The organism is Streptomyces sp. NEAU-174 (genome assembly GCF_052665095.1).
The window spans coordinates 242,599-300,269 of the sequence record NZ_JBQTCE010000009.1 but is presented as its reverse complement, the minus strand read 5'-3'; the positions used below and the strand labels follow the sequence as shown (position 1 = coordinate 300,269).

Here is a 57,671-nt window from a genome sequence, read left to right as displayed (position 1 = left end):
GGCCTCGGAGTAGTCGTCCTCGGAGTCGCGGAGCCGGTCGAAGACCGAGTAGCCCAGCGCCTCGTCGGCCTCGGCGAGCCGCTTCCGGGCGAACGGGTCGAGCGTGAGGAACCTGCCCACCTCGGAGAAGCCGGAGGGTCCCATGCCCGGGAAAACGATGGCTGTCTTCGTCTGCTCGGATGCCGTCATGGTGTGGTGCCTTACTCTCCAGTCCTGCCGTGGCTCAGTCCTGCGCCCGGCGGTTGAAGCCCCGGATACCGATGGTCCCGAAGACCAGGATGGCCGCCCCGATGGCCGAGAAGCAGATCCACAGCGGGATCGACTCCGGCGTCTTGGGCCCGGGGGCCAGCAGCAGTCCGCGCATCGCCTCGGTGACGTAGGTCAGCGGGTTGAAGGTGCACAGCACCTGGAACCAGCGGACGGTCTCCAGGCTCCGCCACGGGAACTGCGTGGCCCCGGTGAACATGATCGGGGTCAGCGTCATGGCGAAGACGATGGAGATGTGACGCGCGGGCGCCAGGGTGCCGAGGGTGAGGCCGACGCAGCCGCCGACGAGTCCGCCGAGGCTGAGGATGCCCAGCGTCACCGGCATCTTGTCCAGCGGCCAGGAGACGTCGTCCAGCAGCGCCAGACCGATCGGGATCATGACCAGGGAGCCGATCAGACCGCGCATCGCGCCGAAGACCGCCTTCTCCACCGCCACGAGGGAGACCGGGATGGGCGCGAGCAATCGGTCCTCGATCTCCTTGGTCCAGGAGAAGTCGATGGCCAGTGGCAGCGCGGTGTTCTGGAGGGCGACCAGGAAGCTGTTGAGCGCCACCACACCGGGCAGCAGCACCTGCTGGAAGCCCGGCTGGGTGAAGCCGATCTCGCCGAGCACCTTGCCGAACACGAACAGCATGAAGAACGGTTCCACGATGACCTGGCCCAGGAAGGGGCCCATCTCGCGGCCGGTGACGAAGATGTCGCGCCACAGGATGAAGAAGAACGTCCGCCACCGGTTGGCGCGCCGCCGGTGACGCCCGCCGCGGCGCTTGGAGTCGGGCAGCTCGAGCTCGAGTTCGGGCTCCGGCTCGGGCTCCACGAGCCCCGAACGGGCGTCCGCCGCCGCGATGATGGCGTTCAGCGCGGCCTTGGCGTCCTGTGCGGCCTGGGTCGCCGACGGGGCCGGTATCGGCTTGATGACCAGCGTCAGGGTGTCGCCGATGTCCCCGCCACCGCCCCCGCCGCCGTGCGGGGCGCCCATGCCCCTGGGCTCGTGGTGCCGGTGTTCCTGCGGCCGGCTCTCGTGGTGCCGGGGGTCGTGCGGCCGGTTCTCGTGCTTGACCGGCGCGTTCGGGGCGGCCCTCTGGACCTCGGCGCCCGGACGCGGGGCGTGGGCCTCGGCGCCCGGACGCGGGGCCTGGGCCCCGGGACCGGGACGCGGGGTCTGCGCCCCGGGACCGGGAGGCGGGGTCTGGGCCCCGGGACCGGGGCGCGGGGCGGACGGCTTGGACCGTACGAGCACGGTCCTGGTGTCCTCGAAGCCGTCGTCCTCGGAGGACGTGGCGTCGGCGTTCCGCGGATCGGCGGGCCCTGACCCGTCCGGCCTGACGCCGGGGGTCCTGGGGTCGGCGGGCCTGCGGTCGGCGGCGGAGCGCTCACCGCCCCGGCCGGCGGAACCCTGGCCGCCGCCCTGGTGCGGGGGCGTGCCGGTGGCGGGCTTCTCCTCGGCGGCCTTGCCGCCGGGGGTCCCGTCCGTCGATGACGTGGGTCGTGAGGAGCTCATCGCATCTCCTTCCCCGTCAGGTCGACAAAGACGTCTTCCAGGCTCGCCTTGCTCACATTCAGGTCCTTGATTTCGCACTCGGTGTCGGTCAGGGCCTTGATGACCGTGGGCAGCAGCACGGAGGACGGCGCGTTGCTGTAGACCTTCATCCGGAACGTGCCGTCGTTGAAGGCCGCGGCCCCGCCCTGCATGGCGGCGGCCATGTCGTCCTCGGCCTGGAGCACCTCGACCCGCTCGGCGACCCCGAGGCCCTGCACCATGTGGACCACGCCGTTCATCCCGCTGTGCGGCGGGCGCACCGTGACGGTCAGCGCGGTGTTGCTCATCCGGCTGGTCAGCGCCTCGGGGGTGTCCAGAGCCAGCAGCTTGCCGTGGTCGACGATGCCGATCCGGTCACAGAGCTTGGACGCTTCCTCCATGTCGTGGGTGGTGATCACCACCGTGACGCCACGGGTCTTGAGTTCGGCGACCCGGTCGCGGACGAAGATCTGGGACTGCGGGTCGAGGCCGGTGGCCGGCTCGTCCAGGAACAGCACTCGGGGGCGGTGCATCAGCGCCCGCGCGATCATCACGCGCTGTGCCTGACCGCCGGAGACCTGGTCCGCCCGGGCCTTGGCGTGGTCGCCGAGGCCGACCCACTCCAGGCTCTCGTCCGCGAGGCGGTTGCGCTCCGAGCGCGCGAGACCGTGGTAGCCGGCGTGGAAGGTCAGATTCTGACGGATCGTCAGTGACCGGTCCAGGTTGTTGCGCTGCGGCACGATGGCGAAGGACTGCCGGGCCACCGCCGGCCTGCGCACCACGTCGACGCCCTGGACGAAGGCACGTCCACCGCTGGGGGCGACACGGGTGGTCAGGATGCCGATGGTGGTGGTCTTACCCGCTCCGTTGGGCCCGAGGAAGCCGAAGACCTCACCGTGCCTGACGGTGAAGCTGAGATTGTCGACAGCCGGAACGGGCCGGCCGGGGTACTTCTTGACCAAGCCGTCGACAACGACGGCGAAATCAATAGGACGTGTTGTGTTCATCGCTGTCGTCGCACCGATTTAATTGGCTTGAGGAGACCATTACTTTGCACATGTTTAACACGACAGCTTGACTCCTGGCCCCTAACTGCCCCCAGATTAGGGGGTAGTGGCACCGGTGAGGGGGCCTTAGGGGGCGCCCACGTGTGTCCCGTACCACGTCGGGACGGGCGCGGTACCCGCATATAGCGCGTACCTCGAATAGCGGTTACTAGGGGTTGTGGCCCAGGAGAAGGGCTCATAGCCTCACGGAGTCAGCATCTCGGACGAGCGTGGTCGACGCGCCCCACCGTGCACTCGTGCCCGGCCCCTCAGTGCAATCGCGGGGATGTACTCCTTGAGCCAGATCAAGCCCGATGATGTGGGCCTTATTCGGATATTGCAAACGGAAACTCCGAGCAGTTTCCGGCTGATCTGTTTCCCGGAATCCGCCCACTCCACCGCGTACTACCTCTCCCTGTCCGAGCTTCTGCTGCCCACGGTGGAGGTGCTGGCGATCCAGTACCCCCTCTATGCCGGGCTCGAGGACGATGACCGGCTGACCGACTCCGCCGACCTCGCGGACCGGATTTTCGGTGCGCTGGGGGAGTGGATGGACCGCCCGCTGGCCTTCTTCGGCCACCGGGCCGGCGCCGACCTCGCCTACCGCGTCGCCGAGCGCCTGGAACGGGAGACCGGGACGCCGCTGCTGACCCTGTTCGTCTCCGGCCGGACCGCGCACTGGGGCATGACCCTGGGGCCCCCGGCGCTCGGCTGCCGGATCGTCGCCCTCGCCGGTGAGGGCGACCCCAGGACCCCGCTGCGCGGCGTACGGGCCTGGCGGCGGCGGACGAGCGGACGATTCGACCTCGAGGTGTTTCCCGGTTCCCGCTACTACCTCGATTCGAGCCGGAGAGAGGTCGTCAACCTGGTGCACGACCAGCTGCTCTCCCAAGTCCCCGTCGACGCCGAGTGGGAAGCCGGCGCCGAAGACCAGGGCGCCTAGGGGGGACCCGCCCAGGGCTGCCCGTACTCCTGAGCGAAAAGGAAAAGAGTACGTTCGATGACCGCGAAGATCTACGCGCTCGACTCGGTGCAGACCCTGGCCGACTTCGAGCTGGACGCGCTGCGCGTCGCCGATGTGATCCGCGAGCACGGGGTGACCCACGGCGACCGCGTCATCTTCAAGGCGGGCAACTCCGCCGCCTACGTGAGCGTGCTGTTCGCGCTCATGCACGTGGGAGCCTCCATCGTCCTGATCGACCAGCAGGAGCACCCGGACGAGACCCGGCGGATAGCGGGGCGCACCGGCGCCGCGATCGCCTTCGTGGACGACGACGCCCCGATCCACGACGACATCCGTACGGTGAACCTCTACGAGCTGATCGCCCCGGCCGCCGGGCGCCCGCTGACCACCCGGGAGCTGGACTTCGACGCCTGGGCCGACCGGCGCGACGGCCTGATCATGTGGACCTCCGGCTCCACCGGCGAGCCCAAGGGCGCCGTCAAGTCCGGCCGTAAGTTCCTCACCAACCTGGAGCGCAACGCCGCCCAGGTCGGGCACCGGCCGGACGATGTGCTGCTGCCGCTGCTGCCCTTCGCCCACCAGTACGGGCTGTCCATGGTGCTCATCGCCTGGCTCACCCGCTGCTCGCTGGTGATCGCCCCGTACAAGCGCCTGGACCGGGCCGTCCAGATGGCCGGACGGACCGGCGCCACGGTGATTGACGCCACTCCGTCCAGCTACCGCACCATGCTCAACCTGGTCGGCCGTAAGCCGTCGCTGCGGGCCCAGTTGACGGGTGTCCGGATGTTCTGCTCGGGCGCCGCGCCGCTGGACGGGGCGCTCTCCGAGCGCTATGTGGCCGAATTCGGGCTGCCGCTGCTGGACAGCTACGGCAGCACCGAGCTGGGCAACATCGCCTTCGCCACCCTGGAGAACCCGGTCTCCTGCGGCCGGGCCATGGACGGCATCAAGCTGCGGGTCATCGACGAGGACGGCCACCCGGCCGCCCCCGGCGAGGCCGGCGAGATCGAGGTCGACACCCCGGACGCGCTCGAAGGCCACCTCGCCGCGGACGGCACCATCGAGGCCGTGCCCACCGGCTGGCAGTCCACCGGCGACCTCGGCTACCTCGACGGGGACGACAACCTCTTCGTCCTGGGGCGGAAGTTCGCGGTGCACCGCTCCGGCTACACGCTCTACCCCGAGCTGATCGAGCGGAAGGCGGCCCTCGCCGAGATCTCCACCCGGATCGTGCCGCTCCCCGACGAGCGCCGCGCCGGTGACGAGCAGCTGGTCTTCTTCGTGGAGGACGAGGAGCTGCGGGACGCCAAGCACTGGCGGGAGCGGCTGTGCCAGGTGCTCCCGGTCTACGAACAGCCCAACCGGGTCGAGGTGCTGGAGAACTTCCCGCTCAACCGGAACGGCAAGCCGGACAAGCGCCGCCTCGAGCAGCTCGCCCGGGGCTGAGACATGCTGGCCCGGGATCGAGACATGCTCGCCCGGGATTGAGACATGACAGGGGGAGCCGCCGGCGCGCGACGGCTCCCCCTGTGCGTGACGCCGCGGCCGTCAGTCGTACGGAAGCTCCAGCGGCGCGAAGGTGTCGAAGAGATCACCGGGGCCGGGGTTGTCCGGATGGGTGGTGCCGCCGAGGTGGCGGAGCACGCCCCACACCGCGTTCAGCGCCGTGGTCACCGCGCCCTCGGCGAAACCGGCCGTCCAGGAGACATCGTCCCCGCACAGGAAGAAGCCCTGCTGCGCCGGATCCGCCCCGTCCTGCATGAACTGGGTGAACAGCCGCCGCTGATAGCGGTAGTGGCCGGGCAGATTGTTCTTGAAGGCCCCCATGAAGCGGGGCTCGGTCTCCCAGGTGACGGTCAGCGGCCCCGCGATGATGTGCGACCGGATATCCACATCCGGATAGATCGCGGCCAGCTTGGTCAGCAGCGTCTCCAGCCGCTCCTCGGCCGAGAGCGTGGCGACCTTCAGCGAGTCGTCGTTCCAGGTGTACGACAGGCACATCACCCCGGGCCGGTCGGGCCCGTCGTCGAACAGATAGACACCGCGCGGCATCCGGTCGGTGAGCGTCATGCTCATCGCGTCCTGGCCGGTCGCCGGGTCGGTGTCCCGCCAGAACGGCCGGTCGACCAGGACGAACAGCTTGGACGCGCCCATGTAGTGGGTGCGCTCCACCGCCGTCCACTGCGGAGTGGACAGCAGCGCCGGATCGCAGTCGACCCGGTTCAGCAGCGTCCACACATGCGGGCTGAAGACCACCGCGGGGAACTCGCGCTCCTCGCCGCTCTCGTCCGTCACCCGGATGCCGTCGGCGGTCCGCCGCAGCCGGGTCACCGCGGGCCGGGGCCGGCCGCCGTGCAGCGAGGCCAGCGAGGTGCCCCGCGGCCAGTGCGCCAGCGTCTCGGGCCGGTGCTCCCACAGCCCGTTCGGCACCTGGGAGGAGCCGCCGACTATGCCCACCTGGTTGTCGTCGGCCTCGGTGACCACGACACGCAGGATCTCCAGCACCGAGTTGGGGAAGTCGGTGTCCCAGCCGCCGGTGCCGAAGCCCACCTGGCCGAAGATCTCCCGGTGGCGGAACGACTGGAAGGTGGAGGAGGTCGCGAGGAAGCCGTAGAAGGACTGGTCGTCGAACTCCTTGACCAGCGAGTTCCATACGGTCTTCAGCGTGGAGACGTCGCGCCGCTGGATGGCGTCCCGCAGCGTGGCCAGGTCGGCCCGCTCCTGGAGCGCCTTGTCCCAGGCGTCGGCGACCTCCTGGTAGACCTCCGGGAGCTCACCGGCGGTGCGCGCCCTGTCCTGACCGCCGTTCAGGTCGATCAGCGTGCTCGCGGTGGCCGGCGCCAAAGGATTAGGGAAAGGACGAGTGGACAGGCCCAGCAGATCGATGTAATGGAACAGCGATCGGGCGGCGACGGGAAAGCGCATGGCGCCCATCTCCGCCTTGTATTCCGGATTACCGGGGAAGGGCGTGGAACGCATCCGGCCGCCCAGTTGCTCGGCTTCATAAAGAACTGGGGAAAGCCCTAGTCGTAGAAGCTCATAGGCCGCGGTCAGTCCGGACATCCCGCCGCCGATGACGGCGACTTCGGTTCCGTGCATCGCAGCAGGCAGGGCGCCCAGACCTGCTGGATGGGACAGCCATCTGTCGTAGGAAAACGGGAAATCCGGCACGAGCATCGTCGTGGCGGACGCGGTGGCGCACGTCATTGGATCAACCTCGTTGGGGCCGAGTGGCTTCGCGGGGAGATTCAGGCGGTGTAAGCGACATCGAAATCCAGGCTCGCGGGCAGTTCTCGGCGCTGGCTGATGTTGATCTTCCGGTAGACACGGGTCAGGTGTTGTTCCACCGTGGAGATCGTGATGAAAAGCTTAGCGGCGATCTCGCGGTTGGTGTAGCCGGAAGCTGCTAGTGCTGCCACTCGACTTTCTGCATCGGAGAGTTCGGAAAAGGCGGCAGTATCCTCTCCGGTACGGGCCGCCTCCGACAGGGCCGAACGGGCCGGAGTGCGCTGCAAAGAGCGGGACAGCTCGTCGGCGCCGCAGCTATCGGCGAGCCGCAGGGCCCGACGGGTCATCAGCCGGCTGGTGTCCAGATCGCCGAGCTGCTTGTGTGCCTCCGCCAGGTCCGCCAGCGCCCGCGCCATCTCGTACCAGCCGCCGCTCGCCTGGAGCACCCCCACCGCCTGCTGGAGCAGCGCGATGCGCTCCTGCCGCGGCCGGGTGGCGGCCAGGATCCGCAGCGCGGCGCCCCGGGTGCGCGAGGAGGACTCCCCGGCCAGCTCCAGCTGCTCCTCCGCCAGCCGCGCCGCCCGCTCCTGGCCGCCCAGCGTCAGCCAGGTCTCGGCGGCGCCGAGCCGCCAGGTCAGGGTGGCGGGGGAGTCAAGGCCCCACTCGGCCATCTTCTCGCCGCAGGCGCGGAAGTCGGTGAGGGCCGCGTGCTGGCGGCCGGTGGCCAGCTGGTGCCGGGCCCGTGCGTAGAGGTAGTGCAGCCCGAAGCGGTTGCGGTACATCTCGTCCGGCACCGGGCGGGCGAGCAGTTCGGCCGCCGCGTCATGGTTGCCCATCGCGGTGTGGGCGTTGATCAGCATCCCCAGCGGCATGCCGACGGTGACGCCCCAGCCGCGCGCCGGAAGCTCCTCCAGCGCCCGCTCCGCGTACCGGACCGTGTCCCGCAGCCGTCCCACGCGCAGCGCGATCTGGGCCCGCAGCACGCAGAAGTAGGCCAGCAGTGCCTTGGCGCCGCGCTCGGAGGTCTCCTCGATCAGCCGGTCGCACCAGGTGGTGGCGGTGGCGTGGCGGTCGGCGTACACCAGCGTCTGGAGCGCGGCGTGCACCGTCAGCATCGTCCGGTCCGAGAGCCGCACGGTCTCCAGCACCCGCTCCGCGGCCCGTACGGCGCGCTCGTCCACCCCGCGGCTCAGTACCGTCAGCAGCGCGCGGAACGCGGTCAGATGGGGCGGCTCGGGGGTCTGGTCCGGCGACAGCGGGACGTCCCACGGGCCGTCGTCCTCCTCCTGGTCCAGGAAGGGCCGCAGTTCGGGGTGGTCGGGGTAGGTGGAGGACAGCGCGAGCCGGATGGCGCGAAGACCGGTGTCGAGCTCGGTGCCCGGGTGCTCGGCGGCGGCCCGGCTGACCTGCTCCAGCGCCGCGGCCGCCTCGTCCATCCGGCCAAGGCCCAGCAGCCCGATGACGACCGGGATGGTCTCCGGCGCGGGCAGCAGCCCGCTGCCCGCCGGACCGGCCAGCGACTGGAGGCGCCGCATCTGGGACAGCGGGTTGAACGGCCACATGGCCTGCACCATCGTGGCCTGGAGCTGAAGCGCCTCGCGCTCGTCGGTGGTGTAACGGTCGGCCATCTGGAGGCAGTTCATCGCCAGTTCCCTGCGGTCCGCGGCGATGGCGTGCACGGCCGCGTCGCACAGCGCCTGCGTGATCCACTCCTCGACCGGCTCGGGCGCCTCGTGGCTGAGCAGATGGCGGGCCACGTCGATGGGGTCGGCGCCCTCCTCGTACAGCAGCCGGGCGGCCCGGTGGTGCAGCGGGCCGAGCTCGTGCAGCTCCAGGTCGTCCAGGAGCACGGTGCGCACCGCGTCGCTGCGGAACCGTCCGCCGTGCAGGATCCCGACCTCGGTGAGCAGCGCGACGGACTGCCGTACCAGCCGCTCCTCGACCTCGATCAGCCTGCTCAGCAGGGGAACGGACGCGGCGTCACCCAGCAGCGCGACCCCGTGGGCCACCCGGCGGTGGGCCGGGCCGCCGCGGTAGACGCAGGACAGCGCCGCCTGCCGGAACAGCTCCCCGGCCACCGGGGCGTCCGTGCCGGGCGCGGGGTCGAGGGGGCCGCGGGTGAGGCGGGAGAACCGGTCGTCCAGCAGACCGCGCAGCAGCAGCAGATTGCCGCCGGTCATCTCGTGGTACGCGGCGGCGTGCCGCCCGGCCTCCTCGGTGCCCAACTCCTGGGTCAGCAGCGTGGAGACGCCCGCGACGGTGAGCGGGGCCAGCCGGACGTGGCACACCTTCGGCTCGTGCAGCAGCTCGTCCAGGGCGGTGGCGGCGGGGCCGGTCAGCGACCCGCGGCTCACCACGACGGACAGCGCCTCCGAGCGGCAGCGGCGGATGCCGTACGCCAGGCAGCGCAGCGACGGCAGATCGGCGAACTGGACATCGTCGATGGCGATCAACAGGGGGGCGTCGCCGGTCAGTTCGTCGAGGGTGCGGTGGAAGTTCTGGAGCAGCGAGAGCTCGGCCTGGTCCGGGCCGTTCGGGTCGCGGAGCGCGTCGAGGCCGGGGCGCGGCCGGGAGCGCTGCAAATGGGTCGGCATGCCCTGGTAGAGCTGCTCGAGCACGGCGTAGGGAAACCTCTGCTCCGAGGCGGAGGCGACCGCGGGCAGCACCCGGACGCCGCGTCCGCCCGCCGCATCCGTCATGGTGTGCAGAAGTGCGGTCTTTCCCGATGTCACGGCGCCGCTGATAACGGCGAGCCGGCTTCCCTCGCGGGCGCCCTCGAAGAGGAGCCGATTGAGCCGGGCTATCTCCTGATCGCGCTCCACCAACACGTACGAAACACCTTCCCCGATTTTCCGTGTGCGCAGGGGTTTTGAAAGCGAATCACCGTGCATGGCGCACCTGGTAATGCATCGTCCCCCGAGTTGAAATGACCGTGCCGCTGTTCGGGTCCCCTGTCCCTTCCGTTACTGCACCCTGTGCGGCGGCATCGCTGCTCTGCGTTATGTCGCGTGGTCCCCGCCCCACCCGGTCCGGTTGGGCATGTCAGCCCGGGATACGGGTATGGGGTGGATGCGCACTCTAGCAGTGCCGTTGGTACGAAAAGATGACCGTCTCGTCACGGGAGAAACTGTTCGATTACGGTTTCGTCCCCAGGGTCGAGTTGTGAAATCTGGAGCCGACTCTCAGATCGTGCTTCGTGGCTGGTAGTTGGGGGTTTCCGAAGGTAACACCCCTGTCGGATGTGAAAGTTGCGCAAAAGTGCAGGAAGCTACTGAACCTCAAGTTCGCCCTCTCGCATCCCGTTGTGTGTGTTTCCCCTGTTCGATGGTCGGAGTCATCGTCGCCCCAGGCATCCATTAGCATCGCGGCGGCCACCGAATCGACCGCGGTGTGTCATGGGCCACTATGGGAACGGCACTAGGGAAACAACTAGTTGTCCGAGCGAGAAACGGGAGGAAGTGCGCGTGGTCAACCAGAAGTTGACATTTGTCGTCGGCACCGGTCGGTGCGGTTCGACGGCTCTGTCGCAGATCATCAATATTCATCCGGATGTTCTCAGCATCAATGAATTGTTCGCCAGTATTCCGGACACGGAGGTGCTGGACGAGGCTCCGCTGAGCGGTTCGGATTTCTGGGGATTTCTGTCCCGGCCCAATGTGGTCACCAATAGCATGATCAAAAATGGTGCCATCCCGCCCGAGTTCCTCTACCACCGGATGCCCAAGCGGCGGTTCGACGCGGAGACCACCGGTATCCCGGCCATCCTCGTCATGGTGCTGCCCCATCTGACCGACGACCCCGACGCGCTCTTCGACGAGTTGGCGGCCGAGGTCACCACCTGGCCCACCCGCCGTCCGGCGGACCACTGGAGGGCCCTCTTCGCCACCCTCGGCGCACGGTTCGGCAACCCCGGAGCCGTCGTCGAGCGCACCGGCCTGTCCATCGGCCGCGTACCCGAGATGCACCGCGCCTTCCCCGAGGCCCGCTTTGTGCACCTCTACCGCCAGGGCCCCGACTGCGCCGTCTCGATGAGCCGCCACTTCAGCTTCCGGATGATCCCGATGCTGTGGGAGATGGCCACCCACTGCGGTCTCGAGACCCCGATGCAGCTGACGCCGCAGCACGCGGCCCAGCTCCCGCCCGACCTGGCCCCGCTGCTGAGCGACCGCTATGACCCGGCGCTGGTGTGGGACCGTCCCATCCCGATCGACGCGTTCGGCACCCTGTGGTCCGAGACGATCGTCGACGGTCTGAAGAAGCTGGACGAGGTCCCGGCGGAGCAGCGCACCGCGCTGTCGTACGAGACCCTGCTGGAGGAGCCGGAGAAGGAGCTGATCCGGCTCGCCGAGTTCATCGGGGTGGAACCGCACCGCGACTGGCTGGACGCGTCCATCGCCCACCTCGACGGTGGCCGGCCGGGCGCGGCGAGCAAGCTGGATGAGGAGGAGCTCACCTCGCTGCTGGAGTCCTGTAGCCCGGGGACGCGGGCGCTGGCCGCCCATCAGTAGGGCGCAGGTCGTCACCCGGCGGCGGCCGCCCTCCTGGAGGCCGGTCGCCGGGTGGCGCCCTGCTTCCCCAGAGCCGTTCTGAGTTCCCCACCTCGGGGGAGCTTCCCCGAGGGGGCCATACGTCCTGGGCACGCTGTGGCGGGACGGCCATAGCCGGTGCCTATCATCGTTGGTGTGCAGTTGCATCAGCTGCGATATTTCGCCACCGTCGCGGAGACCCGGCACTTCACCCGCGCCGCGGAGCTCCTGCATGTCGCCCAGCCCTCGCTGTCCCAGCAGATCCGCGCCCTCGAACGGGAGCTGGGAGCCGATCTCTTCCACCGGGCGCGCGGCAATATCGCCCTCACCGACGCGGGAGAGGCCCTGCTGCCACTGGCCCGCCAGATCCTCGCCGACACCGAGACCGCGCACCGCGAGGTCCAGGAGGTCGCCCAGCTGCGGCGCGGCCGGGTGCGGCTGGGGGCCACGCCGAGCCTGTGCGCCAGCTTCGTCCCCGATGTGCTGCGCCGCTTCCACGACGAGTTCCCGGGCATCGAGCTGATCGTGGACGAGGGCGGTTCCCAGGACCTGGTCCGCACGCTCTCCGCGGGCGAGCTGGACCTCGCGCTGATCATCACCCCGGTGCTCGGGCAGGCCCCCGCCCTCGCCGCCACCGAGCTGCTGCGGGAGGAGCTGGTGGTGGCCTCCTCACCCGCGTCCGCACCGCCCACCCGGCGCCGGCGGATCCAGGTCGAGGATCTCCGGGACCGCCCGATGGTGATGTTCCGGCGCGGCTACGACCTGCGGGAATTCACCACGGCGGCCTGCCGGGCGGCCGGTTTCGAGCCGTCCTTCACGGTCGAGGGCGGTGAGATGGACGCGGTGCTTGGCTTCGTACGGGCCGGGCTCGGCATCGCCGTACTGCCGGGGATGGTGGCGGCCAGGTCCGGGCTGCGGATCACGCCGTTCGCGGGCCACGACATGCAGCGCACCATCGCCGTCGCCCACCGTAAGGACGTCGCGCCGCCCAGGGCCGCGCGGGAGCTGCGCCGGGTGATGCTGGAGCATCTGCGGACGGCGGCCGCGGGGGAGTTCGGCCTGCCGCCGACCACGACGCGGCTGCTGCCCTGAGCAGGTCGGAGGAAGTCCGCTACGGTTCGGGCAGCGCCCCGAAGGGCGCGGGGCCGTGTCGATGTGCGGCTCCGCCGCGCGGGCGCGACCGCACCAGGGGCTTCGCCCCTGGACCCCGGGGTCTGGGGCGGAGCCCCACCACGCGGCGGAGCCGCATATCGACGCCGTGGGAAGGGGCGGGGAGGGGGAACAGCCCGCCGCAGGCGTCACGATCCGCCGGACACCCCCTGGCGGGGCGGCGGCGCGCCGTAAGGCCGCCGGGGGGTTGGTGATCAGCCCCAGATCGCGTGGGCCAGCCCCACACCCGCGAAGGCGGCGCCCACCCCGACCACCAGGCTCAGCACCACATTCGCCACGGCGAAGAGCCGGGCGCCCTCCTCGGCCAGCCGCAGGGTCTCGAACGAGAACGTCGAATACGTCGTCAGCGCCCCGCACAGCCCCGTGCCCAGCAGCAGTTGCAGCCGCTGGGACGCCGCGCCCTCCGCCGCCGCGCCGGTCAGCAGACCCAGCACCAGACAGCCCACCACATTGACCAGGAACGTGCCCCACGGGAACACCGAGTCGTGCCGTGTCTGCACCGCCCGGTCGGTCAGATAGCGCAGCGGGGCGCCGACCATCCCGCCCGCGATCACCAGCAGCCAGTTCACCGGTCCTGCCTCCGCGGGTGCACGATCTCGACCGGGTCGACCACCACGAGGCCGTCACCCACGATCTCCTCCAGCTCGGGCAGGAAGGACCGCACTCGCTCCTCCGTATCGATGATCACGACGGCCATGGGCAGATCCTCGCCGAGCGACAGCAGCCGCGAGGTGTGGATCAGGGACGAGGAGCCGTACCCCTCGACACCGCGGAACACGCTCGCCCCCGCGAGCCCCGCGCGATGGGCGCGGTGGACGATCTCGGCGGACAGCGGTTTGCGGTGCCAGGTGTCGTTCTCGCCGATGAAGACGGTCAGCCGCAGCGCGGGCTCGCCGGTCACCGGGCCGCCCTCCGGCCGGTGCCGCCGCCGTGCCCGCTGCTGCCGCCGTAGCCGCCGGTGTCGTCGCCGTGCCCGCCGGTGCTGCCGCCGTAGCCGCCGTACCCGCCGCTGCCGCCGTACCCGCCGAGGACGCGCCGGGTCGCCACCACGGCCGCCCATACGGCCGCCATCGCCATCACGAGCGTGCCCAGCAGATAGCCGAAGGCGATCGCGATACGGCCGTCCTGGATCAGCCGGGTGAAGTCCACGGCGTACGTCGAGAAGGTGGTGAAGCCGCCGAGCACACCGGTGCCGAAGAAGGGCCGCACCAGCCGGTGGGCCGTCCACATCTCGGTGATCAGCACCAGGAACACGCCGATGACCGCGCAGCCGACGACGTTGACCAGCAGGATCGTCCAGGGGAAGGCGCTGGACGGCGTCGGCCACAGCAGCGACGCGCCGTAGCGGGCCGTCGCCCCGAGCGCGCCGCCCACCGCCACCACACCCACCACGGGGCCCTGTCCTCGCCACGGGCCGTGCCGGGCGGGCGGGGCCGGGCCGGTATCGGGGTCGATGGGCTCGTCCACCACATCCGACCGTGAGCTGCCCATAGGGCTCAGATTACGTCGTGACGCGGACACCGGCCGACCGGGGCAGACGAGGGAAGCGGGTCGGGGAGGCCGGTGGGGACGCATGGGCGCCTTACGAAACGAATATATGGGCGCCTTACAGATGTATGGGCGCCTTACGGAGGACGTCCGTCAGTGATCCCGGCGCGCCACGAAGTCGCACAGCGCGTGCAGCACCCGGGTCGCCGGGCCGTCCGGCAGCCCGTTCGCCGCGGTCCTGGCGCGCAGCAGCCGGGCGTGCATCACCGTGCGCGCCTCCGCCAGCGCACCGCAGCGGTGCAGCAGCGCGACGGCCCTCGGCAGCCCGGCGCCCTCCGGGCCCGCGGTGGCGGCGGTCAGCAGGGTGCGCAACTCACCCGCCTCCGGCCGCTCGTCGGCCAGCGCCAGCAGCACCGGGAGGCTGGCCACCCCGATCGCGAGGTCCTTGCCCTGCTCCTTGCCGGAGACCTCGGAGGTGGAGGTGATGTCGAGGATGTCGTCGGAGATCTGGAACGCGATGCCCAGATGTTCTCCGTATTCGGCGAGCGTCTGGACGACATGCTCCGGGGCGCCCGTCCGTACCGCCCCCAGCTGGAGCGCCATGGAGATGAGGGCGGCCGACTTCCCGGCCACCACGGTGAAGTAGTGGGAGAGCGGATCGTCCTCGTCCGAGGGGCCGACGAGTTCCCGTATCTGGCCCATGATCAGCCGATTGGTGACCTTGGACTGCAACCGTATGGTCTCCGGGCCGAGTTCCGCGGCGAGCTGGGCCGCCTTCGACAGCAGCCAATTGCCCGCGAGGACGGCGGTGGTGTTGCCCCAGCGGGCGTTGACGCTGGGGACTCCGCGCCGGGTGTGGGCCTGGTCCATGACGTCGTCGTGGTAGAGCGAGGCGACATGCACCAGCTCGGCCAGGGCGGCGGCTTCGACGGCGCGGGACGGGTCGGTGGCGTACGGATCGGTGCTGGACGGGGCGCGGTCGCCGAACTCCGCGCCCACCAGCGCCAGGAGCGGGCGCAGCCGTTTGCCACCGGGGCCGAAGAGATGTCCGGCGACCTCGGCGACACGAGGGTCCTGGGCCCCGGCGGCGAGAGCGCGCAGCCACTCCTCCGAGGCGTCCATTCCGCGTTCCAGCCGGGCCGTGAGCGCGGGGTCGCCGAAGGTGAGCTCCATGGCCATGGAGCCCCTGGGCTCGGTTCTGGCGGACGCGACCATGTCGCGGACCGTAGGCGAGGGCCACCCCGGAACCCAGAATTCCGTCAGGAAGGTGCCATTTTCCGTATCCCAGGCTTTCCCCAGGCCTTTCCCCAAGCCCCCAGGGAACCCCTCGGCGGGTGCCCGCCCCCTGCCGGTACCGTCAAGCGCGTCGACGCCGACCGTGAGCGAGGAGACCAGCGATGAGCAACCCCTTCGAGAACCCCGACGGCCGCTATCTCGTGCTCGTCAACGAGGAGGGGCAGCACTCGCTGTGGCCCGCCTTCGCCGAGGTCCCGGAGGGCTGGACGGTCGCCCACGGCGAGGACGACCGCCAGGCGTGCCTGGACTACGTCAACGAGCACTGGACCGATATGCGTCCCACGAGCCTGATCAACGCGATGGACGGCACCTCGGCCTGATGAACGCCATGGACCGCACCTCGGCCTGATCGCGTCCGCACGCGGTTGGCAGTTTCCGGTCATATCTCTTCCCTTTCTGGCGCCGCATGACCGTAACGCGCGCCTTACGGTCGCCACGGTGCTCACGGCGTTACGTTGGCGAGGTGACGACGGACGCGAACGTCGACCTTCCGGCGAACATGCGGGCATGGGTGGTCCCCGCCCCGGGCCGGATCGAGCAGGTGGAACTGCCGGTTCCGCGCCCGGCGGAGGACGAGCTGCTGATCCGGGTCCGGGCCTGCGGGGTCTGCCGCACCGATCTGCATGTCCGCGACGGCGATCTGCCCCCGCACCGCAGCCCCGTCGTCCCCGGTCACGAGGCGGTCGGCGAGGTCGTCGCGGCGGGCTCGCGGGCGCACGGCCCCGGCCCCGGAATCCGGATCGGCGTCCCCTGGCTGCGACGCACCTGCGGTCGCTGCCGCTACTGCCTCCGGGGCCAGGAGAACCTGTGCCCGTCCTCCGAGTACACCGGCTGGGACGCGGACGGCGGCTACGCCGAGTACGTCACCGTACCGGCGGCCTACGCCTATGAGCTGCCCTCCGGATACCGCGACGAGGAGCTCGCCCCGCTGCTGTGCGCCGGGATCATCGGCTACCGCGCGCTGAGCCGGGCCGACCTCCCGCCGGGCGGCCGGCTCGGCATCTACGGCTTCGGCGGCTCGGCACACCTCACCGCCCAGGTGGCCATCGCGCAGGGCGCCGCCGTCCATGTCCTGACCCGCTCACCCGCCGCCCGCGCGCTCGCCCTGGACCTCGGCGCCGCCTCCGCGAACGACGCCTACGACCGTCCGCCCGAGCCGCTCGACGCCGCCATCCTCTTCGCCCCGGTGGGCGAACTGGTTCCGGTCGCCCTGGAGTCCCTGGACGCGGGCGGCACGCTGAGCATCGCCGGGATCTACCTCACCGACATCCCGTCACTCGACTACGAGCGGCACCTCTTCCGGGAACGCACGGTCCGCAGCGTCACCGCCAACACCCGCGAGGACGGCCGCGAATTCCTCGCCGCGGCCGCCGAACACCGCATCAGCGCCACGGTCACGCCGTACCCCTTCGACCACGCGGCCGCCGCCCTGGACGACCTCGCCGCCGACCGCGTCAACGGCGTGGCGGTCCTGACGATGCCCTAGGGGATGCCCGACGGACCGCGCCGCCTGCGGCGAGCCACTCCCCTCCCCGCCCCTTCCCGAAACTGGAGCTCCGCCCCAGCCCCCGGACCCGGGGCTCTGCCCCAGACCCCGGACCGGGGCTTCGCCCTAAGCAGGTCGGAGGAAGTCCGCTACGGTTCGGGCAGCGCCCCGAAGGGGCGCGGGGCCGTGTCGATGTGCGGCTCCGCCGCGCGGGCGCGACCAGCCACGACGGCGCCGCGGTCGGCCGACGACGTATCGCGACACTTCCAGCGGAGCGCTTAGACCCTGGCCCCGGGGCTTCGCTCCAGATCCCGAAACCGGGGCCTCGCCCCTTCCCGCGGCATTGCTCCGCGGCTCCGCCGCGTGGCGCGGGGCTCCGCCCTCGGCCCAGCCGCGCCGCAGGTGGCGCGGTCGGCGCACCGGCCGGTGGGCCGACCGCGGCGACGGTTGGCCCACCGGCCCCGGGGTCCAGGGGCGGAGCCCCTGGTATCGGGAAGGGGCGGGGAGGGGAAAGCCTCGATACGCAGCCCCGCCGAGCGGTCCGCCGGACACCCCGCAGCGCGATGCCCCTGGGCCATGGGCCCCGGGCCCCGGGCCTCACCCTGGGAACCCCGGCGCCTCAGGAATTCGACCAGCCGCGGCGGCACAGCACCAGGCGGTAGCCATCCGGATCCTCGACGGTGACACCCCATTCGTTCCAGTACGGATTGGGCGAGGCGACGCGAGTGCCACCGTGCTGCGTGAGGCGGTCCACCAACTCCTCGGGAACCGGCTCGTCCATGTAGATCACCAGCAGGTCCTCCTCGCTAGGCCGAGGCTCGACGGGGCGGGCCGCCTCGTAGACGAGCTCCAGATGCCAGGAGGCGTCCGGCCAACCCACCATCAGCAGATCGTGCTCCCCGGCCCGGTCACCACCCTCGACCCGGTACACCACGCTCAACCCCAGCCCCGCACACCAGAAGCGCTCCGCCGCCGCCAGGTCACGCGAGGGGCGGGCGATGCGGATGTGGCTCTGACCGTCGGCGGGCATGGGCGCCTCCTTCGTCGTAGGGGAACGCATCGACGGCCCCGTGATCGCCGGGCCGCACCCCGAGCCTAGGGACGGGCCCGCCCCCGGGGCATCGGCCGCCCGCCGGGCCTTCCCCCCGGCCATGCGACCTACGACCGCGAACCGATCACCTCACTCCGGCGCCCCCGGACGCCGGCCAAGCGGGCTGACACGGCGGTATCCCGCCCGTGCGTTGACGATGCGGGCGAGCGCCGTACCCGCCACGGCCGCTGCCAGGAGACAGGCGAGCCAGCGGGCGTCGCGACCGCCCGCCCAGGAGAGCTGCCCCGCGGGCGGAATGGCGAAGCCGTTGAGGAACAGCCAGCACAGCCCCGCCGTCCCGGGCGCCGCGACAAAGCGCGCGCACAGCCCCAGCAGAGCGGCCAGCAGCGAGAGCGCGACCAGGGCGAACATCGGGCGGCCATGGCCGCCGAGGACGTTCAGGGTCGCCACCAGCACCAGCGCGCCCAGGGAGGCCCCGCCCCAGATGACGGGAGTGGCGACAGGATCGGGAACTGGCCTGATCCCGGTGTTGAGCCGCCTCCACTCGATCATGGGTACCACCCCTCCCTATGGGTGCCATCCTCATGCGTAGCTCGATGGCCACCCCTCCCATACGCGGTCGGCATCGTCCCATCGCACCCTTGTACACCTGCCGTCATTACCAATTCTTTGCCATTCGTTAGGGTGGCACAGGAATCGAGCGACGAGAGGGATGACTGTGGGCGCTCCGCGCATGAGCAGTACGCCATTGCCCGGGATCGGGGTTCGCTACGACCTGACGACACGAGAGAGCAGGCGGCTTTCGGTCATCGCACATCGCGACGGCGGACGGACGCTGAGCGCGTACCGGAAGGAGGATCCCGATGAGTGTGCCCTGTCCACCAGGCTGACCCCAGCGGAAGCGGAGGCGCTCATCGGGGTGCTGATGCCAAGTCATCACAGCCCGAATCTGCTGTCCACCACCGAGCTGGGGCTGGTGGCCGAGCGGATCGAGCTGTCGTCCACGTCGCACTGGAACGGGAGGGTGCTGGGCGAGACGCGGATGCGGACGGAGACCGGCGCCTCGATCGTGGCCGTGCTGCGCAGGGCGGAGGCGATCCCCTCCCCGACCCCCGACTTCCGGCTGGCCGGTGGGGACGAGCTGATCGTGATCGGCACCCGCGAGGGTGTGGAGACGGCCGCGGCGATACTCGGGCGGGAGTGAGCCCATGCATTCGTCCGCTGTCTTTCTGATCGAGTTCGGCGCGGTCATCCTGGTCCTCGGGCTGCTGGGGCGGCTCGCCGGGCGGCTCCAGTTCTCCCCGATCCCGCTGTATCTGCTGGCCGGACTGGCCTTCGGCGAGGGTGGGCTGCTGCCGCTGGGAGCGAGCGAGGAATTCGTCGCGACCGGCGCCGAGATCGGCGTCATCCTGCTGCTGCTGATGCTCGGGCTGGAGTACACCGCCAGTGACCTGGTCAGCAATCTCAAGACCCAGTACCCGGCCGGTCTGGTCGACGCGGTGCTCAACGCCCTCCCCGGCGCCGTCATGGCCCTGCTGCTGGGGTGGGGGCCGGTGGCCGCCGTGGTGCTCGCCGGGGTGACCTGGATCTCCTCCTCCGGCGTCATCGCCAAGGTGCTCGGCGATCTGGGCCGGCTCGGCAACCGCGAGACCCCGGTGATCCTCAGCATCCTCGTCCTGGAGGACCTGGCGATGGCCGTCTATCTGCCGATCGTCACGGCCCTGCTGGCCGGTGCGGGCCTGGCGGCGGGCAGTGTCACCCTGGCCATCGCCCTCGGCGTGGCCGGTCTGGTGCTGTTCCTGGCCGTCCGCTACGGACGGCACATCTCCCGCTTCGTCTCCAGCGACGACCCCGAGAAGCTGCTGCTGGTGGTGCTCGGGTTGACGCTGCTGGTGGCGGGGATCGCGCAGCAGCTCCAGGTGTCGGCGGCCGTCGGCGCGTTCCTGGTGGGCATCGCCCTGTCCGGGGAGGTCGCCGAGGGTACCCACCATCTGCTCAGCCCGCTGCGGGATCTGTTCGCCGCCGTGTTCTTCGTCTTCTTCGGGCTGCATACGGATCCGGCCAGCATTCCCCCGGTGCTGCTGCCCGCCATGACGCTGGCCCTCCTCACCGCCGGTACGAAGATCGCCACCGGTTACTGGGCGGCGCGGCGGGCCGGGATCTCGGCGCGGGGCCGCTGGCGGGCGGGCGGCACGCTGGTGGCCCGGGGCGAGTTCTCGATCGTCATCGCGGGGCTCGCCGTCACGGCGGGTATCGAACCGTCGCTCGGCCCGCTGGCCACGGCGTACGTCCTGATCCTGGTCGTCCTCGGGCCGCTCACCGCCCGCTGGACCGAGCCCGTCGCCCGGCGGATCACGGCCCGGCTCGCGGCGCGCCGCGAGCCCGCTGCCGCCGTGGCGGTCGGGAGCGGGGGCGATGGTGTGACGGAGGAGCCGCGAGAGGTGGTGGACGACCCGGACGCCGTGGGACGTCGCTCATAGCCGTGCGTCGGTGCGTACGACTCGATGCGCGGGTCGGTACGTACGGGTCGGTACGTTCGGGTCGATGCGTACGGGGAGGGCCGCGGGACGCTCCGCGGCCCTCCGCGTCGCTCCACGGCTCAGCCCCGGTCCTCCTCCTCAAGCCCCGAGCCCCCTAAGTCGCCTAAGCCCGCTAAGTTCCCTAACGCGTCACCGAGCCCGGTCGCGACCATGCCGCCGCCCACGGCCCCACCCACCGCCGTACCGGCCGTGACGCCCGTACCGCCTGTACCGGCCATGACGCCCGCACCGCCTGTACCGGCCGTGACGCCCGTACCGCTCGTACCGCTCGTACCGCTCGTGACGCCCGCGATGGCCCCACCCGCACCAGTGCGGCCATCGCGGGCGCTATGCCTCGCGCGGGATTCGATGAGCGCCCGGATCCAGGAGTCGACCTCACCGGGCCAGTCGCGCCGCTCGAGGTCCTCATGGCGCACGGTGTGGCGGCCCAGGGTGCCGGCGCCTCTGCCGCGCTTGTCGGCCTCCAGGACGACCTCCATCCCGTCGGCGCCGGTGAGAAGGGTCAGTGCGATCTCGTTCACGGCGTGGAGGTACTGAGGGGCGGGGGTGAGCTCGATCTCCTGGTGGAAGGGCAGCCGCTGCCCGGTGCCCGCGATATGGGCGAGCCGCAGATCGGCGGCGACGAGGCCGAAGCCGAGCCGCCCCAGGGCTCCCAGCACGGCCTCCTGGATCGGCAGCGGGCGCACGATCAGCGGCTCCGGATCGCCGTGGTCCTTCGCACCTGCCGCCGCGAGCTCGACCCGGACGCCCAGGACGACACCCAGCGGCTGCCCGGACACCTCGGTGAGCGGTGTCTCCCACGGTATGTGAATGGTGAACGGAATCTCTCTGTGCTCTCTCGCGTCGAGCCGGAACCCGCCGCCGAGCCGGAGACGGTCGAAGACCACACCGCCCTCGTGCCCCTCGCCGCCGTACCCGGCCTCGACCCCGGCGATCAGCTCCAGCGCGAGGTGGTCGAGGTCGCAGGCGCCGCCTCCGCCCCGGAGCCGCACACGCCCCCGCACCACCCCACCGGGGCGCACCGGCTCCCGGTCCAGGACCGTGTCCACGACGGGCCCACCGACCCCGAGCGAGCCGAGCACTCGTTTGAACACCATCGCGGCGTTCACTCCTTCACTGTCCCTGTGATCGTTCTCTGTTCCGTGGGGGGCGTTTGTTCCTGAGTTCCGTGGGGGGCATGCGTGGAACGAACGAGAAGGTAAAGGGATTCCCATGTACGTGTCCTGGTGCGGCAAAACCGGCCAGGGGCGGTGCGGTCCCGTCCGGCGACGTGCCCGACGGTCCGGCTCGGTGTTCATCCGCTCACGGAGAGCTATCCTGAATGGGCCCTCCGGCCATGGGTAACTCGGGTCGGGCCGCGGAACCCGGTGTGGAATCCGGTCCGGAATCCGGTGCGGCTCATCCCAGAGGACGGGAGAAACCGATGTCACGTGTGCGGCGGATGAGATCGGCGCTGCTGAGCGCCGTGGCAATCGTCGTGAGCGCGGGAATCCGGCGATGGCGGCGCAGACCGGCCCGCGAGCCGCGCCCAGGAAGCCGGTGAATGACCCGGCCTCCACGGCGAGTCGGGTCCGAATCGCCATTCCGCTTCGGGTAATGGTGGGCGAATCGATACAACGAATTCGTCGGCCGGTGCCGCCGGCCGCCCACCCATGCAGACGGCCGAGGAGCGGACACGGACATGGCGACGACAACCAAGCCCGAATATGAAGCTCCCGCCGAACCCACTAAACTCGGCACCATCGTGGTCGACTGGCTCACCACCACGGACCACAAGAAAATCGGACACCTGTACTTGGTGACCGCGTTCGGATTCTTTCTGATCGGCGGCCTTCTGGCCATGGTCATGCGGGCCGAACTCGCCCGGCCCGGACTGCAATTGATCAGCCCGGAGCAGTACAACCAGGCTTTCACCCTGCACGGCACGCTGATGCTGCTGTTCTTCGCCACACCGGTCTTCGCCGGATTCGCCAACGAGATCATGCCGCTCCAGATCGGCGCCCCGGATGTCGCCTTCCCCCGGCTGAACATGTTCTCGTACTGGCTCTTCCTCTTCGGCGGGCTGATCGTGATCGGCAGTCTGCTCACCCCCGGCGGCGCGGCGGACTTCGGCTGGACGGCCTATACGCCGCTCAGCAGCAAGGCGCGGACACCGGGCGTGGGCGGCGACATGTGGGCGATGGGCCTCGCCCTCTCCGGCTTCGGGACGATCCTGGGCGCCGTCAACTTCATCACGACCGTCGTGTGCATGCGCGCCCCGGGAATGACGATGTTCCGGATGCCCATCTTCACCTGGAACATCCTCTTCACCTCGATCCTGGTGCTGCTCGCCTTTCCCGTCCTGGCCGCGGCCCTGCTGGTGCTGGAGGCGGACCGTAAATTCGGCGCGGTCGTCTTCGAGGGGGCCAACGGCGGGCCGGTGCTGTGGCAGCACCTCTTCTGGTTCTTCGGCCACCCCGAGGTCTACATCATCGCCCTGCCGTTCTTCGGCATCATCACCGAAATCATTCCGGTGTTCTCCCGCAAGGTGGTCTTCGGCTATATGGGTCTGGTGGGCGCCACCATCGGCATCACCGGCCTCTCCGCGACGGTGTGGGCCCACCACATGTTCGCCACCGGAGCCGTACTCCTGCCGTTCTTCTCCTTTATGACGTTCCTCATCGCGGTGCCGACCGGGGTGAAGTTCTTCAACTGGATCGGAACCATGTGGCGTGGCTCCCTCTCCTTCGAGACGCCGATGCTGTGGGCCATCGGCTTCCTGGTCACCTTCCTCTTCGGCGGGCTGACCGGGGTGATCCTGGCCTCGCCCCCGCTGGATTTCGAGGTCCACGACAGCTATTTCGTCGTCGCCCACTTCCACTACGTGGTCTTCGGCACGGTGGTCTACGCGATGTTCGCCGGATTCTATTTCTGGTGGCCCAAGTTCACCGGCAGGATGCTCGACGAACGCCTCGGCAAGATCCACTTCTGGACCCTGTTCATCGGCTTCCACGCCACCTTCCTGGTCCACCACTGGCTCGGCGTCATCGGCATGCCGCGTCGCTATGTCGACTATCTGGCCGCCGACGGCTTCACCACGCTGAACACGGTCTCCACCATCGGCTCCTTCCTCCTGGGCCTGTCCACGCTGCCGTTCATCTACAACGTGTGGAAAACCGGGAAGTACGGGAAGCCGGTCGCGCTCGACGACCCCTGGGGATGGGGCCGTTCCCTGGAATGGGCTACCTCCTGCCCCCCGCCCCGGCACAACTTCCTCACCCTGCCGAAGATCCGCTCCGAATCCCCCGCCTTCGACCTCCACCACCCCGAGGCCGTCCCCCACGAGGTCCCCACCACCAACCGACTGCCCCTCTCCAAGGCCATGGGCGCCCCGACCGACCTCGGCACCGAGGCCGACCGCACCGGCGGCGGTCCGCGCCCCGAAACGGGCGACGACACCGAGGGCCGCGAGGGTTGACCCTCGCCCGTCTCTGCTTCAGGACCCGCGGAAGCCCGGCGACAGTCGGAGCAGCGAGAAGACCCCCTCCGCTACGTGCGTAGAGGAGAGGGTCCAGTGCGCCCCCGGCAGGACTCGAACCTGCGGCCAAGCGCTTAGAAGGCGCCTGCTCTATCCACTGAGCTACGGGGGCCGGTGGTGGTCATGGAGCGGGTGAGCCCCCGGTGCCTGCGGGGCCGACGGGGCGGCCGTGGTGCGGGTGGCCGGGCTCGACGGACCGTGACCTTGCCGGGACAAGGATAGGGCTCCTTGCACCTCGCCCCGGTTGCTTCACCTCCGTGGCACGTTGTGGAGGTTCGGTGAAGCGGTCTGATAATCGCAGGCAGGTCCGAAACTCGCATCGTTTTTCACGCCTCAGGGAACGGGTGTTGTGCACTCGTTATGCCCGCGCCCCTGCCGTCACGTCTGCCTCGTGCTCCTTTTGGGGTGATCCGGGTGGGTCTCTTTGACGCGCACGAGTGAGCATACGCTTCAAAAAGACACCAAAAGCGGGCATTCTTCACCACGTGGCGATCTTGGACGTACGGCCCCGGCTGCTCGACGCGCTGACCTCACTGCGTGACCGTGTCGACGCCGCTCGGTTTCCGCTCCCCCTTCCCGGCGCCGACCGCGCTCGCCGTAGCCGTGCCGAGCTGCTCGCTCAACTGGACGACTACCTCGTGCCCCGGTTGCGCGCCCCCGAAGCGCCCCTGCTGGCGGTAATCGGGGGATCGACGGGAGCGGGCAAGTCCACCCTGGTCAATTCGCTGGTCGGCCGACGCGTCACCGAGGCCGGTGTGTTGCGGCCCACAACGCGTACGCCGGTGCTGGTGTGCCACCCCGATGACCACCCCTGGTTCGCCGGGCAGCGGGTGCTGCCGCGGCTCACCCGGGTGTGGGTGCCGGCGCAGGGGGAGCGGGCGGAGAGCGCGTACGACGAGGAGGGGCGGGCGCAGGAGGGGCCGGCGGCGCTGCGGGTGGAGACCGACCCGGGGCTGGCGCGGGGGCTCGCGCTGCTCGACGCGCCCGACATCGACTCGCTGGTCGCGCGGAACCGCGATCTGGCCGCGGAACTGATCTGCGCCGCCGACATCTGGGTGCTCGTCACCACCGCCACCCGCTACGGCGACGCCGTCCCGTGGCATCTGCTGCGGACCGCCAAGGAGTACGACGTCACCCTCGTCACCGTCCTCGACCGGGTGCCGCACCAGCTGGCCGCCGAGGTCTCCCGGCAGTACGCCGGGCTCCTTACGGCGGCCGGGCTCGGCGATGTCCCACGCTTCACCATCCCCGAGCTCCCGGAATCCGCGGGCGGCGGCAGCGGGCTGCTCCCGGCCACCGCCGTCGCCGCCCTGCGGACCTGGCTCACCCAGCACGCCCAGGATCCGTACGCCCGTACGGTCGCCGCCGCCCGTACGGCCGCCGGGACCCTCGCCTCACTCCGCGCCCGGATGCCCGCGCTGGCCGGGGCCGCGGCGGCGCAGCACGCGGCCGCGGTGCGGCTGATCCAGCGGGTCGAGGGCGCGTACGGGGAGGCCGGGGAGCGGGTACGGCGCGAGATCGCGCAGGGTGCGGCGCTCGCGGGCGGTGCGCTCACCCACTGGTACGGCCTGCCGCACGCCAGCGCCCCCGATGAGCTCCTTACGGCTCTCACCGACTCCCTGGCCACCCTGTTGCGCGGCGCGGCCGCCACGGCCGACGAACGGGTCGCGGAGGCCGGGAGGCAGGATCCGGCGGCGCGGGCCGGGCTCGCCCCGAGCGACGCGCGGGGCGCCGCCGAGCGGATCGGCGTGGCCGTACGGCACTGGCGGCGCTGCGCCGAGGAGCTGGCCGAGGAGGAGGCCCGGGCCCGGATCGCCGAATGCGGGGGCAGCTGCGTGCCCGAGGAGATCGCCGCCCTGCTCGCCGCATCCCTCCTGGGCGGACGCCGCGCCCGTAAGGCGGGCGAGAAGCTCGCCGAGACCCTGGGCGCGCATGCGGCACTGCGCCTGGGCGACCGTGGCGGACGGCTGCTCGACGGCTGTGTCACCCGGGTCATGCGGGCGGAGCGCGACCGCAGGCTCGCCCCTCTGGACGCCCTGGACATGTCCCCGGAACACCAGGTCGAGCTGATCGCCGCGCTGTCCGTGCTTCAGAAGGAGAGGTGACCGCAGGTGACGGCCATGGCGGGCAACGGCGGCAATGGCGGCAATGGGGGCAATGGGGGCGGCGGGAGCGGCGGGGGAGACCGGGCGGCGGGGGACCGCCACACCTGGGACGACGGCCTGATCGCCCGGCGCGCGCACCGACGGGCCGCCGGACGTGCCGCGGGCCGCCCGGCCCGTGCGAGGGACCAGGAGGCGGCGGAGGAGGCCGTACCGGACATCCCCGGCGCCGTGGCGGACTACTTCCCGGGGGAGGAGACCGGTCGGCGGTCCTTCGGCGGCCCCCCGTACGCCGTCTACCAGGCCGGCGTCCGCAGCTTCGCCACGGGCACCCTGCGGCCCCGTCTGGAGGCCCTGCGCCAGCTCGTCGGGCTGTCCCGGTCCCGGCTCGAGGGGCGTGCGCTCGCCGGGGCCGCGCGGGTGCTCGACGAGGCGGACGCGCGGGGACGGCATCCTTACGGGCACACCGTGGTCGCCGTCGCCGGGGCCACCGGAAGCGGTAAGTCGACACTGTTCAACGCCCTTGCCGGAGCCCCCCTCTCCGAGACCGGCGTCCGCCGTCCGACCACCGCCACGCCCCTCGCCTGCGCGTGGACCGACCACGCCGACGGCCTGCTGGACCGCCTCGGCATCCCGGCGGTGGACCGGCGCAACCCGGGCTATCCGTACGACCCCGCGCTGCGCGGCCTGGTCCTCCTCGACCTGCCCGACCACGACTCGGCCGCCCCGGGCCACCGCGAGCGGGTGGACCGGCTGCTGGGTCTCGTGGACGCGGTGGTGTGGGTGGTGGACCCCGAGAAGTACGCGGACGCCGTCCTCCATGAGCGCTATCTGCGGCCACTCGCCGGATACGCCGAGGTGACGTTCGTCGTGCTCAACCAGGTGGACCGGCTCCCGGGCGAGGCCGCGGACCAGGTGCTGGACGATCTGCGGCGGCTGCTGGACGAGGACGGGCTCGCCCTCGGGGAGCACGGGGAGCCGGGGGCCGCCGTGCTCGGGTTGTCCGCGCTGACCGGCGAGGGCGTCGGGGAGCTTCGGGAGATGCTCGCGCGGCTCACGGCCGAGTGCGGGGCGGCCGAGCGTCGGCTGTCGGCGGACGTGGCCGGCACGATGACGCGGCTGCGGCCGCACTATGTGGCGGACAGCGGGCCGGTCGGGCTCACCGAGCGGGCGCGGGCGGAGTTCGAGGACCGGCTGGCCGAGGCGGCGGGCGCGGGCGCGGCCGGGAAGGCGGCCGAACGCGCCTGGCTGAGGGACGCGGAGTGGGCGTGCGGAACGCCATGGGGGCGGCTGCGGGCGAGGAAGGGCCACGCCTCGGGGAGCTCTCGGGGCGGCGGCTCTTGGGGCGGTGGTTCTCGGGTCGGCGGCTCTCGGAGTTCGCGAGCGTCCGGGGCCGGGGAGTGGGCGGAGATCCCGGGCGCGCGGGCGCGCACGGTGGCGGTGGAGGCGGTCACGGCGCGCCCGGCGGTGGAGGAGGCGGTACGCACGCTCGGGGACGAGGCGACGGCCGGGCTGCCCGGCCCATGGGCCCAGGCCGTCCGGGAGGCGGCGGGGTGGGGCGGCAGAGGGCTGGCGGAGGCGGTCGACGAGGCGGTGGCGGCCGAGACGGCATACCGGCGGCCGGTCCGGCCCGTGTGGTGGTCGATGGTGGCGGCGGCTCAGGTCACCGTGCTGCTGGCGCAAGTGATCGGGGTGCTGTGGCTGTTGGGGGCCATGGCCGGGGTGTTCGGCGGGCCGGAGTGGTGGATGCCCACGCTGCTGGTGCTGGGCGGCGCGGCGGTCGGCCCGACGCTGGCGTGGGGCTCCCGGGCGGCCGCGCGGGGGCCCGCCCGGCGCCACGGCCGGTCGGTGGAGGGCCGCCTGCGGGAGGCGGCGGCCGAGTGCGGACGCAGACGGGTGCTGGAGCCGGTCGAGACGGAGCTGGCGCGGTACGGGGAGGTACGGGCGCAGTACGTGGTCGCGGCGGGCGGGGCGTGAGGGGCGGGGAGTGAGGGGCGTTCACTCGTCCGGGTGGCCGAGTTGTCCACAATCCCGGGGTCGTGCACAGGCCCCGGCGGAGTTTCGCGATGCCGGGCAGCATGGTTCACGAGCGGCAGGACAGAGCCGCGAAGTGATGGGGGAGGCGTAGCCGGTGAACGAGAGCTGGGTGACCGTGGTGGGGAACGCCGCGACGCGGCCGGACTTCTGGGAGACGGCGGCGGGTGTCGCGGTGGCCCGGTTCCGGCTGGCGGCGACGGTGCGGCGCTGGGACCGGGGGCGGGACGCGTGGGCGGACGCGTACACGAGTTTCTACACGATCTGGACGTGGCGGTCGCTCGCCGCGAATGTCGCGGGGTCGGTATCGCTCGGTGAACCCCTCGTCGTCCATGGGACGTTGCGGGTGCGAGAGCGCGAGCGAGAGCAGGAGAGGGATCGGTCGCTTCAGGGAGACCGGCCGCTTCAGGGAGAAGGGGAAGGGGGATGGGGAGGAGGCGCGGCCACGCCTCCGGCCCCGGGCGGGGAATCCGGTGGCGGGGCGCATCAGCCCAGGCGTTGGGTCACCGCGGAGATCGACGCGGTGGCGGTCGGACACGACCTCACGCGGGGTACATCCGCATTTCGCCGGGTTTCACAGGCCAAACCGCTTCTAAACACACCGACCGGGGCAACTTCCCCGTGAGCGGCCGCGATCACGGGAGATTTGTCGATAATCCCAGGTCATACGGGATCTGGCGATTAGGTAACGATTCCGATTCGGATCGGTTGGGTCTAGGTATTCCCGGGGAACGATCGGTTCCTTTCTCCCTAGTATCCCTGCGTGCCCAACGGGGGTTCCTGAGTTTTGAGTTCGCTGGCGAGGCGCACCAACTGACTGGCGCTCGCCCGGAGGGGAAACCATGATTTCTGTAAGGAGGCGGGGCGCTGCCCGCCTTGCGGCCGCCGTTCTGGCGTCCGGTCTGGTCGCGGCGGGCGCGATAGCCACCGCCGGCACCGCCGCCGCCGATGACGCGCCCCCGAGCCAGGGCGGCGCGACCGCCACGCTGGGCGGTCTCAAGACGTTCGACAAGGCCATCATCCACGACAACGGCAAGGACCAGCAGGTCGGCGCCGGTCTCTTCGAGATGTCGGTCGACAACGGCGGTTCCATCCAGACGTACTGCATTGACCTGCACAACCCGACGCAGAGCAAGGCGAAGTACGAGGAGAAGTCCTGGGCCGAGACGTCCCTGGCGAACAACCCCAACGCGGGCAAGATCAACTGGGTTCTTCAGAACTCCTACCCGCAGGTGAACGACCTGGACGCGCTCGCGAAGACGGCGGGCACCGGTCCCCTCACCGAGAAGACCGCCGCCGCGGGGACGCAGGTCGCCATCTGGCGCTTCTCCGACAACGCGAAGGTGGACGCGGCCGACCCGCAGGCCGAGAAGCTGGCCGACTACCTGGAGAAGAGCGCCCAGAACCTCCAGGAGCCCAAGGCGTCGCTGAGCCTGGACCCGCCGGCCGTCTCCGGCAAGGCCGGTGAGCGGCTCGGCCCGGTCAAGGTCCACACCAACGCCGACAGCGTCACCCTGGCCCCGGGCGCCGAGTCCGCGGGCGGCGTCAAGCTCGTCGACAAGAGCGGCAAGACCATCACCAGCGCCGCCGACGGCGGCGAGGTGTACTTCGACGTCCCGGAGGGCGCGGCGGACGGCTCCGCCACGCTGACCGCCCAGGCCGCCACCAAGGTTCCGGTGGGCCGCGCGTTCGCCAGCGCCACCAAGAGCCAGACCCAGATCCTGGCCGGCTCGAGCGAGAGCACCGTCTCCGCCACCGCCACAGCGAACTGGGCGAAGAAGGGCGCGGTCCCGGCGGTCTCCGCCGAGAAGGACTGCGCCAAGGGCGGCGTGGACATCACGGCCAGCAACAAGGGCGACGAGGCGTTCACCTTCGAGCTGCTGGGCCAGAAGTACACCGTCGAGGCGGGTCAGTCCAAGACCGTCACCGCCCCGGTGAAGGAGGACCAGAGCTACAAGTTCACCATCTCCGGTCCGAACGGCTTCGAGAAGACCTTCTCCGGCGTTCTCGACTGCAAGACCTCCAGCAGCGGCGGCAGCAGCGACACCCCCTCCTCGCAGCCGAGCCCCGCGTCGGCCGGTGGCAGCACCGGTGGTGACACCTCCGGTGGCGACCTCGCCGAGACCGGTAGCAGCAGCAACACCCCGATGATCGCGGGCATCGCCGTGGCGCTGGTCGTGGTCGGCGGCGGCGCGATCTTCTTCGTCCGCAAGAAGAAGGCGACCGCGGGCGAGTGAACGCCAGCGCGGTGACGCCAGCGCGGCGACGCCAGGGCAGCAGTGATCGCTGAGTGAAGCGACGGTCACCGGACGTGGTGACCATCGAAGAACGCGGTGATGGAGGGCCGGAGCCTCATGGAGGCTCCGGCCCTTCGTGTCGCCGGGGGACGGCGAATGCCGGACCCATGCCGCACGCCGGACCAAACGGGTTTCCGCCTCGGGCGGGCTGTACGGCAAGATGGCTGTATCTGCCCTCACGCGGTGGGGCCGCCACGGATACGGACCCCGCGGCGGAGCCGCACCTCGATACCTACCAGATTGCCGGACGGTTTCTCTTGGCTGAGTTCATCTACACCATGCGCAAGACGCGCAAGGCGCACGGCGACAAGGTGATCCTCGACGATGTCACGCTGAGCTTTCTGCCCGGCGCGAAAATCGGCGTCGTGGGCCCCAACGGCGCCGGTAAGTCGACGGTGCTGAAGATCATGGCCGGCCTGGAGCAGCCGTCCAATGGTGACGCCTTCCTCTCGCCCGGCTACAGCGTGGGCATCCTGCTCCAGGAGCCCCCGCTCGACGAGTCCAAGACCGTGCTGGAGAACGTCCAGGACGGCGTGGCGGTCACCAAGGGCAAGCTGGACCGCTTCAACGAGATCGCCGAGCAGATGGCGACCGACTACAGCGACGAGCTGCTGGAGGAGATGGGCAAGCTCCAGGAGGACCTGGACCACTCCAATGCCTGGGACCTAGACGCCCAGCTCGAGCAGGCCATGGACGCCCTCGGCTGCCCGCCCGGCGACTGGCCGGTCACCACCCTCTCCGGTGGTGAGAAGCGCCGTGTCGCGCTCTGCAAGCTGCTGCTGGAGGCCCCCGACCTGCTGCTGCTCGACGAGCCCACCAACCACCTCGACGCCGAGTCCGTCAACTGGCTGGAGCAGCACCTCGCCAAGTACGCGGGCACCGTCGTGGCCATCACCCACGACCGGTACTTCCTGGACAACGTCGCCGAGTGGATCCTGGAGCTCGACCGCGGCCGCGCCATCGGCTACGAGGGCAACTACTCCACCTACCTGGAGAAGAAGCAGGCCCGGCTGAAGGTCGAGGGCCAGAAGGACGCCAAGCGCGCCAAGCGCCTCAAGGAGGAGCTGGACTGGGTCCGCTCCAACGCCAAGGGCCGCCAGGCCAAGTCCCGCGCCCGGCTGACCCGGTACGAGGAGATGGCCGCCGAGGCCGAGAAGACCCGGAAGCTGGACTTCGAGGAGATCCAGATCCCGCCGGGCCCGCGCCTGGGCAATGTCGTGGTCGAGGTGGAGAACCTCTCCAAGGCGTTCGGCGAGAAGGTCCTGATCGACGACCTCTCCTTCACCCTGCCGCGGAACGGCATCGTCGGTGTCATCGGCCCCAACGGCGCCGGTAAGACCACGCTCTTCAAGATGATCCAGGGCCTGGAGACCGCCGACGCGGGCAGCATCAAGGTCGGCGAGACCGTCAAGATCTCCTACGTCGACCAGAGCCGCGCCAACATCGACCCCAAGAAGACGCTGTGGGCGGTCGTCTCCGACGAGCTCGACTACATCAACGTCGGCCAGGTCGAGATGCCCTCCCGCGCCTATGTCTCCGCCTTCGGCTTCAAGGGCCCGGACCAGCAGAAGCCGGCCGGGGTGCTCTCGGGCGGTGAGCGCAACCGCCTCAACCTCGCGCTCACCCTCAAGCAGGGCGGCAATCTGCTGCTCCTCGACGAGCCCACCAACGACCTCGACGTGGAGACGCTCTCCTCGCTGGAGAACGCGCTGCTCGACTTCCCCGGCTGCGCCGTGGTCGTCTCCCACGATCGCTGGTTCCTCGACCGCGTCGCCACCCACATCCTGGCGTACGAGGGCGACTCCAAGTGGTTCTGGTTCGAGGGCAACTTCGAGTCGTACGAGAAGAACAAGGTCGAGCGGCTCGGCCCGGACGCGGCCCGTCCGCACCGCGCCACCTACAAGAAGCTGACCCGGGGCTGAGTGGATGGCACGCCATATCTACCCCTGTCCCCTGCGCTGGTCCGACATGGACGCGTTCGGCCACGTCAACAACGTGACCTTCCTCCGCTATCTGGAGGAGGCCCGGGTCGACTTCATGTGGCGGCTGGCGCCGGGGAACGGGAGTGACGCGTTCACCGGCGGCGTGGTCGTGGCCCGGCACGAGATCGACTATCTGAAGCCCCTGGTCCACCGGCACCGGCCGGTGACGATCGAGACCTGGGTGACGGAGATCAAGGCCGCGTATCTCACCCTGCGCTATGAGATCAAGGACGAGGACGCCCTGTATGTGCGTGCCGCCACCCGCATCGTGCCCTACGACCTCGACCAGGGCCGCCCGCGCCGGGTCACCCCGGAGGAGGAGAAGTTCCTGACCGAGTACCTGGAGCCGGACCCGGCGAAGAAGGGCGCCGCCAAGAAGGCGTCCACGGCGTCCACGAAGCCCGCCGGATCCGCCGATGGCGCCGGGCGGGCGGAGGGGGCCGTCTCGGTATGACGGCCCCCAGCCAGGAGCTCCACTTCGCCGACGCCGGGGAGGCGGCCGATCTCGCCGCCTTCCTGGCCCGGCTGATCCACTACGACCGGGCGGCGGCGGTGCGGCTACAGGCGGGCGGCGGTGTGCTCGCCGTCTTCGGCCGGCCGCCGTCGTTCGAGGTCCTCGCGATCCGTACGGCGCGGCTCGAGGCGATCGTCGGCACCGAGGCCGCACCGGACACACCGCACACACCGGACACACCGCATACGTCGGCCGGGGCGGCGGGCGGGGCGGGCGCCCTGGACACGACCGTCTCGGCGGGCGAGTTCGCGGACGCGCTGGACACGGCGCGGGCCGCGCGGACCACCGACGGTTCCGAGATCCGCGACCGGGGCCTGGTGGTCACCGTGCCGCAGGCCGTCACCGGTCCGCCATGGGCCGGGGTGCTGCCGCCGCGCGGCGGCTGGCGCCGGGTGACCGGACCGCCGGGCGTGGACGAGGTGCGCGGGGCGGTCGCCGCCGCCGTCGCCGAGTTCCGGGCCCGTGACGCGGCGCTGCCCGAGGAGCAGCGTACGCGCGCCGAGCGCGACCGCATCGGCCATGAGATCTGGTCCCGCACCCTCGGCGACACCGGGCTTCCGCTGCGCGCCGTGCACGCCGCGCAGTCGCTGGGCTTTCTGCGCCCGGTCCGGGCGGCGGCACCGGCCGCCACCGGCCATGGGAGCGGCGTGGCCACCGCCGCGCCCGAGCCCCTGGCGCTGCTCGCCGCGGGCGGCTGGCTGCGGCTGCGCACGCCGTACGGCTCGATCGCGGTGCGTACGCAGGGCCTGTCCGGCGGCCTGTCCGGGCTGTCCGTCACGCCCGCCTGAGCCCGCCGGTCAACCTGCGGGGCCGATCCTCCGGGTCAGCCCGCGGGGTCAGCCCTCCGTGTTGATCATGGAGGCGGCGGCGTAGGTGAGGTAGTGCCACAGCTGGCGCTCGAGCTCCGGGGCCAGCTCCAGCTCGTCCACCGCGTCGCGCATATGGCGCAGCCAGGCGTCATGGGCGGCGCGGTTCACGGTGAAGGGGGCGTGGCGCATGCGGAGCCGGGGGTGGCCGCGGTTGTCGCTGTAGGTGCGGGGGCCGCCCCAGTACTGCATCAGGAAGAGTGTGAGCCGCTCCTCGGCCGGACCCAGGTCCTCCTCGGGGTACATCGGCCGGAGCAGCGGGTCCTCGGCGACCCCCTGGTAGAAGCGGTGCACCAGACGCCGGAAGGTCTGCTCGCCACCGACCTGCTCGTAGAAGGTCTGCTCCTGAAGTGTGCCTCGCGGAATCTCTTTCACGCCTCCATGCTCTCAGACGCCCCCGTCCGGAAAAGGGGGCGTGGGTCGCGGCCGGGGGCCGGGCGCAGGAGAGTGGAGGCATGGGCAGCACGGGCGGGAGCACACGCAGTGCGCCGGACGCCGCGGAGCGTGTGGTGCGGCCGAAGCCTGCGGACCGGGAGGCCGACGGGTACGCCGAAGAGGCCGCGGCGCTGCGGACCGGGCTGGTCCGGGAGATCGTGGCGGGCGGCGGCCTCACCGACCCCGCCTGGCGGGCGGCCTTCGAGGAGGTGCCGCGCCATCTCTTCGTGCCCTACTACTACGAGGCGGGCGACGCGGCCGCGGCGGCCGCACCGCCGGACACCAGGACAACCCGGGCGGGAGAGGCGGGCACGGCGCACGGGACGGTCGGCTACACCCGGCTGTGGCGCGACGATCCCCACCCGCTGCGCCGGGCCCGCTGGCTGGCCGGTGCCTACGCGGACGCCCCGCTCGCCACCCGGGTGCGCGACGGTGAGCTGATCACCTCCAGCAGCCAGCCGTCGCTGATGGCGCGGATGCTCCAGGCGCTCCAGGTGCGGGACGGGGACCGGGTGCTGGAGATCGGCGCGGGCACCGGCTACAACGCCGCGCTGCTGGCCCACCGGCTCGGCGACGCCCATGTCACCACCCTCGATCTCGACCCGGAGATCACCGAGGCCGCCCGCAACCATCTGGCCGCGGCCGGATTCCGCCCCGCGGTCGTCACCGGCGACGGGGCGCGCGGCTGCCCGCTGCACGCTCCCTACGACCGGATCATCGCCACCTGCGCCGTGGCGTCCATCCCGTCCGCATGGCTCGGCCAGTGCCGGCCGGACGCGCTGATCCTGACGCCGCTCGCGACCGGGCTGATCGCCCTGAGGGTCGCCGACGCCCGCCATGCCGAGGGGCGCTTCCTGGCCATCCCCGCGTACTTCGTCCCGCTGCGCGGCAGCGGTCCGCCGCCTCAGGTGCCCACCCACGGGCTGCCGTCCCGGCCGCTGCTGGACGACTCCTTCCGCTTCCTGCTGAACGTGGCCGCGGGCCATCTGGAGCCGGTCGAGGCCCTCGCGCTGTGGGAGCACGAGGGCAGGCCGGGGCGCGAGCGCTACGGGGTGACGGTGCGCGGCGAGCGCCAATGGGCCTGGCTGGACGACCCGGAGGGCGCCTACGGCTGGCCGCTGGGCCCTCCCGGCCGTCTTGAGCCCTTCCGGGGTCTCAGCCCCGGCGCACCGTGATCGTCGTCCAGGCGCCGACGTGGACGCGGTCCCCGTCCTGGAGCGGGACCGGCACGAACGGCTGAATCGGCTCCTCGCCGCCGTTGATCGTCGTCCCGTTGGTCGAGTCCTGGTCGACGACCGCCCAGACGCCGTCGGGCTGCTGGACGAGGAGCGCGTGCTGGTGCGAGACGCCCGGGTCCTCGGGCGGCCGCCCGAGGTCGATGTCGGGCGCCTCACCGGTGCTGTGGCGGCGCCGGCCGATGGTGATCTGGTGGCCGTTGAGCGGCAGCTGCTGCTCGGGGGAGTAGGCCGGGAGGTTCAGCCCGGCGGCCTCCGGGCCGCTGCGGTTCATCATCGCCATGAAGTACTCACGGTCCGGGGCGACGACGGCTATCCAGTTGCCGGGCGCCTGCGCCGGGGCGCCGCCCTGGCCGAACTGGGCGCCGCCGGGGTGCTGCTGCTGCGGGGCGCCGGGGTGCTGCTGCTGGGGCGGCTGGTGCCCCGGCCCCTGCTGCTGCGGCGGCGGGGCGTACCCCTCGTTCCCGTACGGCTGCGCCGGGGGCGCCGGGGCCTGGGGGTAGCCGTAGCCGTACTGCGGGGCCTGGGGCGCGCCGTGGCCCGGAGCGCCCTGCTGCGGGGCGCCGTGCTGCGGGGCGCCGTGCGGGGGCGTGCCCTGGTGCGGTGCGCCCCCCTGCGGCGGCGGAAGCGTCCAGTCGCTGTCGCCGCCGAAGCCGGAGGGCTGCCCGCCGCCCTGCGTCGGGTGCGGGCCCTGCGGCCCCCCGGGCCCGGGCTGCGGCGGGCCCGGCTGCTGCGGCGGCGCGTAACCGCCCTGCGGCGGGCCGTACGGAGACGGGGTGTGCGTCTGGAAGTTGAAGCGGCACTCCTCACAGAACGGGGCCTGCGCCTCACGTGGCGTACGGCACTGCGGGCACAGCTCCTGCTGCTGTGCCGGATAGCCGTAGCCGCCCGCGCCGCCGGGCGGCGGTGGGCCGCCCGGCCCCGGACTCCCGTAGCCACCCGGTGGCACGGGAACACCGGGACCGTTGGGCATGGGCGGAGGCGGCGGGACGGCGCCGGAGGGCATGGGTGTCCCCGACATCCGGTGGCCACACACCTCGCACCAGTCTTCGGCCGCCGATTGGTGGCCGTTGGGACAGGTCGGCATGTCGGATCCCCCTCTGTGGCGTTCTTGGCGTTTCTGCCGAGAAGAGCTACGTGAGTGCTGGTTATGTGCTACTTCTTGACGCGAACTGTCTTGGTGGAGCGCGTTTCGAGTGTCATCTCGTCCGCCTCCGCGACCTTCGCCTTCAGTCGCACAGTACCTGCCGCCACATCGAGCACGTCCACCACCTTCGCAAGCAGTTTCGCCGTGTCTTCGTTCCCCGATGCGGCCGCCAGCTGTACGGCACGCCCCAGCTTCGCGGTCGCTTGTTCGGCATCGCCGGACTTGCGGGCATTCATGCCCTGTTTGATGGCCTGTGCCAGTTCGGCCTGGCCCGTATAGTGCGCCACCTGCGGATTCATCGCGGTGGAGACGACCAGATCATCGGTCCACACCGCGCGCACCAGCCCCTGCGCCAGGGGGGTGGGCGGGCTGCCGACCCCGTCGGGCACCGGCTGAACCAGGGAAATCCTGGCCGCCAGCATCTCCTGGCCGACCTCCGCCGCCGGAACCCTCACACAGAGGTGGTAGTCGCGGGACTCATCGCCCCAGGACCCGGTGGGGTAGTCGCCCGCGCGCGGACCGGCCTCGACGCGCCGGGCGGTCAGATCCTCGACCGTCGGTGCGACCTGTTTCACATACGCCACCTCGGCGCCCTTGGGAGTCCACAGTCGGAGGCTGACATCGGCGACCTCCTTGCCCATCGCCGTCTCCATCATCCGCGTGAAGTCCGCGGCGAGCCCGGCGGGGTCGGCCACGATGTCCGCCGTGCCGAGCAGGGCCGCGGCGATCCCGGTGACCTCCTCGACCTCCCAGTCCGTGCCCACCCCGCGGGCGTCGCAGGTGAACCGGCCCGCGCAGGCGTCGAGCACGGCCCGCAGCCGCTGCGGCTCCTCGTGCTCGTTCCGCCCGTCGGTGAGCAGGATGCCGTGCCGTATCGCGGCGTCCGTGGAGTCGAACAACAGGTCGGCCTGGAGCAGCCAGGTGCCGATCGCGGTGCCGCCGCCCGGACTCAGGCTCCGCAGCGCCTCCTTGGCCTGGGCGCGGGTGAGCGGATCGGCGATGGCCAGCTGCCCGTCGCCGGGGAAGATCTCGACCGCCTTGTGGGTGCCCGCCACGACGGAGAAGGCCACGCCGTCGCGCACGGTGTCGATCGCGGCGGCGGTCGCGTCCCGGGCGTGGCGCATCTTCGTCGGCGGATAGTCCATCGAACCGGAGCAGTCCACCATGATCACCACGGCCGCACGGGCCGCGCGGGGGGAGCCGCCGCTCCGGCCGGACGCGCTGTCGTACGCGCCCGGAGCGTCCTCGTACCCGCCATGGGCGGGGGCGGGTATCGGCGGCCCTGCCGCTGCCCCGCCGCCCGCCGAGGTGACGGTGATGATCGCGTTCACCTCGCGGCCTCCCTCGGGGAGGTACTCGTTCTGGTAGACCTCGACCGAGAACCGCGGCGCGTCGGGGGTGGAGAAGTGGGCCATGTCATCCGCTCCTTGGCGACCGTCAGGCGGATCCTGCCCGGCCCGGGGCAGCGGGGAACGGCACGACCGCCACTGTTACGTTGTCGTGGCCCCCGCCGTCCAGGGCGTGGCCGACCAGGACCTGCGCGCTGTTGAGCGGCCGGGAACGGGCGTCCGCCGGCACCGCGCGGGCCATCTGCTCCGCCGATTCGGCGTAGTTCCACAGCCCGTCGGTGCACACCACCACGACGCCCGGCCGGTCCGGCTTGTACGAGGCGGTGTGGGGCTCCAGCTCATAGGCGTCCGCCCCGAGCCAGCCGGTGATGGCGTGGGCGCGCTCGTCCGCGTACGCCTCCGCCTCCGACATCAGCCCCGCTGCCACCATCTGGGCCGCCCAGGAGTCGTCCTCGGTGAGCCGCGCGGGCGGGGTCGTACGGTCGTCGGGGACCCAGTAGGCGCGGCTGTCCCCGACCCAGCCGATGGTGAGGATGTCGCTGGTGACGACGGCGCCGACGATGGTGCACGCCGGTGCGTTCTGGTGGCGCTGCCCCTCGTGAGCGGGAGCCGCCGCGCCGGTGTCCAGGGCCAGGGAGTTGACCGCGTCGGCGGCGGCGATGATCGCCTCGTTCATGGCCTGCTGGGGGTGGGCGCCGCGGGGCAGCGAGGCCCGCAGCGCCTGGTTCGCGGAGTGGGCCGCGGCCGCCGAGGCTTCGTCGGGGCGGGTGGCCGAGGAGACCCCGTCGCACACCACGGCGACCATGGCCGGGGTGCCGTCCGGCAGCGCGGCGGTGGACACCGAGAACGCGTCCTCGTTGCGGTGGTGGCGCAGCCCGCGGTCGCTGGCCGCCGCGACTCCCTCCAGCTCACTCTCCATATGGTCGCGGGTCCGTGCCTGGGCGTGTCCGCAGCGCTCGCAGTAGCCGTCCTGGTCGATGGTGCCCTCCTGGCACGCGGCGCACCGGGGGCGGTGCTCGCCGCCGGGCAGCCGGGGGTCAGCCCCGGTGCCGGTGCCGCTGCCCGTGCTGCTCGCCGCGCTGGTGTGCGTACTCGCGTTGGTCTCCGGGTGGATGCCGGACTCGGCGGACTCGACGGGTGCCTCGGGCGCGCCGAGCGTCGCCGCGGCCCGCGGGTCGGCCACCTGGCCGTACCCGCCGGAGGTCGGGGCGGCCAGCTCGTAGTCGTCCGGCTCCGGCTCCGGGTGGATGGACCGCGCCGCCCCGTTCACCCGCGGCGCCTCCGGCAAGTCGCCATACGCCTCCGGCAGGTCGCCATGCGTCTCCGGCCGGCCGGCGATCGCCTCCGCCGACAGCGCGGCCTCGGCCGCCAGCGCGGCCGCCACCGTCAGATCGGCACCGCACTGATCGCAGTATCTGTCCCCTGCCTGCGGCGGCTCTTCACAGGCCGGGCAGGCTGACAGCTGGGGCGGCTGCGGCATCTGCGACATCGATCACACCCACGTCCTGGGGCGGAAACGGTTGGCCCGCTCCACCAGTTCGATCCTCTCCTCGCCTCGCTGGGCGAGTCTGGCGAGTACACGGTACGAGCGCTCCAATCCGAAGCGCAGCCCGCGCTCGTCCAGGCTGCTGCCGAGCAGAGACGGCCGGTTGTGTCCTGGGGGCGCCCCGCTGCTGCCGGACAGTACCCAATCCAGGGCGCTGCCCAGGACCTCCGTACGCAGCCGCTCGCGCCGCACCGCGTCCAGACCGAATTCGCCCAGCCGCTCGACCTGGGCCGCCGAGGCCGTCAGATCGCTCAGCAGGGCGTCGTACGGGGCGCGCTGGCGCAGCCGAGCCCGTACGGCGGCGACTCGCGCCGCCGTGTAGTGGATCGAGGACTCCGGCACCGACTCCAGGGCCCGCACCGCGCCCGGGCGGTCCCCGGAGCACAGCAGGACCCGGGCGAGGCCGAAGGCGGCGCTCACGAAGCTGGGGTCGGAGGCCCAGACCAGTCGGTAGTACTCCGCCGCGTTGTCCAACTGGCCCAGCACCTCGGCGCAGACGCCGAGCGCCAGCTTCGGCGCCGGCTCACCGGGGAACGCGTCGTAGACGGCGTCGAAGGAGAGCGCGGCCGTCTCGCGGTCGCCGCTGGCCAGCGCGTGCAGCCCCCGGTACCAGACGATCCGCCAGTCGTCGCTGTACGCGGCCTCGAGACCGGTGAGCGCGACGCCCGCGTCATGCTCCTGGGCCAGCTCCAGCTGGGCGCGCACCCGGCGCAGCCGCAGCTCGACCGAGTCCACGGGCGCGGTCCGCAGCGCGGCGCTCACCTCGGCGGGGTCGGCGGCCAGGAGACCGGCCAGGAACCCCGCGTTGGGGTCGTCGGAGTCCACCAGCGGCACCGGGAGCGCCAGCGCGGTGGCCCGTCCGTCCAGCGTGGTGGTGGCGGGCACCGGCAGGGCCAGCGGGCCCGGCGGGCGCTGCGCGGGGATGAGGGGCGCGGTGGCGCCCCCGCCGGCGGACCGGGCGCCCAGCAGGGACGGATCCTTTCCGTCGTCGGCGAACAACTCGGTGTCCACCACGCGCGGTTCCGGCCCGAAGAGCGTGGACAGGGCCGGCCGGGGCCGCCCGGTCTGTAGCGCCACGACCTCCCGCAGCACCCCGGTCAGCTGGTCGGCCATCTCCCGCGCGGAGGCGAAGCGGCGCCCCGGGTCGGGGTCGGTGGCCCGCACCAGTAGCCGGTAGAAGGATTCATAACGCCGGAAGACCTCGATGTGCTCGGGGTCCGGCAGGCTGTCCACGTAGACGTTCGTATAGCCCTGGAAGTCGAAGGTGAGCACGGCCAGGGTGCGCGCCACCGTGTAGAGGTCGGAGGAGATCGACGGGCCGGACTCGGAGATCTCGGGGGCCTGATAGCCGACCGTGCCGTAGATGGGGCTGTCGTGGTCGTCCATCCGCCGGACCGCGCCCATGTCGATCAGCTTGAGCTGGTCCTGCTGCTGAATCGCGTTGTCGACCTTGAAGTCGCAGTAGAGCAGATTGCGGCTGTGCAGATGGCCGAGCGCCTCCAGCGCCTCGATGCCGTAGGCGCACGCCTGCTCCACCGGCAGCGGATCGCGGCGGCCATCGGCGCTGCGGCGGGCGTTGGCGATGTCCTTGAGGGACTTGCCGCCCACGTACTCCATGACGATGTAGCCGTCGAGGCTGCCGGTGCGCTGGTCGAGGTGCTCGACGAAGTTGTAGATCCGGACGATATTGGAGTGCTCGATCTCGGCGAGGAAGCGGCGCTCGGAGACGGCGGCGGCCAGGGCCTCCTCGTCGCCCGTGTCCAGCAGGCCCTTGAGGACCACCCAGCGGTCCGACACCGCGCGGTCGATGGCCAGATAGATCCAGCCGAGCCCGCCGTGCGCAAGGCAGCCCGCGACCTCGTACTGGCCGTGGACGATGTCACCGGGGTTCAACTTCGGTACGAACGAGTACGGATGGCCGCACTTGGTGCAGAAGCCCTCCGTACGGCCCGGCCGTTCGCCGCGGGCGCGGCCCACCGGGGCACCGCAGTCCCCGCGGCTACAGAACCGCTTGCGCTCGGGGACCTCGGGGTCCGCCAGCACCGCCGTCCGGGGGTCGGGGCGCGGCACATCGGGGACGCTGACCAGACCGGCGCCCAGGGCGTTCCGCCCCGAGGAGGCCGAGGTGGCGGAGCGGGAGCTGCGCACCGAGACCGAACGGGACGAGGCCCGCCCGGACATGGAGCGGGACAGCCGCCCGGACACCGAGCGCCGGGACGAGGAGGAGCGGGCCGAACGCGACCGGCCCGAGGTGCCGGACGAGGAGTCCCGGCCGGTCGCCGAGGAGCCCCCGCTCCGCGCCGACGAGCCCTCGCTCCGGGACGAGGAGCTCCCGCCCGGCCCGGGCTGGCCGGTGATCCCGGTGGGCGGTGAGGCCACCATCCCCTGCGGTGAGACGACCGGGGCCATACCGCAGACATCGCAGTACAGCTCGCCTCCGCCCACGTCCTCGTAGGACCCGCCGCAGTCACGCCGCTGGCAGGCGACGACCGCCGCATTCATTCCGTGCCTCCCTCGGTGCCTTGCCCGGCCGGGCCCGTCTGGCGTGGCACCAGGGCCTCGGCCGCCGCCTGCTGGTAGCGCAGCACGGCCTGCTCGGCCGCCCGCAGATCGCACGGGGCGCTCCACAGCATCCGGCGGGCCACGTCATACCGCTCCACCAGGAACGGATCCTCCGCCATGCCATGGCGGGCGACCTTCGCCTTGTACGCGTCGAGCCGGCCGCGCAGCTCGGCGCGGACCGCGAGCGGCGCGGTGACCGCGGTCAACGACTCGCGGGCCCGCAGCAGCTCGTCGTCGGCGCGCTGCTCCAGGCTCTCCAGCAGCGGCGAGAGCCGGTGCCACTGCGAACGCCTGCGGTAGTCGGCGGCGGCGACCAGCTGCTCGTGCAGCGCGGTCGGCGGGCCGCTGACGGCCGGAACCTCCGATGCCGCGATCTTCGCGAGCACCTCACCGCGCGCCTGGCGCGCCTCCGCCAGGGTGCGATCGGCGCGGGAGAGCACATCCCGCAGCCGCATCAGCCGCCGCTCGGCGTCCTGCCGCACATCCAGGACCGCCTCGATCTCCCGGCGCACATCCTCCAGGGCGCGGGCGGCGCGGTCATAGCGCTCGGTGTCGGGGCTGCCGCCGCCGGGCGCCGAGCTGCCGCTGGCATGTTTCCAGAAGGCCAGCGGGTCGGAGACCACCTCGGCGCGCAGCGCGGTCAGCTCGGCGGTGATCTGCTCCAGATCGTCCCCCGAGGGGTGCTCACCGGGACGCACCCCCACCGAGTGGGCCAGCGAACGGGTGCGGTGCAGCTCGGCGGAGAGCATGTCGATCCGGGCGGGCAGCGCGGACCATACGGCGTCGGCGCTGACGATGACGTCGAGGGCCTCCGCGTACCAGCGGTTCATCCGGTCGACCAGCCGGTCAAGCCCCAACTCCTCGCTGAGCAGCGGGGAACCGCCGAGGGTGGCGCTGCTGGGCAGGGTGATCGCGGTGCCGCACAGCAGCTCGGTGAGCTCGGTCAACTCGTCCTGTGTCGGCCAGCGGTGACGGGAGCGCACCTCACGGGCCCGGGTGAGGACCTCGGTGTACGCGTCGAAGTAGCTCCACAGGAGAGAGATGGCCTGCTCGGTGGTGGACCAGCGGTTCTTGGTGACACCCGTGAGCTCGGCGCCCTCGAGGAGCCTTCTGCCCGCGTGGTCCTGGAGGGCGAGCAGCGAGGACTCGATCGCCTCGTGTTCGGCGGCGAGCTTCGCCAGTGCGCGGTCCACCTCCTCCCGGCCCATGACCGGGCCGTCGGGTGCCCCCGCGAAGCTGGGGAAGGGTCCCGGGACCCCCATCGATCACCTCTCCATGTCCGTAAGCGATATGTGATCCGTCTGCTGCGTCATCCCTACGCGTGTGGGGCGGGTGCTAATCCTTGCCGGTCCTTGTCCGCGCTAGTCCTTGTATTCGGGGGCGGGCGGCGTCGGGTTCTCCTGCGTCGTGCTGAAGTCCTTGGCGAGCCACTTCTGGTAGGCCTGCATCCAAGGGCTGCCCGCCCCGCCCTGGCGGTAGGTCTCCAGAACCTTGTTGACCCGGCGTACCAGGTCGTCGTCGTCCTTGTTCATCGCCACGCCGTAGAACTCATCGGTGAATCGCGAACCGACCAGCTTGACGGAGGGGTCCTGGGCGGCCTGGCCGGCCGCCAGCGCGTTGTCGGTGATCACCGCGTCCACCTGGCCGAGCTGAAGCCTGACCAGGCAGTCCAGCTGGTTGGGGACGGGCTTCACCTTGATCGCGCCCAGATGCTCGGCCCCGGTGTCCGGCTTGTCCAGCTCGGCCTCGGCGGTGGAACCCTGCGCGGTGCAGACCTTCTTGCCGCGCAGGGTCTTGTTGTAGCCGGTGATGGACGAGTCGTCGGGGACCAGCACCTGCTGCCCGGCCTGGAAGTACGCGGTGGAGAACGCCACGTCCTTGATCCGGTCGCAGTTGATGGTCATGGTGCGCACCACGACGTCGACCTTGCCCTGCTGGAGGGCCTTGATGCGCTGACTGGTCGGTATGGTGCGGAAGATGACCGCGTCCGGATCGCCGAAGATGTCGTCGGCGATGGCGCGCACCAGGTCGATGTCGAAGCCGGTGAGGTCGCCGGTGGCCGGATCGCGGTATCCCCAGCGGTAGCTGTTCTGGTCGACGCCCGCGATCAGCTTGTTGAGCTTGTGCCCGTTGACCTCGCGGTTCTTGATCCGCTTGATGGCCGGGCCGCTCGCACTGGACGGGCGCAGGCTCGCCTCGGGATCGCGGCAGCTGTCCGCCGACGCGGCCTCGGCGCCGGTCCGCACCGTATGCGGCTGCCGCGCACCGCCCTTGCCGTCGCCGTCCCCGCCGTCGTCCATCAGCGCCGGGACCGCGATGGCCGTGGCCACGCCCAGGGCGCATACCGTCACCGCGGCGGCCGATCGCAGTGATCGCATGCTTCCGCCCCCCATCGTCCTCATCGGTACTCCGACAGTCTGCGGCCAATGCCCAGCACCGCTCCCGCGGCTCCCAGCACGGCCAGCACCCCGGCGCCCAGCGCCATGGCGGTGAACGCGCCGCGTCCGTCGTCGGCGGCCTGCTGGAACTCCCGCTGCTCATGGTCGAGGGCCTTGGCCAGCTGGCTGTCCACCGCGTCGAAGGACTCGCCGGTGCTGTCGTCGGCGCCTATGACCTTCGTCAGCGCCGTCTTGTAGTCGCCCCCGTCGTCGGCGGCGCGGGCGGCCTTGTGCCGCACCTGCCACTCGTGGATCCGGCCGCCGGCCTTCTCCACCGGTTCGCGGCCCTCGTCGTCGTCGGCGAGGGCGCGCGCCTTGTCCAGCAGGCTGCCGTCCGAGGGGCGGTCGCCGGACGCCTTGCCCACGAGCGCGGACATCCGCGCTCCATAGCTGACCTCGTAGGCGTCCTTGCCCTTGTTGGCACCGTCCTCGTCCACGACGACCGCGCCGCGCGCCACCAGGGTCAGGTTCTCGTCGGCGCGGGCCCGCAGGGAGTCGATCCGCGCCTCGTTGAGCACCTGGAGGGACTTCGCCCCGTGGTCATTGGAGTCGCTGAGCTGGGTGCTGGCGACCGCGTGGCCGACCACCAGCCACAGCATCACCACCGTGGAGGCGGCCGTGGCGGTGAGCAGACCGCGGTTGAGCACCCGGTTGGTCCGCAGGAACTCACGGCGCTGGGCCCAGCCCAGCGCGCCCAGGGCGACCAGACCGGTGGCGATCGCCACCCACGGCCATGCCTCGGCGTCCTCGTAGTCCTCCCCGAGGCGGGCGGTCTCCGCCTGGTAGAGCCTGCCCGCGGCGGGCAGCAGCTTCTCGCGCATGGTGTCGTTGGCATAGCGCAGATACGCGCCGCCCAGCGGCAGCCCCTGGCGGTTGTTGGCGCGCGCGGAGTCGACCAGACCGGTGTAGACCGGCAGCATCTGATTGATCTTCTGTATCTCGTCGCGGGCGGAGGACGAGCCCTCCGTATTGGCCGCGGCCCGCACCAGCAGCTTGGACGCGGTGTCGATGTCCCGCACGAACCGCTGCCGGACCTGGGGAGGCTCCTGGCCGCCCGCCAGGAAGCCTCCGGTGGCGGTGGTGTCCGCGTCGGCCAGGGAGCGGTAGATCTGCGCCGCGTCGGCGCTCAGCGGCTGGCTGCGCTCGGCCACGGCGTCCGCCGCGGTCTGCCGGTCGGAGACCTGCCAGGCCGTGACCGCGCCGAACGCGATCACCAGCGCGGCCAGCACCGCCCCGATGACGCGCAGCCGGCCGGGCTCGGTCGTCGCCGCCGCCCGCGCCCGGTCGAGCCCCTCGGCCCACGCGGTCCGCGGCGGGGCCGCGGGCGCGGGCGGCGGTGCGGCTCTGCCGGTGGTCGGCGGGTATGACACAAGACCTCCCCCTTGGCCCGAATCCTGGATGGTGTCGCGGTCGGTGTCGCAGCAGTATGGACCGCGGCGCCAGGAGAGGTCACCGGTCGAGCCTGGATCTTGTTCGGATCGCGATCTTCCCTCCCCTTTTCATTACGCTTCGGAAGGACTTTCGGTTCCACTTTCCGTGCCATCAGCTGCGGCGGTGTCGCCGGCCGGGGCGGTGTCAGCGGCCGGGGTGATGTCACCGGCCGGGGCGTAGTGCGCGCGCAGCCGGGCGTACGCCGATTCCGGCGCGCCGGTGCGGTCCAGGCCCAGCAGCGCGGCGCCGAGCACCGGCGGTGCGGTGACCACCCGCGGCTCGGCCTTCGGGGCGCGCTCCGCGAGCAGTTCGCGGATCCGGTCGTCCAGCAGCGGATGGCGGGCCGCGAGCACCCCGCCGCCCAGCACCACCGGGGTCTCCTCGCCCAGCAGATCGAGCCGGCCGAGGGCGACCACGGCCATGGTCACCACCTCCTCCGCCTGCCGGTCGACGACCGCCCGCGCGATCTCGTCGCCGGCCCCGGCCACCGCGAACAGCACCGGCGTCAGCTCATGCCGCCGCCCCGGCTCCAGACGGCCCAGATGCAGCGCCTCGATCAGCTCGTACATGGTGGTGAGGCCGAAGTGCGCGGGCAGGGCGCGGGCCAGCTCGGTCGGCTCGCCGCGGCCGTCCTCCGCGCGCGCCGCCCACCACAGCGCCTCCTCCGAGAGATAGCCCCCGCCGCCCCAGTCGCCGGAGATCCGGCCGATGGCGGGGAAGCGGGCCACCCGGCCGCCGTGACCGATCCCGGCGCAGTTGATGCCCGCGCCGCAGACCACGGAGACGCCGGTCGGCTCGCCGTCGTCCCCGACCCCGGCCCGCAGCAGGGCGAAGGTGTCATTGGCGACCGTGACGGTGGCGCCCCAGCCGCGCTCGGCCAGGACGCCCGTCAACTCCGCCTCCTCGCTGGGCAGATCGACGTTGGCCAGACAGGCCGAGACATGCCCCGCGCCCGCCGGACCGGCCCGGCCCGCCTGCCGCGCCGCCGCCTCCACCAGGGGCGCGAGCGAGCGGACGGCCCGCTCGGCGCCCACGACGGGCGGCTGGAAGCCGCCGCCGCGGGCCGCGCCGAGCACCGAGCCGTCCGGGCCGACGAGCGCCACATCCGTCTTGCTGTTGCCCGCGTCGATCGCCAGAACCGACCCGTCCGGCGGGGAGGCGGAGGAGGGTGAGGAGGACGAAGGGGAAGGAGAGGGGGTCGGTACGGACTGGGTCAGGCCCACGCCAGATGCTCCCGGTTGTGCGCGATGAGGTCGTCGGTCAGCTTCTCGGCGTATTCGATCTGGCCGATGAGGGGGTGGGACAGCAGCGCCTGGAAGACCCGCTCCCGGCCGCCCTTCAACGCCGCCTCCAGCGCCAGGTGTTCGTACGCGGTGACATTCGCGACCAGACCGGCGAACAGGGGCTCGAGGGGGCGCACGGGCAGTGGCTTCGCGCCCTGCGCGTTGACGGCCGCCGGGACCTCGATCACCGCGTCGTCCGGCAGGAAGGGCAGGGTGCCCTCGTTGAACGTATTGACGATCCGCACCTCGCCGGTGTCGCCCAGCAGGGACGAGGTCAGATCGACCGCCGCCTCCGAGTAGAACGCCCCGCCGCGCTTGCCGAGCAGCTCGGGCTTCTCGTCCAGCGCCGGATCGCCGTACATCTCCAGCAGCTCCCGCTCGATCGCCGCGACCTCCGCCGCCCGGGACGGCTTGCTGCGCAGCTCCCGTACCACCGCGTCGTGCTGGTAGTAGTAGCGCAGATAGTAGGAGGGGACGACGCCGAGCCGGCTCACCAGCGTGCGCGGCATCCGCAGGTCCTCGGCGATCGCCTCGCCGTGCTCCGCGAGCAGCTTGGGCAGGACGTCCTCGCCGTCGGTGCCGCCGACGCGCACCGCGCGCTCCCAGGTGAGGTGGTTGAGGCCGACGTGCTCCAGCGTCACCTCGCCGGGCTCCACGCCCAGCAGCCTGGCGAACTTCCGCTGGAAGCCGATGGCCACATTGCACAGGCCGACCGCCCGGTGCCCGGCCGTGAGCAGCGCCCGGGTCACGATCCCGACCGGGTTGGTGAAGTCCACGATCCAGGCGTCGGGGTTGCGGCGGCGCACCCGCTCGGCGATGTCCAGCACCACCGGGACGGTGCGCAGCGCCTTGGCCAGCCCGCCCGCGCCGGTGGTCTCCTGGCCGACACAGCCGCACTCCAGCGGCCAGGTCTCGTCCTGGTTCCGCGCGGCCTGGCCGCCGACGCGCAGCTGGAGCAGGACCGCGTCCGCGCCGTCCACGCCCGCGTCCAGGTCGTCGGTCCAGGAGATGGTGCCCGGGTGGCCCTGCTTGGCGAAGATCCGGCGCGCCAGCCCGCCGACCAGCTCCAGCCGGTCGGCGGCCGGGTCGACCAGGACGAGCTCCTCCAGCGGGAGTACGTCCCGCAATCGGGCGAATCCGTCGATGAGTTCGGGGGTGTAGGTGGACCCACCCCCCACGACTGCGAGCTTCAACCCTTGACTCCTGTCAGTGTGACGCCTTCGACGAAGGCTTTCTGAGCGAAGAAGAAGACGATGATGACGGGGGCCATGACGAGCAGGGTCGCGGCCATCGTCAGATTCCAGTTGACGCTGTGCGCGCTCTTGAAGCTCTCCAGGCCGTAACTGAGCGTCCAGGCGCCCGGATTCTGCGAGGCGTAGATCTGCGGGCCGAAGTAGTCGTTCCAGCAGTAGAAGAACTGGAACAGCGCGACGGCCGCGATCCCCGGCTTGGCCATCGGGATCACGATGCGCAGCAGCGTGCCGAATTCCCCGCTGCCGTCCACCTTCGCCGACTCCAGGTACTCCCGGGGAATCGTCAGCAGGAACTGGCGCAGCAGGAAGATGGAGTACGCGTCGCCGAACGCCATCGGGATGATCAGCGGCCACAGCGAACCCGACAGATGGAGCTGCTGCGCCCAGACCAGATACATCGGTATCACGATCACCTGCGGCGGCAGCATCATCGTGGAGATGACCAGGATCATGGCGGTGCGGCGGCCGCGGAAGCGGAATTTGGCCAGGGCGTAGGCCACCGGAATGGAGGAACAGACGGTGAAGAGGGTGCCGAGCCCGGCGTACATCAGCGAATTGCGCCACCAGTCCAGGAAGCCCGGGGTGTTGAAGACATCGGCGTAATTCGACCAGTTCCATTCGGTGGGCCACAGATCGCCGCTGAGCGCCTGGTCGTCGCTCATCACCGAGGTCAGGAAGACGAAGACGAAGGGCAGGATGAAGAAGAGCGCGGCGGCGATGGCGACCGTGTGCACGGCGATCCAGTGCAGCGCGGCGCGGCGGCGGGCGGCGGGGGCGGGGGAGCGTCCGGCGGCGGGGCGCGCGGGCGCGGACGGCGCCGAGAGGGCGGTGGTGGCGGTCATGGTGAATCGGTCCTCTTCAGTCCTCGGCTCAGTCATCGGCCGACAGCAGTCCGGCACGCTTGCGCATCAGCAGCGTCGTCACGGCCATCGCGATCGCGAACAGCACGAGCGAGAGCACGCAGGCGGCCCCGGTGTTGAAGTTCTGGAAGCCGAGCGAGTAGACGAGCTGCGGCACGGTGAGCGTGGAGTGGTCGGGGTAGCCGGGCTGGATGACCGAGCCGGGTCCGACGCTGACCCCGGAGGCGAGCTTTCCGGCGACCAGCGCCTGGGTGTAGTACTGCATGGTCTGGACGACGCCCGTCACGACCGCGAACATCACGATCGGGGTGATCGACGGCCAGGTCACATAGCGGAACTTGTGGAACGCCCCGGCGCCGTCCAGGTCGGCCGCCTCGTACTGCTCCTTGGGGACGTCCAGCAGGGCCGCCATGAAGATGACCATGAGATCCCCGATGCCCCACAGGGAGAGCAGTACGAGGGACGGCTTGGCCCAGGCCGGGTCGTTGAACCAGTTCGGGGCGTGAATCCCGATGCTCCCGAGAATGTCGTTCACCGGGCCGGTACCGGGATTGAGCAGGAAGACGAAGGCGACGGTGGCCGCCACCGGCGGGGCGAGATAGGGCAGATAGAAGGCGGTGCGGAAGAATCCCACTCCGGACTTCACCTTGGTGACCAGCAGCCCGATGCCCAGGCCGAAGACGACCCGCAGCGCCACCATGACCACGACCAGCCACAGTGTGTTCCACAGCGCCGGACCGAACAGCGGCATCTGCTCCAGCACATAACGCCAGTTGCGCAGCCCCACGAAGGTCGGGGCCTTGATCTGGTTGTAGTGCATGAAGGAGAAGTAGACGGTGGCGATCAGCGGATAGCCGAAGAAGACGGTGAAGCCGACCAGCCAGGGGGAGAGAAAACCGAGGGTGCGCAGCCGCTCGCGCCGGGCCTTACGGCGCAGGGCGGGGGCGTTCGTCAAGGTGGCCATGTCGCACTCCGTCAGTTCTGTGCCTGGAGATTGTCGGCGTCTATCTCGTCATCGAGTTTTCGTAGCCCCGCGTCCAGATCGTGCACCTTGCCCGCCTCGACGCCGTAGGAGAAGTCCTGTAGCGAGGTGACGTACTGACCGCCGTTGATCGAGGGCGGCAGGGCGGTGCTGTAGCGGTTCTGCGCGATATCGAGGAAGGCCCGGAAGGTGGGATCCGAGTCCAGCTTCGGAGAGGTGAGCGCCGCCTTGGTGGACGGCACATTGTGAATGGCGTTGGCGAAGGCGACCACCTGATCGGTGTTGGCGGTCAGGAACTTCACCAGCTCCCACGCGGCGTTCTGATGGGTGCTGCTGTGCGCGATGCCGACCACGGTCCCGGTGAGATAGCCCCGGCCATAGGTCTCGGGCCGGTCGTCGGGCACCGGCAGCGGGGCGGTGCCCCAGTTGAACTTCGCGCCCTTCATGAAGAGCCCGCGCCATTCGCCGTCCATGTGCATCGCGAGCTTTCCGGTGAGAAAGGCGTTCTGTGACGACATCTCATCGCCGAAGGAGGTACGGAACGTCTCCAGCGGGCCATAGCCACCCTGGCTCCGGACCAGCTCCCCGGTGGTGGCGTAGAACTCCTTGGCCGCCTTGTCCTTCGCCAGCCGCGCCTTGCCGTCCTTGTCGAAGTACGAGGGGCCCCACTGGGCGAGGAACCGGTCCGGGCTGTTCTGGTAGAGCCGGAAATTGGGCATGAAGCCCACCCGCTCATAGCCGCCGCTCTTGGTGCGCTTGGTCAGCTTGACGGCGTCGCGCCGCAGCTCCGACATGGTGCGGGGCGGCCGCTTGATGCCCGCCTCGGCGAAGGCGTCCTTGTTGTAGTACATGCCGTAGGCGTCGGCGAGCAGCGGGAGGGCGCACTGGTCGCCCTGGTAGCTCGTATAGTCCAGCAGCGTTTTCGGAAAGACCTTGGCCTTGTCGAGACCGGTCTTCTTCATGAACGGATCGAGGTCCACCCACATACCGGAGGAGCAGTACTGCCCCACATTGTTGGTGGTGAAGGAGGAGACGACATCGGGGGCGTCGCCGCCGCCCGCCCGCAGCGCCTGGTTCACGGTGGCGTCGGTGACATTCCCGGTGGCCTTCACCTTGATATTGGGGTGGAGCTTCTCGAACCGGGCGATGCTGGCGTCGATCGCCTTGACCTCGCTGTCCTCCGACCAGCCGTGCCAGAACTTCAGCGTGACGGGTTTGGTCGGATCGTCCTCGGCGCTGCCGGTGCTGGGATTGGCGCAGCCCGTGAGGAGCAGGGCGCCGGCGCTCAGTGCTGCGGCGAGAGCGGCCAGTTTTCGTGCCATGGGGAGACTTCCTTTACTGCGGTACAGGGGGACGGCAGGGGAAGCGGCGGTGCGGGGCGCCGGACAACGGACAGATGGGGAGAACGGGCAGGAGGGAGAACGGACAGCGGGGAAGAGGGGACGGAGGAGAAGAGGGGACAGCGGGGAAGAGGGGACGTACGGGGTGGTGGAGCGGCGCCCGGTGACTCAGGCGTCGAACCGGGCGGTGTCGAAAACGGTCTGACGGGCATCGGCGACCGCCGTCCGCAGTGCGCCGATGAGAATCGGATCCCCCTCGATCTCACTGATCCGCAGCTGCGGCCGGGGCAGCGCGAGACCGGTCATCTCGTCCTCGACCAGCTGCCGCAGCCGGTCCCCGCCGGCCTGTGCGACCTCACCCGAAAGGACGACCAGCTCCGGGTCGACCACGGCGACGACGGAGGCCAGCCCGGTGGCCAGCCGGCGGGCCAGCTCGGTCAGCACCTCGTCACCCGGGCCGGGGGTGCGCAGCGCGGCGGCGAGCGCCTTGGTGGCCGTGGGCGCGTCGATCCCGTGGTCGCGGGCGAGCTCCACGACGGCGGGCGAGCCGACCAGCTTCTGGAACCCCCCGCCCCCGTCCGGCCGGGCGGCGGCATCCGGTCCGCCCCGGGCCAGCGGCGCGCCCGGCAGCGGCATATAGCCGATCTCCCCGGCCCCGCCGGTGGCACCCCGCAGCAGGGTGCCGTGGAGCACGATGGCCGCGCCGACCCCCTCGTCGGCCCAGACCAGCGCGAAGTCGTCGAAGTCCTGGGCGGTGCCGTCGTGCTGTTCGGCGATGGCGGCGAGGTTGACGTCGTTCTCGATGACGATCGGTGTGTGCAGCAACTCCGCCAGGTCGTCCCGCAGGGTGCGGGACTGCCAGCCGGGAAGATGCGGGGCGTAGCGCAGCGTCCCGGTGCGCGGGTCGAGCGCGCCGGGGGTGCCGATCACGGTGGAGTGCAGATCGTCCCGGCCGAGCCCGGCGGTGGCCAGCGCCCCGTCCACCGCCTCGGCGACCAGCTCCCCCGTCCGGTTGGTCACGCTCGCGTCGGTCGCCGGGGCCGTCACCCGGTGTTCACCGACCACCTGGCCCGTGATGTCGGCGACGGCGGCGGTGATGCCCTCCTGGTCCACGGCGAGCGCGGCCACATGGGCGGCGGCCGGATCGATCTCGTACAGCTGCGCGTTGGGCCCCGGCCGTCCGGTGACGTTCCCGGTGGTGCGGACCAGGCCGACCGACTCCAGGCGGGTCAGCAGCTGGGAGGCGGTGGGCTTGGAAAGGCCGGTCAGCTCCCCGAGCCGGGTCCGGGTGAGCGGTCCGTGGGCGGACAGCAGCTCCAGCGCGGCGCGGTCGTTCATGGCGCGGAGGACGCGGGGGGTCCCGGGTGTGCCGCCCTGCGTATTGCTGCCGGGTGATGCGGCCATGGTGTGCCCCCGTCTCACTCTGTTAAGAAAGTTTCCTATTGATGAATAGCAAGCTAGGGGGCGGACCGGGGCGGCGTCAATGGGTCAAAGGCGGGCTTTCCTTGGCGGGTTCTTGGCGAAGAGATGGATCACCCATATACCTGGCATGGACAAGACACCGTAAGAGTGGCCTCCGGTGGGGACCTGTGATCGTCAGCCCCCACTGTCATGCGACGACTCGAATCGCAAGGGGGCTAGGTGAGATCTACTTCTTCCCGGGAGCGCACGGCCCGTTCCAGACAGCGCACGGCCCGTTCCGGAAAACGCACGGCCCTGGGGCTGGCGGCGGCGCTGCCATTGGTGGCCGGTGCGCTGGCGCTCGGCACACCCACGGCCCAGGCCGACTCCGCACCGCACGGCCGTGACACCCTGAACGGCACCAAGCCCGCCTGGGCGACGGCGCGTTCGGACCGCGGCGCGACCGATGACGGCAATAAGGTCAGCGCGCGCGTCTATCTGGCCGGACGGGACGCCAAGGGGCTGGCCGACTACGCCAAGGCCGTGTCCGACCCCTCCTCGCCGGACTACGGCAAGCATCTGTCGGCCCGGCAGACCCAGGCACGTTTCGGACCGACACGGCAGCAGAAGGACACCGTGACCGCCTGGTTGAAGGGCGCCGGGCTCGAGGTCACCGGAGGCAACCAGCACTATCTGTCGGTCACCGGCGAAGTCTCCGCCGCCGAGCGGGCGTTCGGCACCCAGCTGCACAACTACACCAAGGACGGCAAGGTCTACCGGGCGCCGTCGAACGCGGCCACCGTGCCCGCCTCGCTCCACGGCGCCGTGCTGACCGTCGTCGGCCTGGACAACGCCCCCAAGCGGGCCAAGCACGACGAGACCCTCCCGCCCCCAGGGCCGGTCTTCAAGAACGCCGGTCCCTTCTCCTCCTTCTACGGTTCCCGGACCGACCGGAGCCTGCCCTCGGCCTACGGCGCCAAGCAGCCGTACGCGATCAAGGGGTACACCGGGAAGCAGCTGCGTGCCGCCTACGGCGCCAAGAGCCGCAACACCGGTAAGGGCGTCACCGTGGCCATCACCGACGCCTTCGCCTCGCCCACCATCGCCGCGGACGCCGCCCAGTACGCCAAGCGCAACGGCGACCCGGGCTACCGCGAGGGCCAGTTGACGCAGGTGCTCCCGGCCGACTACCGGTACACCGAGGAGTGCGACGCCGGCGGCTGGTACGGCGAGGAGACCCTCGACGTCGAGGCGGTGCACGCGGTGGCGCCCGCGGCCGACATCGTTTACGTGGGCGGAGCCTCCTGCACCGACGACGATCTGCTCGACTCGCTCGCCGAGGTCGTCGACAACCGGCTGGCCGACATCGTCTCCAACTCCTGGGGCGATGTGGAGGCCAACGAGACGCCGGATGTGGCCGCCGCCTACGACCAGATCTTCCAGCAGGGCGCTGTCGAGGGCATCGGCTTCTACTTCTCCTCCGGTGACAACGGCGACAATGTGGCGTCCACCGGCACCAAGCAGGTCGACACCCCGGCCAACTCGGCGTGGGTGACGGCGGTCGGCGGCACCTCCCTGGCCGTCGGCAAGGGCGAGAAGTACCAGTGGGAGACCGGCTGGGGCACCACCAAGGCCACCCTCTCGTCCGACGGCACCAACTGGGACGGGCTGCCCGGCGCGTACACCTCCGGCGCCGGAGGCGGCACCAGCAGGACCGTCGCCCAGCCCTTCTACCAGCGCGGTGTGGTGCCGGACGCGCTCGCCCTGGCCAACGGCGGCACGGCCAAGCAGCGGGTGACCCCGGACATCGCGGCCGTGGCCGACCCCAACACCGGCTTCCTGGTGGGCCAGACGCAGACCTTCCCGGACGGGTCGCTCCAGTACGGCGAGTACCGCATCGGCGGCACCTCGCTGGCCGCGCCCGTGATCGCCGGTGTGCAGGCGCTCGCCCAGCAGGCGCGCGGCGGCCAGCCGATCGGCTTCGCCAACCCCTCGCTGTACGACCGGTACGGCACCGCCTCGTACCACGATGTGACCGACCACCCGCTGGGCGCCGGTGTCTCGCTGGGCGTGGTCCGGGTCGACTACGTCAACAGCCACGACGACACCGACGGGCTGGTGACCTCGCTGCGCAGCCTCGGCCGGGACAGCTCGCTCCACGCGGTCGTGGGCTATGACGACGTGACCGGTGTGGGGACGCCCGCGGCCGGCTACCTCACCTCGTTCGGCGGGCACCACCGCCGCTGAGCGGCCGGGGCCGAGCTCCTTACGGTTCGCACGAGGCTCCCGCTCCGGTCCGGGGCGGGAGCCCCGTCATGTCCGCCGCGCTCACTTGGGCGTGGGCGGCGGCACCGTCGCGGAGGGGGTGGCGGCCGGACCGGCGCCGGGAGCGAGCGGGCTGGCCGCCGCCGACTGCGGCGAGTCCGGGTTGGCCAGCGCCGACGGCGCCGCCACACCGGCGCTCGGATCGACGGCGTCGGTCTGGAGCTCCGGATCCAGGGGTCGGCCCACGAGCTGGATGCCCGCCTCGTTCAGCGCCTTCTTGATCCGCCAGCGCAGTTCCCGCTCGACGCCGAGCGCCTTGCCGGGCATGGTCCGTGCCGACACCCGGATGATCATCGAGTCGAGATAGACCGCGTCGAGCCCCAGGACCTCGATCGGCTCCCAGAGCCGCTCGTTCCACGGCTCCTCCTTGGCCATGTCCACACCGACCTGCGAGATCACGGCCCGGACCTGCTCCAGATCCTCCTCGGCCCGGACCTGGACATCGAGCGCGGCCGTCGCCCAGCCCTGGCTGAGGTTGCCGATCCGCTTGACCTCGCCGTTGCGCACGTACCAGATCTCGCCGTTGTCCCCGCGCAGCTTGGTGACGCGCAGACCGACCTCGATCACCTCGCCGGAGGCCACCCCGGCGTCGACCGTGTCGCCGACCCCGTACTGGTCCTCGAGGATCATGAAGACACCGGAGAGGAAGTCGGTGACCAGATTGCGGGCGCCGAAACCGATCGCCACCCCCGCGACCCCGGCGCTGGCGAGCAGCGGCGCCAGATTGATCTCCAGCGCGGAGAGGATCATCAGACCCGCGGTGCCCATGATCAGGAACGAGGCCACGGAGCGCAGCACCGACCCGATCGCCGCGGACCGCTGGCGCCGTCGCTCCACATTGACCAGCAGCCCGCCGAGCGCGGTGCCGTCGACGGCCTGGGCCGTGCGGTTCATCCGCTCTATCAGCTTGGTGATGGCCCGCCGGACGACGGAGCGGAGCACGAAGGCGATGATCAGGATCAGGGCTATGCGCAGCCCGATGCCGAGCCAGGTGGACCAGTTCTCCTCCACCCAGCCCGCGGCGTTCGTGGCGCTCTTCTGCGCATCGTCGAGAGTCGTGGGACGAGGCGTCGAGTCAGCGGCCAGAGCAGCGGACCAGAACACAGCAGAAACCCTTCGTATGCGACATGCCCGCACGGATCGCCCGAGCGCGCAACCTCTCACACAGTAGCCGGGCGCGAGACGCGCCGTTCCTGTGTTCGAGAGCGCGCGAGCGCGGCCAGGGGGCGCATATGAGCGGCTCCGGAGGCGGCAATTCCACCTTCTGCCCCGGCCGGGGACGGTGCGGCGGCACCGGCCGGAGCGGGCCGTGATTCTTGCCACTTCGCGGTGGTATCCCGCTCCCCGCGCACCTCGTGCGCAAGGTCGCCGGAACGCCGACAGGGCAGTGGTCAAGCGGTCGGTGTCGTCACCGCGTACGGAGGGTATACGTGCGGTACGCGGAAATGCCTCTCAACCGTTAACCCGGTGATAGTGGCGTTCCGGCCAGGGTTCAGGGGAAACTGGGGGAGATCGTCCCGGCGCGAGCCACGCGCCGCCGGCGTACAAGGAGGCCCCCGTGCCGCATGTCCTGGTCCTCAACGCGTCGTACGAGCCCCTCGGCGTCGTACCGCTCCGCCGCGCGCTCGTACTCGTCCTCAATGACAAAGCCGTCAGCCTCGAGGACTCAGGCGCCCTGATGCACAGCGCGACCCGCGTGATCCCCGCACCCAGCGTCGTCCGGCTGAAGCGCTTTGTGCGGGTGCCCTTTCGCGGCCCCGTTCCGCTCACCCGCCGCGCCCTGTTCGCCCGTGACGGCGGCAGATGCGCCTACTGCGGTGGCGTCGCAACCAGCGTCGATCACGTCATCCCGCGCAGCCGTGGCGGGCAGCACACGTGGGAGAACGTGGTCGCCGCGTGCCGTCGCTGCAATCACGTCAAGGCGGACCGCCATGTCGCCGAGATCGGCTGGCGGCTGCGCCATCAACCCGCGCCGCCGTCGGGGCTCGCGTGGCGGATCATCGGCACGGGCCATAGGGACCCGCGCTGGCTGCCATACCTGCAAGCCTTCGGCGCGGAAGACGCCATGGCCCGGATCGACGGCAAATCTGCCTGAGAGACCGGGCCATTACTGTGTCTGCTCGCGGGAGCCCCCTGGGTCCTTTTCTTTTGGTTTTCTCTTTTCCCCCCCCACCCCCCCCCCCACACCCCC

The 57,671-nt window shown here is 71.2% G+C and carries 46 protein-coding genes, 1 tRNA gene and 1 pseudogene (1 of these 48 running past the window's edge); 20 read left to right on the top strand and 28 right to left on the bottom strand.

Annotation, left to right across the window (positions count from 1 at the left end; genetic code table 11):
- The 3 genes in view from ACT2CW_RS27105 to ACT2CW_RS27095 are tightly spaced (at most 34 nt apart) and all read right to left on the bottom strand, a layout consistent with a single transcriptional unit that may run on beyond the window.
- Window positions 1-189, bottom strand: the beginning of a protein-coding gene (locus ACT2CW_RS27105; protein ID WP_164433276.1) for an ACP S-malonyltransferase. The gene continues 750 nt to the left of window position 1, outside the view; only the first 189 of its 939 coding nucleotides appear in the window; its start codon is at window positions 187-189; its stop codon lies beyond the left edge, outside the window.
- A gap of 34 nt (window positions 190-223) precedes the next feature.
- On the bottom strand, window positions 224-1,768 hold the full coding sequence (locus ACT2CW_RS27100) for an ABC transporter permease (protein ID WP_445518557.1): 1,545 nt from the start codon (window positions 1,766-1,768) through the stop codon (window positions 224-226).
- Window positions 1,765-2,793: an ABC transporter ATP-binding protein gene (locus tag ACT2CW_RS27095; protein WP_164433278.1), complete on the bottom strand. Its 1,029-nt coding sequence runs from the start codon at window positions 2,791-2,793 to the stop codon at window positions 1,765-1,767. The genes ACT2CW_RS27100 and ACT2CW_RS27095 overlap by 4 nt, the downstream gene beginning before the upstream one ends.
- Before the next feature lie 376 nt (window positions 2,794-3,169).
- Between ACT2CW_RS27095 and ACT2CW_RS27090 the strand changes: the two genes are divergently transcribed.
- Both ACT2CW_RS27090 and ACT2CW_RS27085 read left to right on the top strand, forming a co-directional pair.
- Window positions 3,170-3,775 carry a thioesterase II family protein gene (locus ACT2CW_RS27090; RefSeq protein WP_233361671.1) on the top strand — a complete coding sequence of 202 codons (606 nt, stop codon included), beginning with the start codon at window positions 3,170-3,172 and terminating at the stop codon, window positions 3,773-3,775.
- 57 nt (window positions 3,776-3,832) lie between these two features.
- On the top strand, window positions 3,833-5,242 hold the full coding sequence (locus ACT2CW_RS27085; protein WP_164433280.1) for a class I adenylate-forming enzyme family protein: 1,410 nt from the start codon (window positions 3,833-3,835) through the stop codon (window positions 5,240-5,242).
- A 102-nt stretch (window positions 5,243-5,344) separates the two neighbouring features.
- Here the strand turns inward: ACT2CW_RS27085 and ACT2CW_RS27080 are convergent, their stop codons facing one another.
- Together ACT2CW_RS27080 and ACT2CW_RS27075 are read right to left on the bottom strand one after the other, a co-directional pair.
- A complete protein-coding gene (locus ACT2CW_RS27080; RefSeq protein WP_138915610.1) occupies window positions 5,345-7,003 on the bottom strand; it encodes a flavin monoamine oxidase family protein in 1,659 nt (552 codons plus the stop codon).
- Between the two features lie 41 nt (window positions 7,004-7,044).
- Window positions 7,045-9,846, bottom strand: a complete 2,802-nt coding sequence (locus ACT2CW_RS27075; protein ID WP_445518576.1) for an AAA family ATPase — start codon at window positions 9,844-9,846, stop codon at window positions 7,045-7,047.
- Between the two features lie 642 nt (window positions 9,847-10,488).
- On the opposite strand from ACT2CW_RS27075, the gene ACT2CW_RS27070 reads away from it, so the two are divergent.
- Window positions 10,489-11,532 carry a sulfotransferase gene (locus ACT2CW_RS27070; RefSeq protein WP_445518556.1) on the top strand — a complete coding sequence of 348 codons (1,044 nt, stop codon included), beginning with the start codon at window positions 10,489-10,491 and terminating at the stop codon, window positions 11,530-11,532.
- A 174-nt stretch (window positions 11,533-11,706) separates the two neighbouring features.
- Complete coding sequence (locus ACT2CW_RS27065) at window positions 11,707-12,642, top strand: LysR family transcriptional regulator (protein ID WP_432047778.1); 936 nt, start codon at window positions 11,707-11,709, stop codon at window positions 12,640-12,642.
- A gap of 272 nt (window positions 12,643-12,914) precedes the next feature.
- Here the strand turns inward: ACT2CW_RS27065 and crcB (ACT2CW_RS27060) are convergent, their stop codons facing one another.
- The 4 genes and pseudogenes from crcB (ACT2CW_RS27060) to ACT2CW_RS27045 all read right to left on the bottom strand — a co-directional run bounded on the left by crcB (ACT2CW_RS27060) (window position 12,915) and on the right by ACT2CW_RS27045 (window position 15,423).
- The gene (crcB, locus tag ACT2CW_RS27060) at window positions 12,915-13,289 is read right to left on the bottom strand and encodes a fluoride efflux transporter CrcB (RefSeq protein ID WP_037945817.1); all 375 of its coding nucleotides are present in this window, start codon (window positions 13,287-13,289) and stop codon (window positions 12,915-12,917) included.
- On the bottom strand, window positions 13,286-13,621 hold the full coding sequence (locus ACT2CW_RS27055; RefSeq protein ID WP_182470313.1) for a DUF190 domain-containing protein: 336 nt from the start codon (window positions 13,619-13,621) through the stop codon (window positions 13,286-13,288). Before ACT2CW_RS27055 ends, crcB (ACT2CW_RS27060) begins: the two co-directional genes overlap by 4 nt.
- 125 nt (window positions 13,622-13,746) lie before the next feature.
- A pseudogene (gene crcB / locus ACT2CW_RS27050) lies at window positions 13,747-14,211 on the bottom strand (fluoride efflux transporter CrcB); the annotation flags it as partial.
- Between the two features lie 150 nt (window positions 14,212-14,361).
- The gene (locus ACT2CW_RS27045) at window positions 14,362-15,423 is read right to left on the bottom strand and encodes a polyprenyl synthetase family protein (RefSeq protein WP_445518555.1); all 1,062 of its coding nucleotides are present in this window, start codon (window positions 15,421-15,423) and stop codon (window positions 14,362-14,364) included.
- Window positions 15,424-15,605: 182 nt separating this feature from the next.
- Here ACT2CW_RS27045 and ACT2CW_RS27040 point away from each other — a divergent pair, with 182 nt between their 5' ends.
- Entirely contained in the window at window positions 15,606-15,824 is a 219-nt protein-coding gene (locus tag ACT2CW_RS27040; RefSeq protein ID WP_164433294.1) for an MbtH family protein, read from the top strand.
- A 179-nt stretch (window positions 15,825-16,003) separates the two neighbouring features.
- The gene (locus tag ACT2CW_RS27035) at window positions 16,004-16,990 is read left to right on the top strand and encodes a zinc-binding alcohol dehydrogenase family protein (protein WP_445518575.1); all 987 of its coding nucleotides are present in this window, start codon (window positions 16,004-16,006) and stop codon (window positions 16,988-16,990) included.
- Window positions 16,991-17,609: 619 nt separating this feature from the next.
- Here ACT2CW_RS27035 and ACT2CW_RS27030 read toward each other — a convergent pair.
- Together ACT2CW_RS27030 and ACT2CW_RS27025 are read right to left on the bottom strand one after the other, a co-directional pair.
- Window positions 17,610-18,020, bottom strand: a complete 411-nt coding sequence (locus ACT2CW_RS27030; protein WP_445518554.1) for a VOC family protein — start codon at window positions 18,018-18,020, stop codon at window positions 17,610-17,612.
- 150 nt (window positions 18,021-18,170) lie between these two features.
- The gene (locus tag ACT2CW_RS27025; RefSeq protein ID WP_164428755.1) at window positions 18,171-18,593 is read right to left on the bottom strand and encodes a hypothetical protein; all 423 of its coding nucleotides are present in this window, start codon (window positions 18,591-18,593) and stop codon (window positions 18,171-18,173) included.
- A 181-nt stretch (window positions 18,594-18,774) separates the two neighbouring features.
- Here ACT2CW_RS27025 and ACT2CW_RS27020 point away from each other — a divergent pair, with 181 nt between their 5' ends.
- Together ACT2CW_RS27020 and ACT2CW_RS27015 are read left to right on the top strand one after the other, a co-directional pair.
- Window positions 18,775-19,245 (top strand): cation:proton antiporter regulatory subunit, encoded by a 471-nt coding sequence (locus ACT2CW_RS27020; protein WP_138915618.1) that lies wholly within the window; start codon window positions 18,775-18,777, stop codon window positions 19,243-19,245.
- Window positions 19,246-19,249: 4 nt separating this feature from the next.
- Entirely contained in the window at window positions 19,250-20,521 is a 1,272-nt protein-coding gene (locus ACT2CW_RS27015) for a cation:proton antiporter (RefSeq protein WP_445518553.1), read from the top strand.
- Window positions 20,522-20,640: 119 nt separating this feature from the next.
- Here ACT2CW_RS27015 and ACT2CW_RS27010 read toward each other — a convergent pair whose 3' ends face one another.
- Window positions 20,641-21,678 (bottom strand): sporulation protein, encoded by a 1,038-nt coding sequence (locus ACT2CW_RS27010; RefSeq protein ID WP_445518552.1) that lies wholly within the window; start codon window positions 21,676-21,678, stop codon window positions 20,641-20,643.
- Between the two features lie 584 nt (window positions 21,679-22,262).
- Between ACT2CW_RS27010 and ctaD the strand changes: the two genes are divergently transcribed.
- Window positions 22,263-24,038: an aa3-type cytochrome oxidase subunit I gene (gene ctaD / locus ACT2CW_RS27005; RefSeq protein WP_445518551.1), complete on the top strand. Its 1,776-nt coding sequence runs from the start codon at window positions 22,263-22,265 to the stop codon at window positions 24,036-24,038.
- A gap of 99 nt (window positions 24,039-24,137) precedes the next feature.
- On the opposite strand, the gene ACT2CW_RS27000 is transcribed toward ctaD, so the two are convergent.
- Window positions 24,138-24,210: transfer RNA gene (locus tag ACT2CW_RS27000), tRNA-Arg, on the bottom strand.
- 382 nt (window positions 24,211-24,592) lie between these two features.
- On the opposite strand from ACT2CW_RS27000, the gene ACT2CW_RS26995 reads away from it, so the two are divergent.
- The 7 genes from ACT2CW_RS26995 to ACT2CW_RS26965 all read left to right on the top strand — a co-directional run bounded on the left by ACT2CW_RS26995 (window position 24,593) and on the right by ACT2CW_RS26965 (window position 33,815).
- On the top strand, window positions 24,593-26,203 hold the full coding sequence (locus tag ACT2CW_RS26995) for a dynamin family protein (protein ID WP_445518574.1): 1,611 nt from the start codon (window positions 24,593-24,595) through the stop codon (window positions 26,201-26,203).
- Window positions 26,204-26,209: 6 nt separating this feature from the next.
- Window positions 26,210-28,177, top strand: a complete 1,968-nt coding sequence (locus ACT2CW_RS26990) for a GTPase (protein WP_445518550.1) — start codon at window positions 26,210-26,212, stop codon at window positions 28,175-28,177.
- Between the two features lie 154 nt (window positions 28,178-28,331).
- On the top strand, window positions 28,332-28,859 hold the full coding sequence (locus ACT2CW_RS26985) for a single-stranded DNA-binding protein (RefSeq protein ID WP_445518549.1): 528 nt from the start codon (window positions 28,332-28,334) through the stop codon (window positions 28,857-28,859).
- 217 nt (window positions 28,860-29,076) lie between these two features.
- On the top strand, window positions 29,077-30,471 hold the full coding sequence (locus ACT2CW_RS26980) for an LAETG motif-containing sortase-dependent surface protein (protein WP_432048230.1): 1,395 nt from the start codon (window positions 29,077-29,079) through the stop codon (window positions 30,469-30,471).
- Window positions 30,472-30,788: 317 nt separating this feature from the next.
- On the top strand, window positions 30,789-32,453 hold the full coding sequence (gene ettA, locus ACT2CW_RS26975) for an energy-dependent translational throttle protein EttA (RefSeq protein ID WP_037946229.1): 1,665 nt from the start codon (window positions 30,789-30,791) through the stop codon (window positions 32,451-32,453).
- 4 nt (window positions 32,454-32,457) lie between these two features.
- Window positions 32,458-32,967: an acyl-CoA thioesterase gene (locus tag ACT2CW_RS26970; protein WP_164428775.1), complete on the top strand. Its 510-nt coding sequence runs from the start codon at window positions 32,458-32,460 to the stop codon at window positions 32,965-32,967.
- Complete coding sequence (locus ACT2CW_RS26965) at window positions 32,964-33,815, top strand: hypothetical protein (protein ID WP_445518548.1); 852 nt, start codon at window positions 32,964-32,966, stop codon at window positions 33,813-33,815. The genes ACT2CW_RS26970 and ACT2CW_RS26965 overlap by 4 nt, the downstream gene beginning before the upstream one ends.
- Window positions 33,816-33,863: 48 nt before the next feature.
- Here the strand turns inward: ACT2CW_RS26965 and ACT2CW_RS26960 are convergent, their stop codons facing one another.
- On the bottom strand, window positions 33,864-34,268 hold the full coding sequence (locus ACT2CW_RS26960; protein ID WP_037945843.1) for a globin: 405 nt from the start codon (window positions 34,266-34,268) through the stop codon (window positions 33,864-33,866).
- An 80-nt stretch (window positions 34,269-34,348) separates the two neighbouring features.
- Between ACT2CW_RS26960 and ACT2CW_RS26955 the strand changes: the two genes are divergently transcribed.
- Window positions 34,349-35,503, top strand: a complete 1,155-nt coding sequence (locus tag ACT2CW_RS26955; RefSeq protein ID WP_445518547.1) for a methyltransferase domain-containing protein — start codon at window positions 34,349-34,351, stop codon at window positions 35,501-35,503.
- Here the strand turns inward: ACT2CW_RS26955 and ACT2CW_RS26950 are convergent.
- The 4 genes from ACT2CW_RS26950 to ACT2CW_RS26935 all read right to left on the bottom strand — a co-directional run bounded on the left by ACT2CW_RS26950 (window position 35,484) and on the right by ACT2CW_RS26935 (window position 41,753).
- A complete protein-coding gene (locus ACT2CW_RS26950) occupies window positions 35,484-36,650 on the bottom strand; it encodes an FHA domain-containing protein (RefSeq protein ID WP_164428781.1) in 1,167 nt (388 codons plus the stop codon). The genes ACT2CW_RS26955 and ACT2CW_RS26950 overlap by 20 nt on opposite strands.
- A 68-nt stretch (window positions 36,651-36,718) precedes the next feature.
- Window positions 36,719-38,125, bottom strand: coding sequence for a vWA domain-containing protein (locus ACT2CW_RS26945; RefSeq protein ID WP_445518546.1), 1,407 nt, complete (start codon window positions 38,123-38,125; stop codon window positions 36,719-36,721).
- Between the two features lie 22 nt (window positions 38,126-38,147).
- Window positions 38,148-39,548 carry a protein phosphatase 2C domain-containing protein gene (locus ACT2CW_RS26940; RefSeq protein ID WP_445518545.1) on the bottom strand — a complete coding sequence of 467 codons (1,401 nt, stop codon included), beginning with the start codon at window positions 39,546-39,548 and terminating at the stop codon, window positions 38,148-38,150.
- A 3-nt stretch (window positions 39,549-39,551) separates the two neighbouring features.
- A complete protein-coding gene (locus ACT2CW_RS26935) occupies window positions 39,552-41,753 on the bottom strand; it encodes a tetratricopeptide repeat protein (protein WP_445518544.1) in 2,202 nt (733 codons plus the stop codon).
- On the opposite strand from ACT2CW_RS26935, the gene ACT2CW_RS26930 reads away from it, so the two are divergent.
- Entirely contained in the window at window positions 41,731-42,060 is a 330-nt protein-coding gene (locus ACT2CW_RS26930; protein WP_445518543.1) for a hypothetical protein, read from the top strand. The two genes, ACT2CW_RS26935 and ACT2CW_RS26930, sit on opposite strands and share 23 nt — an antisense overlap.
- A 43-nt stretch (window positions 42,061-42,103) precedes the next feature.
- Here ACT2CW_RS26930 and ACT2CW_RS26925 read toward each other — a convergent pair whose 3' ends face one another.
- The 9 genes from ACT2CW_RS26925 to ACT2CW_RS26885 form a co-directional block, all read right to left on the bottom strand.
- Entirely contained in the window at window positions 42,104-43,429 is a 1,326-nt protein-coding gene (locus ACT2CW_RS26925; RefSeq protein WP_445518542.1) for a hypothetical protein, read from the bottom strand.
- 99 nt (window positions 43,430-43,528) lie between these two features.
- Window positions 43,529-44,569 carry a glutamate ABC transporter substrate-binding protein gene (locus ACT2CW_RS26920; RefSeq protein ID WP_445518541.1) on the bottom strand — a complete coding sequence of 347 codons (1,041 nt, stop codon included), beginning with the start codon at window positions 44,567-44,569 and terminating at the stop codon, window positions 43,529-43,531.
- Window positions 44,566-45,975 carry a hypothetical protein gene (locus tag ACT2CW_RS26915; protein ID WP_164428792.1) on the bottom strand — a complete coding sequence of 470 codons (1,410 nt, stop codon included), beginning with the start codon at window positions 45,973-45,975 and terminating at the stop codon, window positions 44,566-44,568. Before ACT2CW_RS26915 ends, ACT2CW_RS26920 begins: the two co-directional genes overlap by 4 nt.
- A 132-nt stretch (window positions 45,976-46,107) precedes the next feature.
- Window positions 46,108-47,172, bottom strand: coding sequence for an N-acetylglucosamine kinase (locus ACT2CW_RS26910; protein ID WP_445518573.1), 1,065 nt, complete (start codon window positions 47,170-47,172; stop codon window positions 46,108-46,110).
- 77 nt (window positions 47,173-47,249) lie between these two features.
- On the bottom strand, window positions 47,250-48,512 hold the full coding sequence (locus ACT2CW_RS26905) for a 6-phospho-beta-glucosidase (protein WP_445518540.1): 1,263 nt from the start codon (window positions 48,510-48,512) through the stop codon (window positions 47,250-47,252).
- A complete protein-coding gene (locus ACT2CW_RS26900) occupies window positions 48,509-49,414 on the bottom strand; it encodes a carbohydrate ABC transporter permease (protein ID WP_182470333.1) in 906 nt (301 codons plus the stop codon). Before ACT2CW_RS26900 ends, ACT2CW_RS26905 begins: the two co-directional genes overlap by 4 nt.
- Window positions 49,415-49,442: 28 nt before the next feature.
- On the bottom strand, window positions 49,443-50,396 hold the full coding sequence (locus ACT2CW_RS26895) for a carbohydrate ABC transporter permease (RefSeq protein ID WP_138915638.1): 954 nt from the start codon (window positions 50,394-50,396) through the stop codon (window positions 49,443-49,445).
- Between the two features lie 11 nt (window positions 50,397-50,407).
- Entirely contained in the window at window positions 50,408-51,736 is a 1,329-nt protein-coding gene (locus ACT2CW_RS26890) for an ABC transporter substrate-binding protein (protein ID WP_445518539.1), read from the bottom strand.
- A gap of 186 nt (window positions 51,737-51,922) precedes the next feature.
- The gene (locus ACT2CW_RS26885) at window positions 51,923-53,158 is read right to left on the bottom strand and encodes an ROK family transcriptional regulator (protein WP_445518538.1); all 1,236 of its coding nucleotides are present in this window, start codon (window positions 53,156-53,158) and stop codon (window positions 51,923-51,925) included.
- Between the two features lie 318 nt (window positions 53,159-53,476).
- Here ACT2CW_RS26885 and ACT2CW_RS26880 point away from each other — a divergent pair, with 318 nt between their 5' ends.
- Entirely contained in the window at window positions 53,477-55,402 is a 1,926-nt protein-coding gene (locus ACT2CW_RS26880) for a S53 family peptidase (RefSeq protein WP_445518572.1), read from the top strand.
- Between the two features lie 81 nt (window positions 55,403-55,483).
- On the opposite strand, the gene ACT2CW_RS26875 is transcribed toward ACT2CW_RS26880, so the two are convergent.
- Window positions 55,484-56,584 carry a mechanosensitive ion channel family protein gene (locus ACT2CW_RS26875; protein WP_164428801.1) on the bottom strand — a complete coding sequence of 367 codons (1,101 nt, stop codon included), beginning with the start codon at window positions 56,582-56,584 and terminating at the stop codon, window positions 55,484-55,486.
- Window positions 56,585-57,038: 454 nt separating this feature from the next.
- Between ACT2CW_RS26875 and ACT2CW_RS26870 the strand changes: the two genes are divergently transcribed.
- Window positions 57,039-57,575 (top strand): HNH endonuclease, encoded by a 537-nt coding sequence (locus tag ACT2CW_RS26870; protein WP_138915641.1) that lies wholly within the window; start codon window positions 57,039-57,041, stop codon window positions 57,573-57,575.
- The last annotated feature ends 96 nt before the right edge of the window (window positions 57,576-57,671 follow it).

What these genes read in the sequence shown, in the direction of transcription:
- ACT2CW_RS26940 (WP_445518545.1), bottom strand. Translation starts at nt 39,548, where the DNA reads ATGTCGCAGATGCCGCAGCCGCCCCAGCTGTCAGCCTGCCCGGCCTGT.
- ACT2CW_RS26925 (WP_445518542.1), bottom strand. Translation starts at nt 43,429, where the DNA reads ATGGGGGTCCCGGGACCCTTCCCCAGCTTCGCGGGGGCACCCGACGGC.
- ACT2CW_RS27095 (WP_164433278.1), bottom strand. Translation starts at nt 2,793, where the DNA reads ATGAACACAACACGTCCTATTGATTTCGCCGTCGTTGTCGACGGCTTG.
- ACT2CW_RS27080 (WP_138915610.1), bottom strand. Translation starts at nt 7,003, where the DNA reads ATGACGTGCGCCACCGCGTCCGCCACGACGATGCTCGTGCCGGATTTC.
- ACT2CW_RS26920 (WP_445518541.1), bottom strand. Translation starts at nt 44,569, where the DNA reads ATGAGGACGATGGGGGGCGGAAGCATGCGATCACTGCGATCGGCCGCC.
- ACT2CW_RS27100 (WP_445518557.1), bottom strand. Translation starts at nt 1,768, where the DNA reads ATGAGCTCCTCACGACCCACGTCATCGACGGACGGGACCCCCGGCGGC.
- ACT2CW_RS26945 (WP_445518546.1), bottom strand. Translation starts at nt 38,125, where the DNA reads ATGGCCCACTTCTCCACCCCCGACGCGCCGCGGTTCTCGGTCGAGGTC.
- ACT2CW_RS26900 (WP_182470333.1), bottom strand. Translation starts at nt 49,414, where the DNA reads ATGACCGCCACCACCGCCCTCTCGGCGCCGTCCGCGCCCGCGCGCCCC.
- ACT2CW_RS27040 (WP_164433294.1), top strand. Translation starts at nt 15,606, where the DNA reads ATGAGCAACCCCTTCGAGAACCCCGACGGCCGCTATCTCGTGCTCGTC.
- ACT2CW_RS26885 (WP_445518538.1), bottom strand. Translation starts at nt 53,158, where the DNA reads ATGGCCGCATCACCCGGCAGCAATACGCAGGGCGGCACACCCGGGACC.
- ACT2CW_RS26895 (WP_138915638.1), bottom strand. Translation starts at nt 50,396, where the DNA reads ATGGCCACCTTGACGAACGCCCCCGCCCTGCGCCGTAAGGCCCGGCGC.
- ACT2CW_RS26890 (WP_445518539.1), bottom strand. Translation starts at nt 51,736, where the DNA reads ATGGCACGAAAACTGGCCGCTCTCGCCGCAGCACTGAGCGCCGGCGCC.
- ACT2CW_RS27085 (WP_164433280.1), top strand. Translation starts at nt 3,833, where the DNA reads ATGACCGCGAAGATCTACGCGCTCGACTCGGTGCAGACCCTGGCCGAC.
- ACT2CW_RS27035 (WP_445518575.1), top strand. Translation starts at nt 16,004, where the DNA reads ATGCGGGCATGGGTGGTCCCCGCCCCGGGCCGGATCGAGCAGGTGGAA.
- ACT2CW_RS26950 (WP_164428781.1), bottom strand. Translation starts at nt 36,650, where the DNA reads ATGCCGACCTGTCCCAACGGCCACCAATCGGCGGCCGAAGACTGGTGC.
- ACT2CW_RS27020 (WP_138915618.1), top strand. Translation starts at nt 18,775, where the DNA reads ATGAGCAGTACGCCATTGCCCGGGATCGGGGTTCGCTACGACCTGACG.
- ACT2CW_RS27010 (WP_445518552.1), bottom strand. Translation starts at nt 21,678, where the DNA reads ATGGTGTTCAAACGAGTGCTCGGCTCGCTCGGGGTCGGTGGGCCCGTC.
- ACT2CW_RS27025 (WP_164428755.1), bottom strand. Translation starts at nt 18,593, where the DNA reads ATGATCGAGTGGAGGCGGCTCAACACCGGGATCAGGCCAGTTCCCGAT.
- ACT2CW_RS26970 (WP_164428775.1), top strand. Translation starts at nt 32,458, where the DNA reads ATGGCACGCCATATCTACCCCTGTCCCCTGCGCTGGTCCGACATGGAC.
- ACT2CW_RS26980 (WP_432048230.1), top strand. Translation starts at nt 29,077, where the DNA reads ATGATTTCTGTAAGGAGGCGGGGCGCTGCCCGCCTTGCGGCCGCCGTT.
- ctaD (WP_445518551.1), top strand. Translation starts at nt 22,263, where the DNA reads ATGGCGACGACAACCAAGCCCGAATATGAAGCTCCCGCCGAACCCACT.
- ACT2CW_RS27030 (WP_445518554.1), bottom strand. Translation starts at nt 18,020, where the DNA reads ATGCCCGCCGACGGTCAGAGCCACATCCGCATCGCCCGCCCCTCGCGT.
- ACT2CW_RS26955 (WP_445518547.1), top strand. Translation starts at nt 34,349, where the DNA reads ATGGGCAGCACGGGCGGGAGCACACGCAGTGCGCCGGACGCCGCGGAG.
- ACT2CW_RS27015 (WP_445518553.1), top strand. Translation starts at nt 19,250, where the DNA reads ATGCATTCGTCCGCTGTCTTTCTGATCGAGTTCGGCGCGGTCATCCTG.
- ACT2CW_RS27045 (WP_445518555.1), bottom strand. Translation starts at nt 15,423, where the DNA reads ATGGTCGCGTCCGCCAGAACCGAGCCCAGGGGCTCCATGGCCATGGAG.
- ACT2CW_RS26965 (WP_445518548.1), top strand. Translation starts at nt 32,964, where the DNA reads ATGACGGCCCCCAGCCAGGAGCTCCACTTCGCCGACGCCGGGGAGGCG.